49 protein-coding genes (2 of these 49 running past the window's edge) are annotated in these 56301 nt (G+C 72.7%); 24 read left to right on the top strand and 25 right to left on the bottom strand.

Annotated elements, in window-relative coordinates; all coding sequences use genetic code 11:
- Positions 1-318, bottom strand: the 5' portion of a protein-coding gene (gene erpA, locus AC0IY1_RS13355; protein WP_471770114.1) for an iron-sulfur cluster insertion protein ErpA. Its footprint begins 9 nt before the window's first position; the window shows 318 of its 327 coding nt (coding positions 1-318); the start codon lies at positions 316-318; its stop codon lies beyond the left edge, outside the window.
- A 189-nt stretch (positions 319-507) separates the two neighbouring features.
- Here erpA and AC0IY1_RS13350 point away from each other — a divergent pair, with 189 nt between their 5' ends.
- Positions 508-1785 carry a deoxyguanosinetriphosphate triphosphohydrolase gene (locus AC0IY1_RS13350; protein WP_055950935.1) on the top strand — a complete coding sequence of 426 codons (1278 nt, stop codon included), beginning with the start codon at positions 508-510 and terminating at the stop codon, positions 1783-1785.
- 18 nt (positions 1786-1803) lie between these two features.
- Here the strand turns inward: AC0IY1_RS13350 and AC0IY1_RS13345 are convergent, their stop codons facing one another.
- Together AC0IY1_RS13345 and AC0IY1_RS13340 are read right to left on the bottom strand one after the other, a co-directional pair.
- Positions 1804-2430, bottom strand: coding sequence for a PilZ domain-containing protein (locus tag AC0IY1_RS13345; RefSeq protein ID WP_055950937.1), 627 nt, complete (start codon positions 2428-2430; stop codon positions 1804-1806).
- A gap of 74 nt (positions 2431-2504) precedes the next feature.
- The gene (locus tag AC0IY1_RS13340) at positions 2505-3113 is read right to left on the bottom strand and encodes a PAS domain-containing protein (protein ID WP_055950939.1); all 609 of its coding nucleotides are present in this window, start codon (positions 3111-3113) and stop codon (positions 2505-2507) included.
- Positions 3114-3494: 381 nt separating this feature from the next.
- Here AC0IY1_RS13340 and AC0IY1_RS13335 point away from each other — a divergent pair, with 381 nt between their 5' ends.
- On the top strand, positions 3495-4310 hold the full coding sequence (locus AC0IY1_RS13335) for a rhomboid family intramembrane serine protease (protein ID WP_471770113.1): 816 nt from the start codon (positions 3495-3497) through the stop codon (positions 4308-4310).
- A gap of 185 nt (positions 4311-4495) precedes the next feature.
- Positions 4496-4927, top strand: a complete 432-nt coding sequence (locus tag AC0IY1_RS13330) for a CBS domain-containing protein (protein WP_055950943.1) — start codon at positions 4496-4498, stop codon at positions 4925-4927.
- 19 nt (positions 4928-4946) lie between these two features.
- Here AC0IY1_RS13330 and AC0IY1_RS13325 read toward each other — a convergent pair whose 3' ends face one another.
- The 3 genes from AC0IY1_RS13325 to folE form a co-directional block, all read right to left on the bottom strand.
- A complete protein-coding gene (locus AC0IY1_RS13325; protein ID WP_471770228.1) occupies positions 4947-6005 on the bottom strand; it encodes a patatin-like phospholipase family protein in 1059 nt (352 codons plus the stop codon).
- Positions 6006-6131: 126 nt separating this feature from the next.
- Complete coding sequence (gene hisI / locus AC0IY1_RS13320; protein ID WP_055950944.1) at positions 6132-6548, bottom strand: phosphoribosyl-AMP cyclohydrolase; 417 nt, start codon at positions 6546-6548, stop codon at positions 6132-6134.
- Between the two features lie 28 nt (positions 6549-6576).
- Positions 6577-7428: a GTP cyclohydrolase I FolE gene (gene folE, locus AC0IY1_RS13315; protein WP_103709402.1), complete on the bottom strand. Its 852-nt coding sequence runs from the start codon at positions 7426-7428 to the stop codon at positions 6577-6579.
- 304 nt (positions 7429-7732) lie between these two features.
- Here folE and AC0IY1_RS13310 point away from each other — a divergent pair, with 304 nt between their 5' ends.
- Together AC0IY1_RS13310 and yidD are read left to right on the top strand one after the other, a co-directional pair.
- The gene (locus AC0IY1_RS13310; protein ID WP_055950948.1) at positions 7733-8176 is read left to right on the top strand and encodes an iron-sulfur cluster assembly scaffold protein; all 444 of its coding nucleotides are present in this window, start codon (positions 7733-7735) and stop codon (positions 8174-8176) included.
- Positions 8177-8180: 4 nt separating this feature from the next.
- The gene (gene yidD / locus AC0IY1_RS13305; protein WP_471770227.1) at positions 8181-8570 is read left to right on the top strand and encodes a membrane protein insertion efficiency factor YidD; all 390 of its coding nucleotides are present in this window, start codon (positions 8181-8183) and stop codon (positions 8568-8570) included.
- On the opposite strand, the gene AC0IY1_RS13300 is transcribed toward yidD, so the two are convergent.
- A complete protein-coding gene (locus AC0IY1_RS13300; RefSeq protein ID WP_471770112.1) occupies positions 8567-9958 on the bottom strand; it encodes a 2-hydroxycarboxylate transporter family protein in 1392 nt (463 codons plus the stop codon). The two genes, yidD and AC0IY1_RS13300, sit on opposite strands and share 4 nt — an antisense overlap.
- Before the next feature lie 385 nt (positions 9959-10343).
- Here AC0IY1_RS13300 and thrS point away from each other — a divergent pair, with 385 nt between their 5' ends.
- Positions 10344-12371 (top strand): threonine--tRNA ligase, encoded by a 2028-nt coding sequence (thrS, locus tag AC0IY1_RS13295; RefSeq protein ID WP_103709405.1) that lies wholly within the window; start codon positions 10344-10346, stop codon positions 12369-12371.
- A gap of 109 nt (positions 12372-12480) precedes the next feature.
- Here thrS and AC0IY1_RS13290 read toward each other — a convergent pair whose 3' ends face one another.
- Positions 12481-13422 (bottom strand): hypothetical protein, encoded by a 942-nt coding sequence (locus AC0IY1_RS13290; RefSeq protein ID WP_055950952.1) that lies wholly within the window; start codon positions 13420-13422, stop codon positions 12481-12483.
- 190 nt (positions 13423-13612) lie between these two features.
- Here AC0IY1_RS13290 and AC0IY1_RS13285 point away from each other — a divergent pair, with 190 nt between their 5' ends.
- The 5 genes from AC0IY1_RS13285 to AC0IY1_RS13265 all read left to right on the top strand — a co-directional run bounded on the left by AC0IY1_RS13285 (position 13613) and on the right by AC0IY1_RS13265 (position 20550).
- Complete coding sequence (locus AC0IY1_RS13285) at positions 13613-14176, top strand: nitroreductase family protein (protein WP_055950954.1); 564 nt, start codon at positions 13613-13615, stop codon at positions 14174-14176.
- A gap of 10 nt (positions 14177-14186) precedes the next feature.
- On the top strand, positions 14187-14798 hold the full coding sequence (locus tag AC0IY1_RS13280) for a flavin reductase family protein (protein ID WP_103709407.1): 612 nt from the start codon (positions 14187-14189) through the stop codon (positions 14796-14798).
- Between the two features lie 267 nt (positions 14799-15065).
- Positions 15066-16145 carry an efflux RND transporter periplasmic adaptor subunit gene (locus AC0IY1_RS13275; RefSeq protein WP_471770111.1) on the top strand — a complete coding sequence of 360 codons (1080 nt, stop codon included), beginning with the start codon at positions 15066-15068 and terminating at the stop codon, positions 16143-16145.
- Entirely contained in the window at positions 16135-19296 is a 3162-nt protein-coding gene (locus AC0IY1_RS13270) for an efflux RND transporter permease subunit (protein WP_471770109.1), read from the top strand. Before AC0IY1_RS13275 ends, AC0IY1_RS13270 begins: the two co-directional genes overlap by 11 nt.
- A 393-nt stretch (positions 19297-19689) precedes the next feature.
- Positions 19690-20550: an SGNH/GDSL hydrolase family protein gene (locus tag AC0IY1_RS13265; RefSeq protein WP_471770107.1), complete on the top strand. Its 861-nt coding sequence runs from the start codon at positions 19690-19692 to the stop codon at positions 20548-20550.
- Between the two features lie 111 nt (positions 20551-20661).
- On the opposite strand, the gene AC0IY1_RS13260 is transcribed toward AC0IY1_RS13265, so the two are convergent.
- From AC0IY1_RS13260 to AC0IY1_RS13220, 9 genes are all read right to left on the bottom strand, one after another.
- Complete coding sequence (locus AC0IY1_RS13260) at positions 20662-21474, bottom strand: MBL fold metallo-hydrolase (RefSeq protein ID WP_471770105.1); 813 nt, start codon at positions 21472-21474, stop codon at positions 20662-20664.
- A 72-nt stretch (positions 21475-21546) separates the two neighbouring features.
- Positions 21547-22326, bottom strand: a complete 780-nt coding sequence (locus AC0IY1_RS13255; protein WP_055949252.1) for a TatD family hydrolase — start codon at positions 22324-22326, stop codon at positions 21547-21549.
- Positions 22327-22418: 92 nt separating this feature from the next.
- On the bottom strand, positions 22419-23993 hold the full coding sequence (gene metG, locus AC0IY1_RS13250; RefSeq protein ID WP_055949190.1) for a methionine--tRNA ligase: 1575 nt from the start codon (positions 23991-23993) through the stop codon (positions 22419-22421).
- A 91-nt stretch (positions 23994-24084) separates the two neighbouring features.
- Positions 24085-25149, bottom strand: a complete 1065-nt coding sequence (locus AC0IY1_RS13245) for a DNA polymerase III subunit delta' (protein WP_103709485.1) — start codon at positions 25147-25149, stop codon at positions 24085-24087.
- Positions 25139-25867, bottom strand: coding sequence for a dTMP kinase (gene tmk, locus AC0IY1_RS13240; protein ID WP_471770103.1), 729 nt, complete (start codon positions 25865-25867; stop codon positions 25139-25141). Before tmk ends, AC0IY1_RS13245 begins: the two co-directional genes overlap by 11 nt.
- Positions 25864-27090 (bottom strand): D-alanyl-D-alanine carboxypeptidase family protein, encoded by a 1227-nt coding sequence (locus AC0IY1_RS13235; protein WP_103709413.1) that lies wholly within the window; start codon positions 27088-27090, stop codon positions 25864-25866. Before AC0IY1_RS13235 ends, tmk begins: the two co-directional genes overlap by 4 nt.
- 158 nt (positions 27091-27248) lie before the next feature.
- Positions 27249-28745 (bottom strand): septal ring lytic transglycosylase RlpA family protein, encoded by a 1497-nt coding sequence (locus tag AC0IY1_RS13230; protein WP_471770101.1) that lies wholly within the window; start codon positions 28743-28745, stop codon positions 27249-27251.
- Between the two features lie 367 nt (positions 28746-29112).
- Positions 29113-29439, bottom strand: a complete 327-nt coding sequence (locus tag AC0IY1_RS13225; protein ID WP_055949179.1) for a ribbon-helix-helix domain-containing protein — start codon at positions 29437-29439, stop codon at positions 29113-29115.
- Positions 29423-30061, bottom strand: a complete 639-nt coding sequence (locus AC0IY1_RS13220; RefSeq protein WP_055949176.1) for a ParA family protein — start codon at positions 30059-30061, stop codon at positions 29423-29425. Before AC0IY1_RS13220 ends, AC0IY1_RS13225 begins: the two co-directional genes overlap by 17 nt.
- 344 nt (positions 30062-30405) lie before the next feature.
- Here AC0IY1_RS13220 and AC0IY1_RS13215 point away from each other — a divergent pair, with 344 nt between their 5' ends.
- Positions 30406-30981, top strand: a complete 576-nt coding sequence (locus AC0IY1_RS13215; RefSeq protein ID WP_245436078.1) for a PAS domain-containing protein — start codon at positions 30406-30408, stop codon at positions 30979-30981.
- Between the two features lie 162 nt (positions 30982-31143).
- On the opposite strand, the gene AC0IY1_RS13210 is transcribed toward AC0IY1_RS13215, so the two are convergent.
- Together AC0IY1_RS13210 and cobF are read right to left on the bottom strand one after the other, a co-directional pair.
- Complete coding sequence (locus AC0IY1_RS13210) at positions 31144-32295, bottom strand: hypothetical protein (RefSeq protein WP_471770098.1); 1152 nt, start codon at positions 32293-32295, stop codon at positions 31144-31146.
- A gap of 243 nt (positions 32296-32538) precedes the next feature.
- The gene (gene cobF, locus AC0IY1_RS13205; protein WP_471770096.1) at positions 32539-33300 is read right to left on the bottom strand and encodes a precorrin-6A synthase (deacetylating); all 762 of its coding nucleotides are present in this window, start codon (positions 33298-33300) and stop codon (positions 32539-32541) included.
- A gap of 235 nt (positions 33301-33535) precedes the next feature.
- Here cobF and AC0IY1_RS13200 point away from each other — a divergent pair, with 235 nt between their 5' ends.
- The 7 genes from AC0IY1_RS13200 to AC0IY1_RS13170 all read left to right on the top strand — a co-directional run bounded on the left by AC0IY1_RS13200 (position 33536) and on the right by AC0IY1_RS13170 (position 43414).
- A complete protein-coding gene (locus tag AC0IY1_RS13200) occupies positions 33536-34000 on the top strand; it encodes a hypothetical protein (RefSeq protein ID WP_471770094.1) in 465 nt (154 codons plus the stop codon).
- Positions 34001-34090: 90 nt separating this feature from the next.
- Positions 34091-35821, top strand: coding sequence for an efflux RND transporter periplasmic adaptor subunit (locus tag AC0IY1_RS13195; RefSeq protein WP_471770092.1), 1731 nt, complete (start codon positions 34091-34093; stop codon positions 35819-35821).
- Positions 35822-35832: 11 nt separating this feature from the next.
- Entirely contained in the window at positions 35833-39003 is a 3171-nt protein-coding gene (locus tag AC0IY1_RS13190) for an efflux RND transporter permease subunit (protein ID WP_471770090.1), read from the top strand.
- A 55-nt stretch (positions 39004-39058) separates the two neighbouring features.
- A complete protein-coding gene (gene copM / locus AC0IY1_RS13185; RefSeq protein WP_471770089.1) occupies positions 39059-39505 on the top strand; it encodes a CopM family metallochaperone in 447 nt (148 codons plus the stop codon).
- Positions 39506-39580: 75 nt separating this feature from the next.
- Positions 39581-40099: a (2Fe-2S)-binding protein gene (locus tag AC0IY1_RS13180; RefSeq protein ID WP_103709421.1), complete on the top strand. Its 519-nt coding sequence runs from the start codon at positions 39581-39583 to the stop codon at positions 40097-40099.
- On the top strand, positions 40096-41190 hold the full coding sequence (locus AC0IY1_RS13175; RefSeq protein WP_471770087.1) for an FAD binding domain-containing protein: 1095 nt from the start codon (positions 40096-40098) through the stop codon (positions 41188-41190). Before AC0IY1_RS13180 ends, AC0IY1_RS13175 begins: the two co-directional genes overlap by 4 nt.
- A complete protein-coding gene (locus AC0IY1_RS13170; RefSeq protein ID WP_471770084.1) occupies positions 41183-43414 on the top strand; it encodes a xanthine dehydrogenase family protein molybdopterin-binding subunit in 2232 nt (743 codons plus the stop codon). Before AC0IY1_RS13175 ends, AC0IY1_RS13170 begins: the two co-directional genes overlap by 8 nt.
- Positions 43415-43448: 34 nt before the next feature.
- Here the strand turns inward: AC0IY1_RS13170 and AC0IY1_RS13165 are convergent, their stop codons facing one another.
- From AC0IY1_RS13165 to serA, 3 genes are all read right to left on the bottom strand, one after another.
- Positions 43449-44264 carry an anti-sigma factor gene (locus AC0IY1_RS13165; RefSeq protein ID WP_471770081.1) on the bottom strand — a complete coding sequence of 272 codons (816 nt, stop codon included), beginning with the start codon at positions 44262-44264 and terminating at the stop codon, positions 43449-43451.
- Positions 44261-44842 (bottom strand): sigma-70 family RNA polymerase sigma factor, encoded by a 582-nt coding sequence (locus AC0IY1_RS13160; protein ID WP_103709487.1) that lies wholly within the window; start codon positions 44840-44842, stop codon positions 44261-44263. The genes AC0IY1_RS13165 and AC0IY1_RS13160 overlap by 4 nt, the downstream gene beginning before the upstream one ends.
- 148 nt (positions 44843-44990) lie before the next feature.
- The gene (gene serA / locus AC0IY1_RS13155; RefSeq protein WP_055949143.1) at positions 44991-46238 is read right to left on the bottom strand and encodes a phosphoglycerate dehydrogenase; all 1248 of its coding nucleotides are present in this window, start codon (positions 46236-46238) and stop codon (positions 44991-44993) included.
- 259 nt (positions 46239-46497) lie between these two features.
- Here serA and AC0IY1_RS13150 point away from each other — a divergent pair, with 259 nt between their 5' ends.
- The 4 genes from AC0IY1_RS13150 (at position 46498) to tcuC (ending at position 51970) form a co-directional block, all read left to right on the top strand.
- Positions 46498-47901 (top strand): FAD-binding oxidoreductase, encoded by a 1404-nt coding sequence (locus tag AC0IY1_RS13150; RefSeq protein ID WP_055949140.1) that lies wholly within the window; start codon positions 46498-46500, stop codon positions 47899-47901.
- Positions 47902-48019: 118 nt separating this feature from the next.
- Positions 48020-48994 (top strand): S1C family serine protease, encoded by a 975-nt coding sequence (locus AC0IY1_RS13145; RefSeq protein WP_055949137.1) that lies wholly within the window; start codon positions 48020-48022, stop codon positions 48992-48994.
- A gap of 99 nt (positions 48995-49093) precedes the next feature.
- Complete coding sequence (trmFO, locus tag AC0IY1_RS13140) at positions 49094-50512, top strand: methylenetetrahydrofolate--tRNA-(uracil(54)-C(5))-methyltransferase (FADH(2)-oxidizing) TrmFO (protein WP_103709426.1); 1419 nt, start codon at positions 49094-49096, stop codon at positions 50510-50512.
- Between the two features lie 135 nt (positions 50513-50647).
- On the top strand, positions 50648-51970 hold the full coding sequence (gene tcuC / locus AC0IY1_RS13135; protein ID WP_471770079.1) for a tricarballylate/proton symporter TcuC: 1323 nt from the start codon (positions 50648-50650) through the stop codon (positions 51968-51970).
- Here the strand turns inward: tcuC and AC0IY1_RS13130 are convergent.
- Together AC0IY1_RS13130 and AC0IY1_RS13125 are read right to left on the bottom strand one after the other, a co-directional pair.
- Positions 51951-52481, bottom strand: a complete 531-nt coding sequence (locus tag AC0IY1_RS13130; RefSeq protein WP_103709428.1) for a GNAT family N-acetyltransferase — start codon at positions 52479-52481, stop codon at positions 51951-51953. The two genes, tcuC and AC0IY1_RS13130, sit on opposite strands and share 20 nt — an antisense overlap.
- A 179-nt stretch (positions 52482-52660) precedes the next feature.
- The gene (locus tag AC0IY1_RS13125; protein ID WP_055949243.1) at positions 52661-54379 is read right to left on the bottom strand and encodes an L-lactate permease; all 1719 of its coding nucleotides are present in this window, start codon (positions 54377-54379) and stop codon (positions 52661-52663) included.
- Positions 54380-54657: 278 nt separating this feature from the next.
- Between AC0IY1_RS13125 and AC0IY1_RS13120 the strand changes: the two genes are divergently transcribed.
- The gene (locus tag AC0IY1_RS13120) at positions 54658-55581 is read left to right on the top strand and encodes a manganese catalase family protein (protein WP_055949125.1); all 924 of its coding nucleotides are present in this window, start codon (positions 54658-54660) and stop codon (positions 55579-55581) included.
- A gap of 171 nt (positions 55582-55752) precedes the next feature.
- Here the strand turns inward: AC0IY1_RS13120 and AC0IY1_RS13115 are convergent, their stop codons facing one another.
- Positions 55753-56301, bottom strand: the 3' portion of a protein-coding gene (locus tag AC0IY1_RS13115) for a phytoene/squalene synthase family protein (RefSeq protein ID WP_055949120.1). 333 nt of this gene lie beyond the right edge of the window; only the last 549 of its 882 coding nucleotides appear in the window; its start codon lies beyond the right edge, outside the window — the gene reads right to left on this strand; it ends in the stop codon at positions 55753-55755.

Below are 56301 nucleotides of genomic sequence, written 5' to 3'. Positions count from 1 at the left end.
GAACGAGGTTCCGCAGCCACAGGAGGCGGTGGCCTGGGGGTTCTCGATCTTGAAGGATTGCCCGATCAGGTCGTTCACGAAGTCGATGGTCGAGCCGCTCATGTATTCCAGCGACATCGGGTCGACCAGGACGGTGGCGCCGTCGCGCTCGATCGCGACGTCGTCGTCGGCCCGGGCCCGCGCGATGTCGAAGGCGTAGGAGAAGCCCGAGCAGCCGCCGCCGTTCACGCTGATCCGCAGGGAGGCGCCGGGCGGCTCGGCGCCCATGATCTCGTTGATGCGCTTGGCGGCGCGGGGCGTCAGGGTGATGTCGGCCATCGGGGTATTCTCGCGGGGTGCTCTCGAGATCCGCCGGCCGTCCCGGCCGATCGTGGCGCGTGGCGGCGTTGGAACAACTGCTAGGGAACACAAGATATGCCTGGGGGCCCGATGCTGCAACGCGTCGGAGGACCGGGCCGGGGCGGGCGGACCGTTCTCGGTCGATCGAATGTGGGGCGGCGAGACTTGATGCAGGCGGACGAGACAGGTCCCGGCGCGGCCCGGCGGCGCGGCGAGCGCTGGCGGGCGCCCTATGCCACCGATCCGGCGGCCACCCGCGGACGCCTGATCCCGGAGGCGATCTCGCCCACGCGCAGCGACTTCCAGCGGGACCGCGACCGCATCATCCATTCCTCGGCCTTCCGGCGCCTCAAGCACAAGACCCAGGTCTTCGTGCATCACGAGGGCGACCATTACCGGACGCGGCTGACCCACACCCTGGAGGTGAGCCAGATCGCCCGGGCGCTCGCCCGGGCGCTGGGGCTCGACGAGGACCTCGCCGAGGCCCTGGCCCTCAGCCACGACCTCGGCCACACCTGCTTCGGGCATACCGGGGAGGACACCCTGGATGCCTGCATGGCGGACCATGGCGGCTTCGACCACAACGCCCAGGCCCTGCGCATCGTCACCCGGCTGGAGCGGCGCTATGCCGGCTTCGACGGGCTCAACCTCGCCTGGGAGACCCTGGAGGGCCTCGTCAAGCACAACGGCCCGCTGCTGGAGCCGGACGGGCATCCGACCCGGCGCTGGGCCGGCCGGGGCATCCCGGCCGCGATCCTCGAATACAACGCCCTCAACGACCTGGAACTGGCCCGCTTCGCCGGGCCCGAGGCGCAGGCCGCGGCCCTGGCCGACGACATCGCCTACGACAGCCACGACCTCGACGACGGCCTGCGCGCCGGCCTGTTCGACCTCGCCGACCTCGCCGCGGTGCCGTTCCTGCGCAGCCTGCTCGACGAGATCGAGCGCCTGTACCCGGACCTGGAGCCCTCGCGGAAGATCCACGAGCTGGCGCGGCGCGTCATCACCCGCTTCGTGGAGGACGTGATCGCCGAGAGCACCCGGCGCCTCGCGGCGCTGAACCCGCGCTCGGTGGCCGATATCCGGGCGGCGCGGGAGCCGGTCATCGCCTTCTCGGCGGCGATCGCGGAGGCGGACGCGGCGATCAAGACCTTCCTGTTCGCCCGGATGTACCGCCATCCCGGCGTGCTCGCGGTGCGGGCCAAGGCCAACACCATCGTGTCCGACCTGTTCGCCCGGTTCACGGCGGAGCCCGCGGCGATGCCGGAGGAATGGTCGTCGGGGCTGGACGGGGCGGAGCCGGGACGCGTCGCCCGCCGGGTCGCCGACTACATCGCGGGCATGACCGACACCTACGCGGCCCTGGCCCACCGGCGCCTGTTCGCGACCACGCCGGACCTGCACTGGAGCCCGGGCGACCGCAGCCTGCCCCTCACCGATCCGTAGGGGCCCGGGCGGGCGACCTCAGAGCGTCAGCCCCTCGTGGAACAGGTCCGGAGAGATCGGCAGCATGAAGTGCACGCCGATGCCGCCCTCGAAGTGGCGCACCACCCGGCCGGGGGTGCGCCCGACCATCAGGCTCATGCCGATGGCCGGGGTGCTGGTCGTGCTCAGCGCCACGCCCGACATGGAGATGTCGATGATGCGCGCCGGCACCTCGCGCCCGCTCTCCAGGCGCAGGACGACGCCCGGGACCAGGGGTGTGAGGCGCTCGTGCGTGCGGCCCTCGGGCAGGCCCAGGCTCTCGCGGTTGGCGAGCCAGGTCAGCTGCGAGGCGATCTTGTCGCGCTTGCGCGGCGTCGCGCTGAGGCGGACGGCGAAGCCGCCGGGGCTCAGGCGCGCGATGGTGCCCTCGATCCGGCCGACATGTTCGAGATAGAGCACCACCCGCTCGCCGATCTCGCCCGGGACGGCGCAGTTCAGGCGGACGCCCCCCGGCGACATGTCGACGGTCTGGCACGGATATTCCCGCCGGTCCGCGAGCATGTAGCGCCCCAGCATCGAGACCTTGACGCGGTGGTGCCGGCGCAGGTCCGAGATCCGGACGTCACGGGGCAGCCTCGCGGGCGGACGGGCGGCGACCTCGATCATGGGGGCAGGGCGACTCGTTTCGAGGCTTCACTGCCGGTCAGGCTAACAGCCGCTGGTTACGAAAGCTTTTCCCGTCAGGCGCGGCCGCCGGGATGGACCAGGAGGTGTCCGCGGCGGAGAGGCGCACTGTCGTTGGCGGGCTCGGGCAGGTTCTGCAGGGTCGCCCGGGCATCCCGGTAGGCCGGGGCGGTCTCGTGGCCGAGGATGCGCAGGGAGGTGGTCCGCATCTGCGTCAGGGGACGCAGGCCGAGCCAGTGCGGCACGCAGGTCGGGCTCAGGGCGCCGAGGATGCGGGTCTGCGTCTCGCCGTGGTGGCGCAGGGGCAGCAGCAGGAGTTCGAGGTCGATGGTCTCGTCGCGCTCCGTTAGGCCCTGCAGGCCCGCCACGGCCCCGACGGTGTCGACGGCCACGGCCTCGATCAGGAGCCACGGATCGGCGTCGGGCCGTCCCCAGAGGCCGGCGAAGTCCCGTCCCTTTAGCTCGCGCCCGAACAGGGCGCAGACATGGGTCCCGGCCAGGCGGACCGTGGCCGCCCCGCGCGCCATGTCGACCTCGAGGATCAGGCTGTCGGCCAGGAGGTTCCGGATCTCGCCGGGCTCGATCTCGCTGCGTTCCGGCGCGGCGCGGGAATTCCGCAACCGATCCCAGTAGGCGTGGAGCAGGCGGCTGGTCGGATGCTTCATGGGAGTCCCACAATGGCACGGTCCGGCGACGGACCTTCTCGAATCGGGCGCTTTCGGGACGGTTCTGGGCCGCTCCCGAAGTCTGTGCCAGGCTCGGCGCAGAGCTTATGCCGACCACCCTCGCGGCGCCCCCTTAACCCTTCATCAAGGTTAATGCGCCGCCCGGGTTGTCCACCGGCAAGTTTGGCCAACCGGCAAGTTTGCGCGCGCCCCGTGCCGGCGGATTGTCCCAGACGGCGCGGTCCGTTCCCGCGCCACGGGGCTTCTTTCGCGTGCCGCGGCCTTGTTTCGCGCGCCGCGGGCTTCTTTCGCGTGCGGCAGGGCTTGTTTCCCGTGCGGCAGGGCTTGCGGCCCCGCCTGCGGCCCCGACATGGTGGCCGCATGGATGCCAGCCCCGACCTGCCGCCGCAGAACCGCGTTCCGATCTTCAACATGCCGGGCGTGGTCACCGCGTCGATCGGCGTGCTCGTGGGCATCCACGCCCTGCGCGAATTCGTCCTGCCGGACACCTGGGACATCGCGGCCCTGATCGACCTCGCCCTGATTCCGGGGCGCTGGAGCGTGGCCATCGATCCGGCCCGGGCGGAGGCGTTGCTGCGGAGCGCCACGGCCCTGGCGGGCGACCCCGACGTCGTCGAGGCCCGGCAGGCCTTCGCCCGCTACGTGGTGGCCGACCCCGCCGCGATGCCCTGGACCTTCGCCACCTACGCGCTGCTGCACGGCTCGTGGATGCACGTGATCTTCAACACCGTCTGGCTCGCCGCCTTCGGCTCGCCGATGGCCCGCCGCTACGGCGCCTGGCGCTACGGCCTGATCGCCCTCGTGGGCACCGTGGCGGGCGGCATCCTGCACGTCCTCCTCGATCCCCTGAGCACCGCCCCCCTGATCGGGGCCTCGGCCGGCGTCTCGGCCCTGATGGCGGCGGCGGCCCGCTTCGTGTTCCAGCCGCCCCCCGTCTATGCCGGCGCGCCCCCCTGGCAGCGCCCGGCCTCGCCGCCGCTCCAGACCATCCCGGAGCTGATGCGCAACCGCACCGCGGTGGTGTTCCTGGCGATCTGGCTGGTGACGAACTTCCTGTTCGGCGTCATCGCCCTGCCGCTGGGCGCCGAGGCGACCTCGGTGGCCTGGGACGCCCATCTGGGCGGCTTCATCGCGGGCTTCTTCCTGCTGCCGCTGCTCGACCGGGCCCGGCGCTGACGGCGGGCTCGGTCGGCCACCCCGGATAATGCATTATCCTGCGATATTCGCGGACGGATCCTGCGGGATCTTGCCATATGCGGCCGCACGCCACACAATCGCCATAGACCGAGCCGGGCACCCTGCCGTTCTGGCCAAGCCCGGCCGCCCCGTCCCCGGGGTGACTTGAGGGAAAGGACACGTCTATGACCGTTGCTCGCATCCTCGCCGAGAAGGGCCGCTCCGTCGTCACGGTGGAGCCCCAGCGCACCCTCGACGAGGCCATCCACCTCCTGGCCGAGAAGCGCATCGGCGCCGTCGTCGTCAGCGATGCGGACGGGGCGGTGCGCGGCATCCTCTCCGAGCGCGACATCATGCGGGCGCTCGCCGCCAAGGGCGCCAACGCCCTCGACGCCCTGGTCTCCGAGCACATGACCGCCGAGGTCACCACCTGCACCCGCGCCTGCAGCATCGAGGAGGTCATGCACCTCATGACCGAGGGCCGCTTCCGCCACGTGCCCGTGCTCGAGGATGGCCGGCTGGCCGGCCTCATCTCCATCGGCGACGTGGTCAAGCGCCGGATCGAGGCCGTCGAGGCCGAGCACCGGGCCATGCGCGACTACATCACCATGGCGTGAGGCGGGGATCGGGCCCGGATCAGGTCCGGGCGGCGGCCGCCGCCACGAGGGCGCGGATCTGCGGCAGGGCGGCGCGCGCCGCCTCGCGGCCGAGGGCGATCCCCTCGGCCGCCCGGTGAAACTCGAACAGGCCCATCCCGGCCAGGCGCGGCACGACGGCGATGTCGGGCGGGTCGCCGGCCAGGCGCGCCCGCGAGATCCGGTCCTGCGTGATGTTGAAGGCGTCGAGCATCACCCGCGCCATGCCGGGGGTGGCGAGGCCGTTGGCCGGCGCGGGCTCGCGATCAGACATGCGATCGGACTCGGCGTGGCGCGGGCCCGGCCGGCGCAGGATCCAGCGCCGGGGCCGGCGGGGGGCGGGCAGCACCGCCTCGGCCGTGACCCGCGCGGGCGCCGCCTCCCGCACGCCGGGGCGCGGGTCGCCGTTGAGATTGACGCAGATCACGAGGTCGGCCCCCAGGGCCCGGGCGATCGTCACCGGCACCGGGTTGACCAGGGTCCCGTCCAGGAGGAGCCGGCCGCCGCAGCGCACCGGCGGGAAGATGCCCGGCAGGGCATAGGAGGCGCGCAGGGCCTCCACGAGGCTGCCCCGGGTGAGCCAGACCTCCTCGCCGCTGTCGAGGTCGGTGGCGACGCTGGCGAAGCGGATCGGCAGGCCCTCGATCCGGCGGTCGGCGAGGTCGCGCTCCAGGCGCCGCTTCAGGCGGTCGCCCGCGATCAGGCCGGAGCGGAGCCGCAGGTCGAGGAGCCCCATCACGCTGCGCCGGGTCAGCGACAGGGCGAAGGCCTTGAGCAGGCCGAGCTGGCCCGCCGCGTAGCAGCCGCCCACCACCGCGCCGATGGAGCAGCCCGCCACCACGGCCGGGTGGAGGCCGGCCTCCTCGAGCACCTCGATCACCCCGATCTGCGACCAGCCCCGGGCCGAGCCGCCGCCGAGGGCGAGGCCGATGCGCGGGCCGGGGACGGGGGGCGCCGCCACGGGCTCGACGGCCCCGGCGGGGAAGCGCGCGCGCGGGGGGGCGGCCTGGCGGATGTCCGCCTGGGCGGGACGCACCGGGGACAGGCCGTCCCACATCAGCGGCACCGCGTTGAGGGAGAGGGGGCCGACAGAGACCGGGCGCAGGAACACGGAACGCAGGAACACGGAACGCGGGGATCGCGGCAGGGTTGGCCCCGCCCCGGACGGACGGGCCGCGCGCCGGGATCAGGCATCGGCGGGCCGCAGGGTCGCGTGGCCGGTCGCCGGATCGTGATCGACGCGGCGATAGAAGCAGGCGCGCCGGCCGGTATGGCAGCAGCCGCCGTCGCCGCCGACCGCGACGCGGATCAGCACCGCGTCCTGGTCGCAATCGACCCGCATCTCGACCACGCGCTGGATCTGCCCGCTGGTGGCGCCCTTGTGCCAGAGCTCGCCGCGGGAGCGGGACCAGTACCAGGCCTCGCCGGTCTCCAGGGTGCGGGCTAGGGATTCGGCGTTCATGTGGGCGAGCATGAGCACCTGCCCGTCGGCGGCGTCGACGGCGATGCAGGAGACGAGGCCGTTCGCGTCGAAGCGGGGCGTGAAGACGGCCCCCTCCTCGACCTCGGCCCGGCTGCCCGGCTCCGGGAAGGCGCCGGTCATGGGGAGAGAGACGTCATCGCGGCCCGGCTCAGGACTTGTTGCGCACGAGGGTGAGGAAGCGGACCTGCTCGTTGGCGTCGTTGCGGAAGGCGCCGCGGAACTGGGTGGTGATGGTGGAGACGCCGGCCTTCTGGACCCCGCGCATGGCCATGCAGAGGTGCTCGGCCTCGACCATCACGGCGATGCCGCGGGGCTTGAGGATGCTCTCGATCACGTCGGCGATCTGCGCCGTCATGGTCTCCTGGGTCTGGAGGCGGCGGGCGAAGGTGTCGACCACGCGGGCGAGCTTCGACAGGCCGACCACGCCCTTGGTCGGGTAGTAGGCGATGTGGGCCAGCCCCATGAAGGGCACCATGTGGTGCTCGCAATGGGAGTAGAACGGGATGTCGCGCACCAGCACGATGTCCGAGTAGCCCTCGACCTCCTCGAAGACCCGCTCGAGGAGCGCGTCGGCATCCTGGCCGTAGCCGCCGAAGATCTGGCCGTAGGCCTTGACCACCCGGGCCGGAGTGTCGCGCAGGCCTTCGCGGTTCGGGTCGTCGCCGGCCCAGCGCAGGAGCGTGCGCACGGCGGCCTCGGCCTCCTCGCGGCTCGGGCGGCCGGTGGCGATGGCGTCCGGCACCCGCTGGGCGGACGCGGGCAGGGGCGCGATCTCGGGGGCGCTCTCGGGTGCGGGCGCAGGCACGGAGGTCGCCCCGTCGGGTGCGCGCGCGTTGTCGTTGCGCATGGCGCTGAGGGCGCCGTTCTGGCGTGTCGGTTCCATCCCGGATTCCTCCGTCTCGGTCAGGCGGTAGGAGAGGGACTTGAGCGCGGCATCCATGGCATCTTCCGCCCGGGCGATCCGGGTCGTCATCGGGTGGCTGTCAGGCTTTGCGTACATCGTCGAACCATGGGGCCGTCGGGTGAGGACGGCCGATGCCCGGACGGTGCCGTCTGCCGTGGCGCAACCCTGGCCGTGGGCGCGACCCGGGTCGACGAGCCGCCTCCTCGCGAAACGGTGCGTGGGGGCCTATATCGTCGTTATCGCGCCGTCGCGCAATGCAGGCCGCGCGGATCAGATCTCCGGGATCGAAAGCCGGCTTCGTGCCCGGCCCTCCCGGTGGAACGGCAAATGGTCCCGGCGGAACGGCAAGTGGCGCCGACGGAACCGCAAGTGGACGGAACGGCAAGGGGATCGGAATTCCATGCTCGACGACATCTACAACCGTCGCATCCTCGAACTGGCCGCCGACATCCCACGCCTGGGACGCCTAGCGACCCCGGATGCCAGTGCCACCGCGCATTCGAAACTCTGCGGCTCCACCGTCACGGTGGACCTCGCGGTGCGGGACGGCACGGTCACGGATTTCGCCCACGAGGTGAAGGCCTGCGCCCTCGGCCAGGCCTCGTCCTCGCTGATGGCCCGCCACGTGGTCGGAACCAGCGCCGGGGAGCTGCGCGAGGTCCGCGCCGCCATGCGGCGGATGCTCAAGGAGGGCGGCCCGGCGCCCACGGGCGCCTGGGCGGACCTCGCGGTCCTGGAGCCGGTGCGCGACTTCAAGGCCCGGCACGCCTCGACGCTCCTGACCTTCGACGCGGTGGTGGACGCCCTCGACCGGATCGAGGCCGGGGCGGTGGCGGCCGCGTAACGTGCTGCTCCGCCGCGTCGCCCACGGGGCGATCCGCACCTATCAGCTCACCCTGTCGAGCCTGGTCGGCCGCCAGTGCCGGCACTGGCCCTCGTGCTCGCACTACACGGACGCGGCGATCCAGCGATACGGGCTCTGGGCGGGCGGCTGGATCGGCGTCGCCCGGATCTGCCGCTGCGGCCCCTTCGGCACCCACGGCATCGACCTGGTGCCGGAGGCCCTGCCGGCGCGGGCCGCCTGGTTCACCCCCTGGCGCTACGGCCGCTGGCGGGGCGTGAACGCGCCGCCCTCGCCCTTCTCCGGGGAGTCCTTCTCCGGAAAGTCCTTCTCCCCTGAGCCTTTCTCCCCTGAGTCCTGCACCTGCGACGCCGGCAGGGGAGGGGGCGGCGCCTAGACCGGCGCCGCCGTGATCCACTTCAGGAACACCAGCGTCCCCGTCACCGTGAGGGCGCCGCCGATCCGGGTGGCGATCTGGGCGAAGGGCATCAGCGCCATCCGGTTGGCGGCGGTGAGGATCGCCACGTCGCCGGTGCCGCCCTGGCCGCTGTGGCAGGCGTTCACGATGGCGGTCTCGATCGGGTACATGCCGAGCCGGCGCCCGACGCCGTAGCCCGTCGCCATCAGGGTGACGACAGTGGCCACGATGGTGATCAGGTTCGGCAGCGTGAAGGCCGCCACCAGCTTGTCCCAGGGCGTGAGCGAGACGCCGATGGCGAAGAGCAGCGGGTAGGTCATGCCCACCTGCACGAACTTGTAGACGATGAAGCCGCCGGCCTGGAGCCGGGGCGAGACCGCGCTGGCGAGCTTGGCCAGCACCGCCAGGAACAGCATCGCCACGGGGGCGGGCAGGCCGGTGAGGTGGTGGCACATCACGCCCAGCAGGTAGAGCGTCACCGCCGTGAGGCCGGCCGCCGCCACCGTGGCGGCGTCGATCGGTCCGGTCTCCACGGGCGCGCTCGCCTCCATGTCGTTCTCGGTGTCGGGCTGCAGGCGGCCCTCACCGGTGAGGTGCGGCTTGCGCTTGCCCACCGCGTTGAGGGTGCCGGCCAGGATGATCGCCGTGAGGCTGCCCAGCATCACGGGCGGCAGCACCTGGGCGAAGACGTCGCCCTGCGGGAGCCCCAGGATGTTGCCGTAGCCGATGGAGAGCGGGATCGCGCCCTCGCCGACGCCGCCGGCCATGATCGGCACCACGATGAAGAAGAAGGTGTGGTGCGCCCCGAGCCCCAGCAGGGTGCCCACCAGGGTGCCGACGCAGCCCGCCGCCAGGGAGCCGAGGCCGAGGGGGACGAAGATCTTGAGGAAGCCCTTGATCAGCACCGCCCGGTCCATGCCCAGGATGCTGCCGACAATGATCGCCGCGATGTAGAGGTAGAGGAAGTTGGTGAACTTGGTGAAATCCGTGATCGCCTTGACGATCGGCCCCGGGATCAGCGCGTAGTAGACCAGCGCCGAGGGGATGAAGGTGGCGAAGATCGCCCCCGCCCCGATCTGGCGCAGGACGGGCAGGCGCTTGCCGATCTCCGCGCAGGTGAAGCCGCCCAGCACCAGGACGGCGATCATCGTCGGCGCGTCGGCCTTGATCTCGCCCTCCGCGCTCAGCACCCAGAGCAGCGCCGCCAGGATCAGGTAGACCGGCAGCGGGATGATGCCGATCTGGATGTCGACGAGACGCCACCAGCCCTGCGGCCAGAATCGTGTTCCGGTCTGGACCCCCGGCAGGTGGGCCGTCGTGGTGATCGCGACGCCCTCGGGGTGCGCCGTCGGTACGCGGCTCGGCATGAACGTGTCTCCCGGCGAAAGCCCTGTCTGCCCCGGGGGGGGCGGCTCTCGTCTGATTTTCTGGATCTCGTTGCTGGTCTCGACCGTGTGGAACGGAAGGCCATCCGTCAGCAGAAGTCGGGGCAGGCCGTCTTTGTCAATTGATCGGCCCGCACGCGGCCGCAATGGTGATTGAGGATCACTGGCGATTGTCAGTGACCCGGGACGGGACCGGCGGCCCCGGGGCCGGGAGCGGATGCGCGGAATCCGCGTTCCTTCGCGCTGCGAATGGGTCTAAACGGCCCGGCGCGGCGCCGCATCGCGGCCGCCCCGATCAACGACCCGCCCGACCCGCCCCCGCTTACCTGCCGCGTACGCAGGAGTGAGCCTCCAAGGAGCCCCGGCCATGCCGATCCTGACCTTCCCCGACGGCAACACCCGCAGCTACGACGCCGCGATCACCGGCCGTGCGGTCGTCGAGGGCATCGCCAAGTCCCTGGCCAAGCGCACCGTCGCCATGGCCCTCGACGGCACCGTGCGCGACCTCGACGACCTCGTCGAGCGGGATGCCCGCATCGAGTTCCTCGACCGCACCGATCCGCGCAGCCTCGAACTGATCCGGCACGACTGCGCCCACGTGCTGGCGGAGGCGGTGCAGGCCCTGTGGCCGGGGACGCAGGTCACCATCGGCCCGGTGATCGAGAACGGATTTTACTACGACTTCGCCCGGGACGAGCCCTTCACCCCGGAGGACTTCCCGAAGATCGAGGCGAAGATGCGCGAGCTCATCGCCCGCGACGCCCCCTTCACCAAGGAGGTCTGGAAGCGGGACGACATCCGGGCGCTCTTCGCCGAGAAGGGCGAGGCCTACAAGGTCGAGCTCGTGGACGCGATCCCGCCCGGCGAGGACCTCAAGGTCTACCGCCAGGGCGACTGGTTCGACCTCTGCCGCGGCCCGCACATGACCTCCACCGGCAAGGTCGGCACCGCCTTCAAGCTGATGAAGGTGGCGGGCGCCTACTGGCGCGGCGATTCCAACAACCCGATGCTGACCCGCATCTACGGCACCGCCTGGGCCTCCAAGGAGGATCTCGACGCCTACCTGCACCGCCTCGAAGAGGCCGAGCGCCGCGACCACCGGCGCCTCGGCCGGGAGATGGACCTGTTCCACTTCCAGGAGGAGGGACCGGGCGTCGTGTTCTGGCACGCCAAGGGCTGGACCGTGTTCCAGGAGCTGATCGCCTACATGCGCCGGCGCCTGCGCGGCGACTACCAGGAGGTCAACGCCCCCCAGATCCTCGACAAGGCCCTGTGGGAGACCTCCGGCCACTGGGGCTGGTACCGCGAGAACATGTTCGCGGCCCAGAGCGCGGGCGACGAGGCCGAGGACAAGCGCTGGTTCGCGCTGAAGCCCATGAACTGCCCCGGCCACGTGATGATCTTCAAGCACGGCCTGAAATCCTACCGCGACCTGCCCCTGCGCATGGCCGAGTTCGGCGTGGTCCACCGCTACGAGCCCTCGGGCGCCATGCACGGCCTGATGCGGGTGCGCGGCTTCACCCAGGACGACGCGCACATCTTCTGCACCGAGGACCAGCTCGCCGACGAGTGCCTGAAGATCAACGACCTGATCCTCTCCACCTACGCCGATTTCGGCTTCGGCGAGATCGTGGTGAAGCTCTCGACCCGCCCCGAGAAGCGGGTCGGCTCCGACGCGCTCTGGGACCACGCCGAGGACGTCATGACCCGGGTGCTCGCCCAGATCGAGGAGCAGTCCGGCGGCCGGATCAAGACCGCGATCAACCCGGGGGAGGGCGCCTTCTACGGGCCGAAGTTCGAGTACGTGCTGCGCGACGCCATCGGGCGCGACTGGCAGTGCGGCACGACCCAGGTCGACTTCAACCTGCCGGAGCGCTTCGGCGCGTTCTACGTCGATGCCGAGAGCGGCAAGAAGCCTCCGGTGATGATCCACCGCGCCATCTGCGGCTCCCTGGAGCGCTTCACCGGGATCCTGATCGAGCACTTCGCCGGGCATTTCCCGCTCTGGCTCGCGCCCGTGCAGGTGGTGGTCGCCACCATCACGGGCGATGCCGACCCCTATGCCCGCGCGGTGGTCGCCGCCGCGACCCGCCTCGGCCTGCGGGTGGAGTCCGATCTGCGCAACGAGAAGATCAACTACAAGGTCCGGGAGCACTCCCTCGCCAAGGTGCCGGTGATCCTCGTGGTCGGCCGCAAGGAGGGCGAGGAGCGCACGGTCTCGATCCGGCGGCTCGGCAGCCAGCAGACCCGCACCGGCGGCCTCGACGAGACCCTGGCGGCCCTGGTGGCGGAGGCGACCGCGCCGGACCGCATCCGGGCGGATTCGGTGGTCGAGACCGTGCCGAGCGCCGACGTCGTCCTCGACGGCCGGCACGGCGAAGCGCCGACGCCGTGAGGGGCCGCGTCCCGCCCCGGAGACGGGGCGGGGCTCACTGTGCCTTCGCTGTCTCGGCTATGGCTGACCCGGCCCCGGCTGATCCGGTCTCCACTCACCCGGTCTCCGCTCACCCCGCCTTGGCGATGACCTCGACGTCGCGGTTGAGGCCGCTCTCGACCTTGAACTCGCGGGTGTAGACCTGCCCGTCGTGCCGGGCGATCAGGACGTAGTCGCCCTCCGCCAGGGTCACCTGCGGGAAGGCCCCGATGGCCTCGCGGATGGTGTCGCCGCCCGGCGTCAGCACGCTGAAGGCGGTGCCGGCGAAGGCCTCCGCGCCTTCCGCGGCGACCAGCTTCAGGGTCAGGGTGGCGGCGCGGTGGTTCAGGGTGGCGTCCGTGACCTTGCCGTTCTCCACCTTGAGGTCCGCGCGCTGGATCGCGTTCGAGCCGCCATAGGTCGAGACCACGTGGTAGGTGCCCTCGGGCAGGCGCAGGAGCTCGCCCGCCTTGACGCCGCTGCGCACGAGGCGCCCCTCCGAGTTCGTCCCGATCGGCACGAAGACCGAGAAGGCGAGCTGGTCGGGGCTGAGCTTCACGTCGCCGATGGCGCCCGAGAGCTTGAGCGCCCCGGCGCTGACCTTGAGCTGCTCGGCGGCCGGCTGGCCCGCCATGACGACGCGGCGCGAGGCGCTGGCGAAGCCGTAGGTCACGGTCGCCACGTAAGCGCCCGGCGCCAGGGTGAAGCTCGGGTCGGCCGCCTCGGAGCGGGCCACGATGGCGGGCTTCGTGCCGTCGGTGCGATCCTCGTAGATGCGCCAGGCGAGGCCGGAGCGCAGGGGCTTGTCGCCGCCCGCGAACACCGCCGACAGGGTCAGGGCCGCGCTCGCCACGCTGGGCAGCGGCGGCACCGAGGGGTCCGACATCGACGGTGCGGACAGGGAGGGCGAGGGGAGGTTGGGCCCGATCCGGTTGTGGAAGGCGTTGCCATCCTGCGCCGCGGCGGTTCCGGGGTGACCGCCGAGGAGAAGGGCGCAGCCCAGCCAGACCGATCCGTACCCTGCCCGCGCCATCCCGCACCTCCCCATCCCGACCGGGGCGTCCCGCCGGCGTTGCCAATCCGCCGCCGGCGCGCCATGTCACGGGCGGCCGCCGCGCCCGGTGCCCGCCCTCTGGAACCGGACCATGGCGGCGGCAAGGCCGTGCCGTCCCCGAGGACCGGTCGGCCCCGCCTCTCTCGCCCGATCCTGCTCCAGGGATGCCATGAACGCCACCCTCGATCTCCTGCGCACCCGCCGCTCGGTCCCGCCCCTCCGCCTGGACGGGCCGGGCCCGGACGCGGCCGAACTCGACGCGCTCCTGACCATCGCGGCGCGCGTGCCGGACCACGGCAAGCTGGCGCCCTGGCGCTTCCTGGTGATCGCGGGGGACGCCCGCACCCGCATCGGCGACGCCATCGCGGCGGCCTATGCCGCCGACCACCCGGAGGCCGACGCCGCCCGCCGCGACCTGGAGCGCAACCGCCTCGCCCTGGCGCCCCTGGTGGTGGCGGTGGTGTCGCGGGCGGGCCCGCACATCAAGATCCCCGAATGGGAGCAGGTGCTGTCGGCCGGCGCGGTGGCGATGAACCTCGTGGTGGCGGCCAACGCCGCGGGCTACGCCACCGCCTGGCTCACCGAGTGGTTCGCCTACGATTCGCGCATCCTCGACGTCCTCGGCCTCGAGCCCGGCGAGCGCCTCGCGGGCTTCATCCATATCGGGCGCGCCCAGGAGGTGCCGCCCGACCGGCCCCGCCCGGCGCTCGCCGACATCGTCACCCGGCTCTGAGGGGCACCCCATGCATTACGACGCCGAGACCAAGGGCCTGCCCCACAACCCGCTGAAAGCCCTGGTGGCCCCGCGCCCGATCGGCTGGATCAGCGCGATGAGCCGCGACGGCGCGGTGAACCTCGCGCCCTATTCCTACTTCAACGCCGTGGCGGCGGGCCCCGACATGGTCATGTTCTCCTCGTCCGGGCGCAAGGACGCGATGACCTTCGCGGAGGAGGGGGGCGAGTTCGTCTGCAACATCGCCACCTACGACCTGCGCGAGGCGGTGAACGCCACCTCGGCGCCCCTGCCCCGCGGGGAGAGCGAGTTCGCCTATGCGGGCCTGACCCCGGCGCCATCGCGAAAAGTGCGGCCGCCCCGGGTGGCCGAATCGCCGGCCGCGCTCGAGTGCAAGTGGCTGCAGACCGTGCCGCTCACCCCGCTGGACGGCAGCGACGCCTCGCACTTCCTGGTGATCGGGCAGGTGGTCTCGATCTACATCGACGACCGCTTCATCCGCGACGGCCTCGTCGATACCGGCGCCATGCGGCCGATCCTGCGCGGCGGCTACTTCGACTACTTCACCGCCGAATCCGACACCCGGTTCGAGCTGCGCCGCCCGGCGGGCGGGGGCGGCTAGCGTTCGTCAGGGACAAGGGGGAACCGGTTGTCCCGAAACGACGACCGTCGAGACAGACCCTGGGCGCCCCGGCGCCGCCGCCTCGGGCGCTCCGCGATGGCGATGCCCCCGATGACGAGGGCGAGGGCCAGGGCGTCGTGCCCGCGGAAGGGCTCGCCCACCAGCAGGATGGCGAGGCGGGCCGATTCCCTCTGCGGGTGAACACCGTTATGCCGGGCGGAACACGGCGGCGACACGACCGCGGACCAGGGGAGGGCGAGACATCCGGTGACGTGGCGATCCCTCCTCCTGGCCGGCGTGCTGGTGGCCGGCCTCGGCGGCCTTGCCGTCTCGCCCCCGGGCGCCCGCCTCCTGGGCGAGCTGCGCGCGCATGTCGAGGCCCTCCAGGCCCGCCCCGGGCCGGCGAAGCCCGCGCACCTGCCGGCGCAGCGCACCGCCGTCGAGGAGGGCCGCACCGTGGTGCGCCTCTCGGCCGCCGAGCGCGCCCGCATCGGCATCACGACCGAGGCCCGGCCCCTGGCCGACCACCGGGAGGAGCTGCAGGCCTATGGCAGCGTCCTGGACCTCGCCCGGGTCACCGACCTGACCAACGCCTATGCCAGTGCCCGGGCCGCCCTCCAGACCGCCCAGGCCCGCGCCGAGGTCTCGCGCAGCGCCCTGCAGCGGGCGAAGTCGCTCGGGCCATACGCCACCACGGTGCAGGTCGAGACCGCCGAGGGCACCGCCCAGACCGACCAGGCCGCCCTGGCGGCGGCGGAATCCCAGGTGCGCACCCTCTCGGCCACGGCCCAGCAGGAATGGGGACCGGTGATCGGCCGGGCCATCGTCGAGCGCTCGGCCGTCGTCACCCGGCTGATCGAGCGGACGAACTTCCTGGTGCAGGTCACCCTGCCGCCGGGGGAGGGCCTCAAGGGCCCGCCGGCGGCAGCCTTCGCCGAGGTGCCGCCCCAGAGCGCCCGGGTCGCCCTGGCCTACGTCTCGCCCGCCACCCGCACGGATCCGCGGATCCAGGGCCTGAGCTTCTTCTACACCGTGCCGGGCGACAGCGGCTTCCTGCCCGGCATGAGCATGCTGGCCTTCCTGGCGGCCGACCGCAGCGTCACCGGCCTCAGCGTGCCCGAGGACGCGGTGGTGCACTGGCAGGGGGCGGCCTGGATCTACCGGGCGGTGGGGGCCGACGCCTTCGCCCGCCACCGGCTGAAGGCCGACCCGCCGATGTCGGCCGACGCCTTCGTGGTGGAGGATCTGCCGGGCGGCACCGAGATCGTGCTCTCGGGGGCGCAGGCGCTCCTCTCCGAGGAGATGAAGAGCCAGCTCCAGGTCTCGGGCGGCGTCGATGACGATTGAGGCGGGGGGGCCCGAAGGGCCGGGCGGTCGCGGCCCGCAGGCGGCCCTGGTCGCCTTCGCGGTCCGCTTCCGCGGCATCGTCCTGGCGCTCAGCCTGGCGCTCGCCGCCTACGGCTTCGTCGTGCTGGCGGACGCCCAGTACGACGTCTTCCCGGAATTCGCGCCCCCCGCCGTGGTGATCCAGACCGAGGCCCCCGGCCTCAACCCGGAGCAGGTCGAGGTGCTGGTGACGCAGCCCGTGGAGGTCGCGGTCAACGGCCTGCCGGGGGTGGTCTCCCTGCGCTCGAGCTCGATCCAGGGCCTGTCGGTGATCACCGTCACCTTTGGGGCGGGCAGCGACATCTACCGGGTGCGCCAGCTCGTCACCGAGCGGCTGACGGCCCTGGCCGGCCGCCTGCCCCAGGGCGTCCTGCCGCCGGCGATGACGGCCCTGACCTCCGCCACCAGCACGGTGCTGCTCGTCGGCCTGACCACGCAGACCCGCTCGGACATGGACCTGCGCACCCTGGCGGACTGGACCGTGCGCCTGCGCCTCCTGGCCGTGCCGGGGATCGCCCAGGTCTCGGTCTATGGCGGCGCGGTGCGCTCGCTGCAGGTGCAGATCCGCCCCAACGACCTCGTGCGCTTCAACATCGGCGTCAACGACGTGCTGGCCGCCGCGCGCAAGGCCACCGGCGTGCGCGGCGCCGGCTTCGTCGACACCGCCAACCAGCGCATCGCCCTGCAGACCGACGGCCAGTCGCTCAGCCCCGAGGCGGTCTCGCGCACGGTGCTGATCAACGAGGGCGGGGCCAGCGTGACCCTGGCGGACGTCGCCACCGTGGTCGCCACCGGCGAGCCGGCGATCGGCGCCGCCCTGGTGGACGGCCGGCCCGGCGTCCTCCTCATGGTCGGCGCCCAGTACGGCGCCAACACCCGCGCGGTCACCGCCCGGGTCGAGGCGGCCCTGGAGGACCTGCGCCCGGCCCTGGAGCGCGAGGGCGTGACCCTGCACGCCGACCTGTTCCGCCCGGCCAACTTCATCGCCATCGCCAACGGCAACGTGCTGCAGGCCCTCGGGCTCGGCGGCATCCTGGTGGTCGTGGTGCTGTTCGTCTTCCTGTACGACTGGCGCACCGCCGTGATCTCGGCGCTCGCCATCCCGCTCTCGCTCATCGCCGCCGTGGTGGCGCTCCAGGCGCTGGGCGAGAGCCTCAACACCATGACGCTGGGGGGGCTCGCCATCGCCATCGGCGAGGTGGTGGACGACGCGGTGATCGGCGTCGAGAACGTGGTCCGGCGCCTGCGCGAGAACCGCCGCCTCGGCGGCCCTCGGCCCGAGGGGAGGGTGGTCCTCGACGCCATCCTGGAGGTGCGCACGGCGGTCGCCTACGCCACCATCGCGGTGCTGCTGGTGTTCCTCCCCGTCCTCGCCCTGTCGGGCATCGCCGGCCGGCTGTTCGGCCCCCTGAGCCTCGCCTACATCCTCGCCGTGGTGGCCTCGCTCGCCGTCGCCCTCACGGTGACCCCTGCCCTGGCGATGTGGCTGCTGACGAACCGGCGCGAGGCCTCGACCCTGGACCCGCCGGTGATGCGCGCCGCGCGCCGCCACTACGCGAGCCTGCTGACCCGGATCGACCGTGCCCCGCGCCTGGTCATGGCCTGCGGCCTCCTCGTCACCCTCCTGGGGGCCGCCGTGGTGCCGTTCTTCGGCTCGACCTTCCTGCCCGACCTCAAGGAGGGCCACCTGATCCTGCACATGGCGGCCGCGCCCGGCACCGCGCTGCAGGAATCCATGCGCCTGGGCACCCGCATCACCGCCGCCCTCAAGGAGATTCCCGGCATTCGGGCGGTCGCCTCGCAGATCGGCCGGGCCGAGGCCGGCCAGGACACCGCCGGCACCCATTACAGCGAGATCCACATCGACCTGGAGCCCGGCCTCGACGGGGCGGGGCAGGGGGCGGCGGAGGCCCGGATCCGGGCCGTGATGGCGGGCTTCCCCGGGGCCGCCTTCTCCCTCAAGACCTTCCTCACCGAGCGCATCGAGGAGACCGTGTCGGGCTTCACCGCGCCGGTGGTGGTCAACGTCTTCGGCACCGACCTCGGCGCCATCGAGACGGCCGCCCGGGACATCGCCCGCGAGCTCGCCGAGGTGCGGGGCGCGGCGGACATCCAGCAGAGCTCCCCCGCGGGCTTGCCCCAGGTCAATGTGGGCCTGCGGCCCAACGACCTGCGCCACTGGGGCCTCTCGGCCATCGAGGTGATGGAGGTGGTGCGCACCGCCTACCAGGGCGACATCGTCGGCCAGACCTATGCGGGCAACGCGGTGTTCAACGTCCTGGTCATCCTCGATTCCGCCACGCGGGGCCGGCTCTCCGCCCTGAGCGACCTGCCCCTGCGCGGCTCCGGCGGCCGGGTGGTGCGCCTCGCGCAGGTCGCGGACATCTACGAGACCTCCGGCCGCTACCAGGTCCAGCACGAGGGCGCGCAGCGGGTCCAGGCGGTCACCGCCAACGTGACCGGCCGCGACATCGCCGGCTTCGTGGCCGATGCCAAGCGCAAGATCGCCCGCGAGGTCGCCCTGCCCCCCGGCACCTATGTGGGCTTCGCCGGCTCGGCCGAGGCGCAGGCCCGGGCCCGGCGCGACCTCCTGGTCTATTCGGGGCTGGCCGGCCTCGGCATCGTGCTGCTGCTGGCCATCGTGACGGGGAGCCTGCGCAACCTCATGCTGGTCCTGGTCAACCTGCCCTTCGCCTTCGTGGGCGGCGTGCTGGCGGTCTTCGCCACCGGCGCCGTGCTGTCGCTGGGCTCGATCGTCGGCTTCGTGACCCTGTTCGGGATCTCCCTGCGCAACACCATCATGATGATCGCCCATTACGAGCACCTCGTGGTGGAGGAGGGGCAGGCCTGGAACCGGGACACCGCGGTGCTCGGGGCCGCCGACCGCATGGTGCCGATCCTGATGACCTCCCTGGTCACCGGCCTCGGCCTCCTGCCCCTCGCCCTCGGGGCCGGCGAGCCCGGCCGCGAGATCGAGGGTCCGATGGCCATCGTGATCCTCGGCGGCCTCGCCACCTCGACGGTGCTCAACCTCCTGATCCTGCCGACCCTGGCCCTGCGCTTCGCGCGCTTCGGCACGCCGCAGGGCAGGGCGCTCGAACCGGTGGCCTGAAACGCCCTCGCCCCGCGCGACCCGGACGGCGCGGTGGCGTCGACCAGGAGGGCCGGATCCCGGCCCGGACGGCGGCCGGATGGTCGTCCCAGACCCGTCATCAGACCCTGGTTCGGGCCCGGGAACGGCGTTCGCATAAGATATATTATGGAACTAGAACCCGCCGGACCGGGGCAGGGGCCTCAGGCTACGAAGGGTTCACCCATTCCCGACACCCCGTATTCATGCAATCTCCACACGGCCGATTCACGCCGTTGCCAGTTCTCCGGCGCGCAACGGCCGCCCGGGGTGCTAAACCGCTGGCGGACGACACAATTCCTCCCCATAATACATGATACCGGGCACCATTCGAGCGGATGCCCATCCGAATCGATCCTCTCCGAAGCGAATGCGATGCCGATCCTTGCGCGCCCCTCCGCTGCCCTGAGCCTGGTCCTGCTGGCCGTCGGATCGGTTGCGCTCGCCACCGGCACGCCGGGGCGCGCGCAGGCCGAGCCGCAGCGCACCGCCCTGGTGCAGCCGCCCCAGGCCGCCGCACCGGAGACGGCCCGACCGCTCGTCCGGACAGCGATGCCGCGCCGGGCCCTCGCCCGCCTGCCCCGTCTCGCCGGCCTGATCGCCCAGGGCCAGGCCGTCCGCATCGTGGCCTTCGGCTCGTCCTCGACCGAGGGCTCTGGCGCCTCCTCGGCGGCCACCACCTACCCGGCCCAGCTCCAGCGCGACCTCACGGCGCGTCTCGACGCGATGGGCGCCGCGCATTCCGCCGTCACGGTGCTGAACCGCGGCAAGGGCGGCGACGATTCCGAGGCCATGGCCCGGCGGCTGGAGCGCGACGTGCTCGCCGACAAGCCGGACCTCGTGATCTGGCAGACCGGCAGCAACGACCCCATGAGCGGCGTCAGCGTGGAGCGCTTCACCGAACTCACCCGCGCCGGGATCCTCGCCATGCGGGCCACCGGCGCCGACGTGGTCCTGATGGACCAGCAATGGTGCAAGAAGCTCTCGACCACCGACGGGGCCGAGGCCTACGGCGCCGCCCTGCACGCCATCGCCACCGAGCTCAACGTGCCGGTGATCCGCCGCAATGCGTTGATGCGCGCCTGGGCCGCCCAGGGGCTGCTGACCCCGACCCAGATGATCGGTCCCGACGGCCTGCACATGACCGATGCCGGCTACGACCGCCTGGCCCGCGCCGCCACGGCGCAGCTCCTGGCCAATGCGGGCCTGCCGCCGGACGCCGGCAGCCAGAACTGAGGCCGGCGCGGGGATCGGGGGAGGCGGCGGAGCGCCCTCCTCCCGAGAGATCCGGTATGCCGAGAGATCCGGGGTGCCGAGAAATCCAAAGTCCCGAGAGATCCAAAGGGCCTAGAGATCCAGCGTGACGCTTAAGCCGTCATGGGCCGGCACGACGTTCGGCGGCAGCTTGGCGCTCAGCGTGGCGTAGTCGAGATCCGTGTGCAGGTTGGTCAGGATGGCCCGGCGCGGGCGCACCGTCTCGATCAGCGCCAGGGCATCCGAGACCGAGTAGTGGGTCGGATGCGGGGTTTCCCGCAGGGCATCGATGATCAGCAGGTCGAGGCCGTGCAGCCGCGCCTGCGACGCCTCCGGCATCAGGCTGACATCGGGCGCGTAGGCCGCCGGACCGAAGCGGAAGCCGAGGGCCGCCTCGTTGCCGTGCTCCATGCCGAAGGGCAGGGCCGTGATCGCGCCGCCCGGCCCGTCCACCACCGTCGCCTCCCCGTCCGCCAGGTCGTGCATGTCGAGGATCGGCGGATACTCGCTGCCGGGGGGCGTCTCGAAGCAGTAGCCGAACCGGGCCTCCAGAAGGCTGCGCGTGCGGGCGTCGGCGAAGACCGGGATGCGCCGGCGCATGTGGATGACCAGGGGCCGGACGTCGTCGATGCCGTGGGTGTGGTCGGCATGGGCATGGGTGAACAGCACCGCGTCGAGGCGCTTCACCGCCGCGTCGAGCAGCTGCTCGCGCAGGTCCGGCGCGGTGTCGACGAGGAGGGTGGTGGCGGCGCTCTCCGCGTCGCCGTCCTGCCGCTCCACCAGGAGCGAGCAGCGCCGACGCCGGTTCCGTGCCTCCTGCGGGTCGCAGGCGCCCCAGCCGTAGCCCACGCGGGGCACGCCCCCGGACGAGCCGCAGCCGAGGATCGTCAATCGCATTGCGCCCATCGGCACCTCCGCCCCCGTTGGTATCGGAGGGGGCGGGGGCCTGTCACGCCCGATCCGAGCCCCCTGCCCGGCTCAGGCCGCGGCCTTGTGGAACAGGCGGTGGAAATTGGCCGTCGTCAGCGCGGCGAAGTCCGCCGGATCCATGTCGAGGGTCTGGGCGAGGGAGCGGGCGGTGTCCGCCGTGTAGGCCGGCTCGTTGGTGCGGCCGCGATGCGGCTCGGGAGCCAGGAAGGGGGCGTCGGTCTCCACCAGGAGGCGGTCGGGTGGGATCGACCGGGCGATCGCCCGCAGGTCGTGGGAGCGCCGGAAGGTGACGATCCCGGAGAAGGACACGCAGAAGCCGAGTTCGACGCCGACCTCGGCCAGGCGCGCGCCCGACGAGAAGCAGTGCAGGACGGCCGTGAACGCGCCGCGCCCCATCTCGTCGACCAGGATCGCCTCCATCTCCGCATCGGCGTCGCGGGCGTGGATGACCAGCGGCAGGCCGGTCTCGCGGGCGGCCGCGATGTGACGGCGGAAGACGCGCGCCTGAACCGCCTCGGGGGCGGCGTTGTCGTAGTGGAAGTCGAGGCCCGCCTCGCCGATGCCGATGCAGCGGGGGTGATGGGTGTGCGCCACGATGGCCTCGGTCGGCACATCGGGCTCGTCGCCCGCCCCGTCCGGGTGGGTGCCGATGGTGTGCCAGATCTCGGGGTTGGCCTCCGACAGGGCTTCGTAGGTCCGGGCCTTGGCCACCCGGGTGGCGATCGTGACCATCCGGGTCACCCCGGCCGCCCGGGCGCGGGCGAGGACGTTGGGCAGATCCGCCGCGAAATTCGGGAAATCGAGGTGGCAGTGGCTGTCGACCAGCATGAGGCGGGGCTCGGAAAACGGTGGGGTGGGCAGGACGTCGTGGAAGACGCCGGGGAAGTCGCCGGGGAAGTCGCCGCGGTTGACACCGCGGCTCACGCCGACGGCGCCTCCGGCTCGACGAAGCGCGGGAACAGGCCGACGGGGGCGGGGAGCGGCGTACCGGGCACGAGGCGACCGCCCTCCCCCACATCGGCCAGCCGGCGCCGGTCCGCCGGCACGGCCAGGAGGTCGAGGAGCTTGGCGCCGGAGCCCGGCATGAAGGGCTGCACCAGGATGCCGATGGCCCGCAGGGTCTCGGCCACGACGTAGAGCGAGGCCGCCATCCGGACCGGATCGGATTTCCGCAGGACCCAGGGCTTCTGCGCGTCGAAGTAGCGGTCGGCGGCGGTGATCACGGCCCAGATCTCGGCCAGCGCCGTGTGCAGGGCGAGCTTGTCCATCGCCGCCCGCACGGTGGCGGGCAGCCCGTCGGCCAGGGCCAGCAGCGCCCGGTCGTCCTCCGTGAAGGCGCCGGGCTCGGGAACCGTCCCCCCGAGGTTCTTGGCGATCATGGAGAGCGAGCGCTGGGCGAGGTTGCCGAGGCCGTTCGAGAGGTCCGCCGTGTAGCGGGTGATGATCGCCTCGTGGCTGTAGTTGCCGTCGCCGCCGAAGGGCACCTCGCGCAGCACGAAGTGGCGCACCGCGTCGACCCCGTAGGTGGCGATCAGGTCCATCGGGTCGACGACGTTGCCGAGCGACTTCGACATCTTCTCGCCCTTGGAGAGCAGGAAGCCGTGGCCGAAGACGCGCGTGGGCAGCGGAAGGCCGGCCGACATCAGGAAGGCCGGCCAGTACACCGCGTGGAAGCGGACGATGTCCTTGCCGATGACGTGCAGGTCCATCGGCCAGAATCTCGCCCGCGGGTCGGCCGCGTCGGGGAAGCCCGTGACGGTGAGGTAGTTCGTCAGGGCATCGACCCAGACATACATGACGTGGTCGGGGTGGCCCGGCACCGGCACGCCCCAGTCGAAATTGGTGCGGCTGACCGAGAAGTCCTTGAGGCCGGAGCGCACGAAGCTCGCGACCTCGTTGCGCCGGGTCTCGGGGCCGATGAAGTCTGGTTGCGCCTCGTAGAGGGCGAGGAGCCGATCCTGGTAGGCCGAGAGCCGGAAGAGGAAGTTCTCCTCCTCCATCCAGGTCACCGGCGTGCCGGTGGCCTTGGCCACGGGAACGCCGTCGGGACCGGTCTCGAGTTCGTCCTCGGCGTAGTAGGCCTCGTCGCGCACCGAGTACCAGCCGGCATATTTCGACAGGTAGAGGTCGCCGTTGGCCTCCATCCGGCGCCACAGCTCCTGGGCGGCGGCGGCGTGCGCGGGCTCGGTGGTGCGGATGAAGCGGTCGTGGCTGCAGTCCAGGGCCTCGGCCATGGCCCGGAAGCGCGCGGACATGTCGTCGACGAGTGCGCGCGGGGTGATCCCGGCCTTGGCCGCCGTCTGCTGGATCTTGATGCCGTGCTCGTCGGTGCCGGTGGAGAACAGCACGTCGTAGCCGTCGAGGCGCTTGAAGCGGGCGATCGCGTCCGTGGCGATCACCTCGTAGGCATGGCCGATATGCGGGGCGCCGTTGGGATAGGAGATCGCGGTGGAGAGACCGAAGGTCTTCGCGGTTGCCGGGTCGGTGGCGGTCACGTCGAGGGGTTCCCCGGATACAGGGTTCACAGGATCAGGTCCCGGAATCGGGTCCCGGGATCACAGGACGGCGGGAGACGACCATGCCGCCTCAGGCGGCGTCGCGGAGCGCGCCCGCCAGGTCGCCGAACAGGGACAGGACCAGCGGCCGGCGGTCGAGATTGTAGGTCGCGGCCTCCCGCGCGGCGCGGGCGATCTTGTCACATACCTCGACCAGCGCCGCAAGGCGGGCGGGCGACTCGTGCCGGCGCCGGTCGAGCTCGGCCGAGACGAAGCGGAACACCGTGTCGAGGCTCGCCGCGAAGAGCTCGTCGGAGTCCCGCCCGCTGAGCTTCTCGGCCAGCGCCAGGATGCGGCGCCAGTCGGGAGGGTCGAGCCGGGCCAGCAGGGTCTCGACCTCCGCCACGAGGTTGGCCCGGGCGGGATCGAGCAGGGCGACGGCCTCGGCGACCGAGCCCTCCGCGAGCTGCGCCGCCCGGGCGAGCGCCTCCGGGGCGGGCTGCACGAAGGGGGGCGCGAAGCCGCCGATCACCCGCGCCACGTCGGCCTCCGCCAGCGGGCGCAGGGTCAGGGCCCGGCACCGCGAGCGGATGGTCGGCAGGAGCCGGCCGGGCGCGTGGCTGACGATGAGGAACAGGCAGCGGGGCGGGGGCTCCTCCACCATCTTCAGGAGCGCGTTGGCGCTGTTCGCGTTGAGGTCCTCGGCGCTGTCGACGATGCAGACGCGGTAGCCCGCATTGCCGGCGGTGGAGCCGAACAGCGCGAGGGCGCCACGGGCCGCATCCACCGAGATCCGGGTCGCCAGGGTCTTGGCATTGGCGGCCCGGGTCCGGCGCAGGGCCACGAGGTTGGGATGCGACAGGGCCGCGACCTGGCGCGCCGCCGGATGGTCCGGGGCGACGGCGAGACTGGCGGGCGCCCCCTGCGCCGCCGGATTGGCGATGAGCCAGCGGGCGACCCGGTAGGCCAGCGTCGCCTTTCCGATGCCGCGCGGGCCGCCGATGAGCCAGGCGTGGTGCAGGCGACCGGAGGCGATCGCCTCGACGAAGGCGGCCTCCGCCTCGGCATGGCCGACGAGATCGGCCTGCTCGCGCGGGCGCGGGACTTCCGTCAGGTCGCCGGGCTCGACATCCTCGGGGGCGCGCTCAGGCCGCATCGCCGTGCTCCGTCCCGGGGCGATCGTCGCTCCGGCCATGAGTCTGCGCCGGCAGCACTCCGGGCAGGCGCTCGGCCACGACGGCGCGGATCGCGGCCTCGACGGCATCGGCGGGCAGGGCGGCGTTGACGACGGCGCAGCGTGCCGGCTCCTCCGCCGCGATGGCGAGGAAGGCGTTGCGCAGGCGGGCATGGAAGGCCAGGGCCTCGGCCTCGAAGCGGTCGACCGCGCCGTCGGACCCCGCGTCGCGGCGCGCCCGCGCGCGGGCGAGCCCGAGCTCCGGCTCGCAGTCGAGGATCAGGGTCAGGTCGGGCCGGGTCGGGCCGACGACGACGCCCTCGAGGGCCCCCAGCACCTCCGGATCCAGGCCGCCGGCCGCGCCCTGGTAGGCCCGGGTGGAATCGGCGAAGCGGTCGCAGAGCACGATCTCGCCCCGCGCCAGCGCCGGGCGGATCAGGGTGTCGAGGTGGTCGATCCGGGCGGCGGAGAACAGCAGCGCCTCGGCGAAGGGGCCGTAGGGCTTGGCCAGCCCCGCCAGCAGCGCCTCGCGGATCCGCTCGGCCCTGGGCGAGCCGCCGGGCTCGCGCGTCGTCAGCACGGGGCGGCCGGCTTCGGCACGGAGATGGGCGGCGAGGCGGCGGATCTGCGTGGACTTGCCGGCCCCCTCCCCGCCCTCGAAGGTGATGAAGGTCCCTCCCCCCGTCCCGGGCGCCGTCACGATTTCGCGCCGGCCTTCTCGAACGCCTTGCGGAACAGGCCGGTGCCGACCTCCCAGGCCGCGTCGAGCGCCCGCTGCGGGAGGGTGCCGGCCTCCACCGTGTCGGCGGCATAGAGCGGCTGGTCGAGGGCCTGGGTGTCGCCGCGGGTGATGCGCAGGCGACCGATCTCGCGGCCCTGCGCGACGGGGGCGACCAGGGGCCCCTGATAGACCACCCGGGCGGAGATCTTGTCGCCGGAGCCGCGCGGCAGCAGAACCCGCACCGCCTTCTTGGCGACCAGGGGCACGCTGCCCGCCGCGCCGCCGTAGACGGAGGCCTCCGCCACGGTCTCGCCGGCGGTGAAGATCTGGCGCGGCTCGAAGGCGCGGAAGCCCCACTCCATCAGCTTGCGCGATTCCGCCGCCCGGTCGCGGGCGGTCTTCAACCCGCTCACCACCATGATCAGGCGCTGCCCGCTCTGCACCGCCGAGCCCGTCAGGCCGTAGCCGGATTCCTCGAGGTAGCCGGTCTTCAGCCCGTCGGCGCCGATATCGAGCGTCAGCAGCGGGTTGCGGTTCTGCTGCTTGATCTTGTTCCAGGTGAACTCGCGCTCGGCGAAGATCTTGTAGAGGTCCGGGTAGGTCTCGATCAGGTGCAGGGCGAGCTTGGCGAGATCGCGGGCGGTCACCTTCTGGTCGGGGGCCGAGTAGCCGGTCGCGTTGCGGAAGGTCGAGCGCGTCAGCCCGATCTCCCGTGCCCGCGCCGTCATCATCCGCCCGAAATTCTCCTCCGAGCCGGCGATGCCCTCGCCGATGGCGATGGCCGCGTCGTTGCCCGACTGCACGATCAGGCCGCGCAGCAGGTCGGACAGCTTGATGCGGCTGTTGAGCTGCGCGAACATCGAGGAGCCGCCGCCCCCCGCCCCGCCCCGGCGCCAGGCGTCCTCGGTGATCTGGAACTCCGACTCCATCGTGAGCCGGCCCTGCCGGATCTCGTTGAACACGATCTCGGTGGTCATCAGCTTGGCCATGCTGGCCGGGGAGAAGAGCTCGTCGGCCCCCTTCTCGAACAGCACCGAGCCGGAATCGGCATCGATCAGGATCGCGTGGGGCGCCGCCGTCTGGAAGCTCTGGGCCAGGGCGGAGCCCGCCGCGAACAGGCTCAGCGCCGCGGCCAGGACCAGCCCCGACACCGCCGCGCGGCCCGCTCCGTTCCGACCCGCGAGGACCACTCTCACACTCATCGCCTGTCCCACGCCCACCCGTTCATCGCCCCCACGATCAAGCGTGACGTTACAGGTATTTGCCGCCGAGATCGAACCCAAATCACGTGCGATGACCCATCGCGCGTCGATGGGTCCCGACGGGTGCGGATGCGCCGCGTGCCGGCTCGGCGCGCGTCTCAGCGGGCCTCGGCGAACTGGGCGCGCGTCCGGGCCGGCGCCTTGGCGGCGACGGCCGTGCGCGCCGCGGCCTTGGCCGGGAGCGTGGCCTTGGCCGGGGACGTCCCCTGGGCCAGGACGGCGGCCGCGCCGGCGGGTTTGCCGACCGGACCGGCCTTCGCGACGGCGACGGCCTTGGGCGCGGCCTTGAACTCCGAGGCGGTCCTGGTCTCCGAAGCGGTCCTGGTCTCCGAAGGGTGTTTGGCGGCCACCATCCGGGCGGTGCCGGGCTGGAGGGCCGATTTGGGTCCGGCAGCCGACAGCCTGACGGGGGCCGCCTTGGGTGCGGGGGCCGGGGTCGCGGCGGCGAAGCGGGCGCTGGCGGCGCGGGGATCGGCCTTGGCCGGCGCCCCGCCGAACTGGGCGGCCTTCGCCGGCCCCTGGCCGGCGGGCGACCCGGCGGCAACGCGGCTGGCAGCGGCGTGCGGCTCGGGCCGTGCCCCGGCGAGCCGCAGCGGCGGCGGGGTCAGGCTGAGGGGCGCGGGCCGGGCGGCGGCCAGGGTCTGGTGCGGCTCGGACGGGCTATGCCGCACGGGCCGGAACCCTTCGGCCCGCACCGCCGTCGGCTGCAGCGCGGCCGGGACCGCGACGGTGGCGGCGCTCGCCACCAGGATGGGGGCAGGCTTGGCCGGATGGGGCACCGGCGCCGCCTCGGTCGCCGCGACCGGGGCGGCCTCGCCCGCGGGCTGGTCGTCGGCCTCCTTGAAGGCCAGGGCGGGGCGGCTCGCCCGGGCGAGGCGCTCGGCGGAGACCTGCGGCGCGTCCGGGCCGAGATCGGCCAGCATGACCGGCGAGGGTCCACGGATGGCGGCGGGCTGGCCGTCGGTGCGCAGGGTGGCGAGGAGCTTGCGGTCGTCGCTGCCGGCGGTGGAGGCCTTGCCGGCATACTCGACGCGGACCCGCGCGGTGCCGCTGCGGCGGAATTCCAGCGCCTCGGCCACCTCCTCGGAGACGTCCATCAGGCGATTGGCGTGATAGGGGCCGCGATCGTTCACCCGGACGATCATCGAGTGGCCGTTGGCGAGGTTGGTGACGCGGGCGTAGCTCGGCAGCGGCAGGGTCGGGTGCGCCGCGGCGATCGAGTGACGGTCGAACACCTCGCCGTTGGCGGTCATGCGCCCGTGGAAGGCCGAGCCGTACCAGGAGGCCAGGCCCTCGCGGACATAGCCCTTGGCGTCCTCGCGCGGGACGTAGGTGCGCCCGGCCACCACGTAGGGCTTGCCCGAGAAGCGGCGGCCGCCGCCCTTCGGGATCACGTCGCCCTCGTTGTAGAGGCGCGGGCTGGCCTTGACGCCGTATTTCGGATCGAGGCTGGAGCCGCTTCCGGCGGCGCCCGCGAGCTTCTGGGGAGACTGGGCGCAGTTGGCGGTGGTGAGCGCCACCGCCGAGACCGCCAGCAGCCGCCAGAGCGGCAGCGGGGCCGGCCCCGGATGTCCCGGCTTCGTCGTACGCGCCATCGCGATGATCCGCCCCAGCCCCCGCCCTGATCCACGCAACACGTTCGAAAGGGACCGCCGGCGGGCGAGAGCAGGACCGGACGAGCCCCCGGGATCGGCGCCGTAGGCCGCTCCCGAGACGAGCAAGAATGTCCGAATGCCGTAAAGGAAGGCTGAACGCCGGTGCCGTTCCGCCCGGGACCGGGCCGCAACCGGGGCCGCCGGCCCGGGCGGATCCTCCGCATGAGGATCCCCCAGCAAGTCTTCGTCAGATCAGCGAAAAACCCCGTTCCTTCGAGCGAGGCAGGCGGCTGGACCGCATCGAACGCGGCTGATCCGGAACATCGAAAAGCCCCAGCAACCGTCTGCTGGGGCTCGTCTTTCGTCCTCAGCGCCCGTCCGGCTCGTTCAGCTGGTCGATCGAGCGTGCGCCGCGCTGCTTGAACAGCAGATCCAGCGCCTCGAGCATCAGGCCGTGCATCTTGGCCCGCTCCGCATGGGCGATGTCCCGCAGCTGATCGTAGACCGGCGGCTCCAGGTAGACCGACATCTGACGGGCGCGCTGCTTCAGGGTGGCGTTGGGGCGCCGCAGCGGGGGCGCACCCGTGTCGAGCTGGACGATTTCGGCAGTCTGGTGGGGGCCCTGGTGAGACTTGCCCGGCGGAGTCGAGGCGGCAACGATGGAGGCGAGACTCAGCTTAGGCGGCTTTGGCATGCTTGCTCACCTGCATGCGCTTCTCGATCCAGCTCCAGAGCTTGCGCACCTCGAAGGCGGCCTGGCCCTTCGGATTGAACTCGGTGACGCCCTGGCCGACGCCGATGGCGTCCTGGTGGTCGGTGCGGGCGACGATGTTCACGTCCGGCAGGATGCCGAGCACGGCGAGGCCGTCGGCGGCATCGCGGATGCGGTAGGAGCGGGGCGGGGTCTGGTTCAGCACGAAGGCGAACTTCTTCTCGAGCCGGTAGATCGCCGCCAGGGTCGGCTTGAAGGCGCGCAGATCCGCCGGGGTCGGGCGGCACGGGATGATGCAGAGATCGGCCGCGCGGATCGCCGAGAGGGTGCCGGCGGAATCGACGCCAGGGGTGTCGATGAAGACGTAGTCGTAGGCGGATTCGCGCAGCTGGGCCATCACGCCCTCGATCTGCGTCGCGTCGATCTGCGCCACTTCCGGGCCCTCGGCGGTGCGATGGTCGAGCCAGTCGCTGATCGTGGCCTGACGGTCCATCTCGAGGATGCAGACCGAGAGGCCGCGCTCCTGGGCGGCGACCGCCAGGGAGATGCAGAGCGTGCTCTTGCCGCTGCCCCCCTTCTGGGTGACGAACGTGATGGCTTTCATCCTGGCATCCCTTCGCGAGCGTCGACGAGTTCGGGTGACGGTGGGGGCGGACGGATCCGGCAGTCTGGATCGCCGGTGGACGGGGCGGGGGCCTTCCGTCCTGTGACCCAAGGATGCTGCGATCCCGGATGTCGCCGATCATGGTTAACCAACGGTTAAGCCCCGGCGCGAGGACGGACTTTCGGACAGGCAATCTCAGGTTGCTAATTTCACCCGGACAGTGCTCGGGCCCTTTTCGCCACGGCGCTTCCGCTCTACGATGGCCGCACGCCGAGCCCTGCATATGGCCAACATGGCAACCTCAGGTCGTTTAAGTGGATTCGGTCCTGCCGGTGAGGAGGCCCATGATGCGATCCCCGCCACCGGAGACGGAGGCTGATATCCCCGGCGGCCTGCGGGCGGCCCTCGCCGCCTCGGGCGTGGTCGGCGCCTGGGTGCACGAGATCTGGGCGGACCGCCTCGTGGTCTCGGCACCGGTCGCCCGGGCCCTCGGCTGGTCGCCGGATGCGGGCGTTCGGGGCGTGCCGCTGGCGCGCTTCCTCTCCCGCATCCACGACGAGGACCGCGCGCGGGTCGACAATGCCCTCCAGGCGGCGATCGCCCGGGGCGGCGCCTTCGCGGTCGCCTTCCGCACCCGCGGGCCGCGCCGGCTGGACCTGCGCGGGCGCATCGAGCCCGACGCCGCGGGGAACCCGGCGCGGGCGCGCGGCCTCGTCCTCGACCTCAGCGAGGACCGCGCGGACGGGCCCCGGGACCAGCATGCGGTGAACCGGATGGCCGAACACGCCATCGCCCTGCGGGGCCTGGCCGACGCTCTCGCCCGGCCCGGCCTGTCGCGGCTCCTCGATCGCCTGATGGTGGAGATCGGCCATGAACTCGCCCGCCACCTCCGGGACAGCCCGGACGGCCAGCGGCACTGACGCCAAAGGTCCGAGAAAGAAGCGAAGGGTCCGGAAAACACGAAGAGCCCGATCAGCGGGGCAGCGCCGTGGCCTCCCGCGTCGGCGGGACCCGGCGGTTCGCGAGCCCCCGCAGGATCGGCCCGGCCCCGGGCCGCGCCAGGGCATCGGCGTAGGCCGCGATCAGGCCGGCGCAGTCCCGGGCGAGGCGGGCCGATGGCGCGGGCGCGGCCATCCCTGCGCGAGCCCCCTGCCCGGCCGCCCGGGCCAGCACGGTCGCCGCCGCGTCGTCGGCCAGGACGTCCTGCGCCGCCAGGAGGTTGCCCTCCCGCCGATGGTGAGGCAGGCCTGCGGATCCGCGCCCCGCATCGCCCGCAGGAGGACGCGGCCGGTCGCGACCCAGGAGGCGTCGTCGGCGTCGCGCAGGATGCGGGCGATGGCGCGCTCGGCCCCGGCCCGCAGGCGGTCGAGGGCCGCGCCCTCGGGCAGGCCGGCCCGGTAGCCGTCGAGATAGGCGGCCGCAAGTGCGTCGAGCACGTCCCCCCGCCCCGCGAGGGCTCCGAGAAGCGGCAGGGCGCGCAGGATCGCCGCCCGGGCACCGGCGGAACTCGGATCGTCGTCGAGGGTGGAATCGGGGAAGCGGTCGGTGTCGACCAGCTCGGTGGCGACCCGCGCCTGGATCAGGCGGGCGGGCTCGGGGATCCACAGGCTGTCGGAGGCCACGGCGAGGGCCTCGGCGACGAAGGCGGGGTCGACGCCGGCGGCCACGTAGGCCGCCCGCTCGGCCGCGGCGTCGGCCTGCACCACCTGTCCGAACAGGCCCGGATCGTAGGGGGCATGGAAGCCGAGCCGCCCGTTCGTCACGAGGGCGCGCCCGGTGCCGCGCACGAAGGCCAGGGTGCAGGCGGAGACGCAGTAGTCCGGCACGTAGGTGGCGAGGCCCCGGGCGGCGATGAGGTCGCCGATCGCCGTCGCCTCCTCCACGAGGCCGCCCTCGCTGGTGAGATGGATCCGGGTCACCTCCGGATGGGCGGCGAGCAGGGCGCCGAGGCGCGCGGCCGTCCCCGCCCCGATCTCCCCGGCGAACCGGATGTCGCGCCCCTGCGGCCCCAGGGCGATGCGCGCCGGGGGCCCGGGCACCTGCGTGTGGAAGCGCTCCTCCAGGCGCAGGGACAGGGCGGTGTAGGCCGAGCCGAGGGCGGGAAGCGCCCCGGCGGCCGCCAGGACGGCGCAGGTGGCACCGGCGACAAGCCGCGCAGAGAGCAGCCGCGCCCGCCCTTGCCGGGCGGGGCCCCGCCCGCCGAACCTGTCCGCCCGAACCCCGTGCGCTGCCATCCGCAAGCCCTCCCGATCCCGATCCGCGACCGTCATCGTCGTGGCAGGATCGGCCGATTATTGGCCCTGCACAGTATCACGCAAACACCCTGCCAGTCCCGGGACAGTCACGCGCCGCGGCAGACTTGGAGAAAAGGGATTTTTGTTGATGTGTCCGGCCCGCAACGGGGGAGGATCCCCTGTCGGCCGGGCCGGAGCCCGGACGATCCTTCCCGCCGCCGGTCGACGATGCCGCAGGCGGCCTCAGGCCTGTTCGGGCGGGCGCAGGAGGTAGGTGTCCATGATCCAGCCGTGCCGGGCGCGGGCGGCCTCGCGGACGGCGCCGATCTCCGCGGCGACGTCGCCGAGGCGGCCCGAGACCAGGATCTCGTCGGCGGTCCCCAGGAAGGCGCCCCAGTAGATGGTCAGGTCCGGGTCGAGATGGTCGAAGCGGGGCCGGCCGTCGAGCATCACCACGGTGGCGTCGCTGCCCGCGGGCAGGCCGCCGGCGATCTGCCGGCCGGTGGTGATGGTGATCGGCCCGCCGATGCGGTTGAGGGGGATGCGGTGGCCGGCCGCGAGCGCCTGGACGCTGGTGATGCCCGGGATCACCCGGACGGCGAGGTCCAGGGTTCCGCGGGCCCGGATGCGGTCGATGATTCGCAGCGTGCTGTCGTAGAGGGAGGGATCGCCCCAGACCAGGATGGCGCCGCAGTCCTCCGGGCCGAGCTCGCGCGCGATCATCGCCGCGTAGAGCGCCGCCCGCGCGGCGTGCCAGGCCTCGACGGTGGCGCCGTAATCGGCGGGATTGCGGTCGCGCTCGGGATCCTGCGCCTCCACGAAGCGGTAGGGCTTCTCCGTGAGGTAGCGGTTGCAGATCTCCCGGCGCAGGTCGACCAGGTCGGCCTTCGCGCGGCCCTTGTCGAGGGCGAAGACCACGTCGGCGGTGTTGAGGGCGCGGATCGCCTGGATCGTCATGTGCTCGGGATTGCCGGTGCCGATCCCGATCACCAGGAGAGTTCTCATCGCGCGCCGTCCTCCGCTGCCGCCCCAAGGCGGTGCCGCCCGAAGGCGGTGCCTCCGGGTCGCCCGCTTAGAGCATGCGGCGGGGGAGGGGAACCGGCGCCGCGAGAAACCCCGTGCGTTCCCAGCCCCTTAGCCCGAGCCGGGGGAGGCCCGGGCACGCCGGGCACGCGAACCGGTCTGTCGGCGGCCTGCGCGGTGTGCTATGCACGTCGTCGACATGACTTGCGTCCGGCACATGGCACTCTGGCTCGCGGCGGTGATCGTCCTGATCACGGTCGGCCTCATGCCGTCCGGCGCCGCGGCCCATGCGGGCCATCCGCACGGCGCGGGCGTCGCGGCGACCGCCCCCTCCCCCGCCGTTTCGGCGGAGGCCCGGCCCGGCAGCGAAGACCGGCCCGGCACCGAAGCCCGGCTCGGCGGCGAAGACCGGATCCTGCTGGCGCGGGCCGCGATCCGCACCACCGTGGTGCTGACGGCCGCCCCGACCCAGGCGCTGAGCACCGGCGCCTGCGACGGCACCTGCTGCAATGCCGGCTGCCGCAGCCCGAACGCCTGCTGCACCGGGGCCGGGCTCGCCCCGGACAGCGCCGACGCCGCCGGCCCGCGCCGGTCCGGCGACCGCGCCCTGGCGCGCGCCCTCCCGGCCCGGACGGACGTCGTTCCGGAAGCCCTCCCCGAACCGCCCAGATTCACCGCCTGACGCTGCCCTGCGTCCCGGCTTTCGCGCTTCCCGATGGAGGGGCGAGGCCGGGACGTCGTTCCGTGCTCCTCGGCGAAAGAATCCCGGTCCATGCTCCGTTGCCCCGCGGCCGCCCTGCGCGCGCTCGCCGTCCTCGTCACCCTCGCGCTCCCCGCCCTGTCCGGGCCCGCCCTCGCCCATGAGGGCCACGATGATGGCGCGGGGGCGCCGCCGGCTCCGGCCGCCACCGCCCCGCGGGCGGAGGCCGTCTCCGAGCGCTTCGAGCTCGTCGCCGTGGTGCAGGGCACCGATCTGGTGCTCTACCTCGATGCCGTCGCCACCAACGCGCCCGTCCCGGCGGCGAGCGTCGCCGTGATGACGCCCGAGGGCCGGCGCAAGGCCGCCGAGACCGCGCCCGGCACCTACCGCCTCGCGGCGCCCTGGCTCGCGACCGGGGACGACCACGACTTCGTCGTCGGCGTCTCCGCCGAGGGCCGCACCGATCTCCTCGACTTGGACCTCCACCTGCCCGCCCCGGCGGACGCTCCGGCCGCCGCGCCGTCGGCCCCGGGCGCCGCCGCCGCGGCCACCGCCACGGGGCTGGCCGATCGCCTCGCCCGGCAGAACCCCGCGGCCCTGGCGGCCGGCGGCTTCCTGTTGGGGCTCGGGGTGTTCGCCCTGGCGCGCCGGCGGCGCGCGGGCTCTGTCCTCGTCGGCCTCCTGGCGGTCGGGGCGACCCTGGTGCTGGCCCTGCTCCTCGGCGGCGCGGCACAGGCGCACGAGGGCCACGCGCACGAGGCCAAGGCACCGCCCGTCACCCCGGCGGCGCTCACCGGCGGCACCCTGATGGAGCGGGCGCGGCGCCTGCCCGACGGCTCGGTCTTCGTGCCGAAGTCGCTTCAGCGCCTGCTGGTCCTGCGCACCGGCCTGACGGCCGAGGCGTCCGTCACCCGCAGCGTCGAGCTGCCGGGCCGGATCATTCCCGACCCGAATGCCAGCGGGGTGGTGCAATCCTCCGTGGGCGGCCGGCTGGCGCCGCCGGAGCGCGGCTTTCCCCGCCTCGGCACCCGGGTGGCGCGCGGCGAGGTGCTCGCCACCGTGACCCCGCCGGTCCAGGCGGTGGACGTCTCCGACATGCGCCAGCGCCAGGGCGAGCTCGACCAGCAGATCGCCATCCTGGAGCGCCGTGTCGGGCGCTTCGAGCGGCTCTCCACCACGGGCGCGGTGGCGCAGACCCAGCTCGACGATGCCCGCTCGGAACTCGGCGGCCTGCGGGACCGCCGCGCCGCCCTCGACGCCATCCGGCGCGAGCCCGAATCCCTCGTCGCCCCCGTCGACGGGGTCATCGCCGAGGCGAACGCGGTGGCAGGCGCCATGGCGGCCCCCGGCACGGTGGTCTACCGCATCGTCGATCCCGCCAAGCTCTGGGTCGAGGCCCTGAGCTTCGAGGCGCTGGCCGAGGGAAGCCGGGCCACCGCGCGGCTGGGCGACGGCAGCACTCTGCAGCTCGCCTATCGCGGCACGGGCCTCGCCGACCGAAACCAGGCGGTGCCGGTCCAGTTCGCCATCGCGGGCGACGGGCAGGGCCTGCGCCTCGGCCAGTTCGTCACCGTGCTGGCGCCCGTCGGCCAGGCCCGCCCCGGCCTGCCGGTGGCGCGCTCCGGCGTGGTGCGGGCGGAGGGCGGCAGCCTCGTCTACGAGCATGTCAGCGCCGAGCGCTTCATGGGCCGCCCGGTGCGGGTGGCGCCGCTGGATGCCGACCGGATGCTGGTGGAGGACGGGATCGCGGCCGGGCGCCGCGTCGTCGTCCAGGGCGCCGAACTCCTCGACCAGATCCGCTGAAGGGCCGCCCGATGTTCGAGACCATCGTCGCGCAGTCCCTGCGCAACCGCCTGCTCGTGGTGGCGCTGGCCGCCGCCCTGGTGCTGACCGGGCTCCTCGCCCTCACGCGCCTGCCCGTGGACGTGCTGCCGGACCTCAACCGCCCCACCGTCACGGTGATGACGGAGGCCGAGGGGCTCGCCCCCCCGGAGGTCGAGCAGCGCGTCAGCTACCCGATCGAGACCCGGATGAACGGCCTGCCCGGCGTCACCCGGGTGCGCTCGGTCTCGGGCATCGGCCTGTCCATCGTCACCGTGGAATTCGCCTGGGACGCCGACCTCTTCCGCGCCCGCCAGTTCGTGGCCGAGCGCCTGGCGCTGGCCCGCTCGGAACTCCCCGCCAACGTGATGCCCCAGATGGGGCCGGTCTCGTCGATCATGGGCGGCATCCTGCTGGTGGCGGTGACCTCCGAGACCGCGAGTCCGATGAGCCTGCGCGAGACCGCCGACTTCACCATCCGGCCGCGCCTGCTGGCGATCCCCGGGGTGGCGCAGGTCATCCCGATCGGCGGCGCGGTGCGCCAGTTCCGGGTGGCGCCGAACCCCGCCGCCATGCGGGCGCTCGGCGTCACCCATGCCAGCCTGACCCAGGCCCTGGAGGGCTTCGGCACCAATGCGGGCGGCGGCTTCACCGATGCGGGGGCGCGCGAGGTGCTGATCCGCGCCATCGGCCGGACCATCGACCTCGACGACCTGCGCAACCTCGTGCTGGGCACCCCGAGCGGGCCGGTCTACCTGCGGCAGGTGGCGGAGGTGGATTTCGCACCCCGGCCCCGGCGCGGCGATGGCGGCTACATGGGCAAGCCCGCCGTCATCGTCTCCGTGGAGAAGCAGCCGGGCGTCGATACGGTGCGGCTGACGAAGACCGTGGAAGAGGCGCTGGCCCAGCTCGGCCCCAGCCTGCCGCCCGGCATCAAGGCCGACAAGGTGCTGTTCCGGCAGGCGGATTTCATCGAGACCTCCCTGCACAACGTGGCGCAGGTGCTGCTCGAGGCCGTCGCCGTGGTGGCGGTGGTGCTGTTCGCCTTCCTGATGAACGCGCGCACCACCCTGATCTCGCTCACGGCGATCCCGGTCTCGATCCTGGCCACGGCGGCGATCTTCTCCGCCCTGGGGCTGTCCATCAACACGATGACCCTGGGCGGCCTCGCCATCGCCATCGGCGAGCTCGTCGACGACGCGGTGGTGGATGTCGAGAACATCCTGCGGCGCCTGCGCGAGAACCGGCAAGAGAACCTGAATGGGGGGACGCCCCGCTCGGCCTTCGCGGTGATCGTGGCGGCCTCCAACGAGGTCCGCTCCGGCATCGTCTACGCCACGGTGATCATCTGCCTGGTCTTCGTGCCGCTCTTCGCCCTGTCGGGCATCGAGGGCCGGCTCTTCGCGCCCCTGGGGCAGGCCTACATCATCGCGATCCTGTCGAGCCTTCTCGTCTCGCTCACCCTGACCCCCGCCCTCGCCTCCTGGCTGCTCCCCGGCCTGAAGACCCTGGAGGCGCCGGAGGGCCGGCTGATCCGTTGGCTCAAGGCCGGCAACAGCCGCCTCGTCGTGCTCGCCTTCGGCCACCAGCGCGCCGCGATGGCGGCCGCCATCCTGGGCGTCGGTGCCGCGGCCTATGCCGCCACCACGCTGCCGCGGGCCTTCCTGCCGGCCTTCAACGAGGGCTCGTTCACCGTCAACCTCGCCTTCATGCCCGGCCTCTCGCTCACCGAATCGAGCCGGATCGGCGCCATCGCCGAGGGGCTGGTGCTGGACATCCCGGAGGTGGCCCAGGTCGGGCGCCGCACCGGCCGCGCCGAGCTCGACGAGCATGCCGAGGGCGTGCACTCCTCGGACCTGGAGATCGCGATGAAGCCCGGCGGGCGGCCACGCGAGACCGTCGTGGCGGATCTGCGGGCGCGCCTCGGCGTGCTGCCGGTCTCGCTCAATGTCGGCCAGCCCATCTCGCACCGCCTCGACCACATGCTCTCGGGCGTCCGGGCCGAGATCGCCCTCAAGCTGTTCGGCGAGGACCTCGACGGCCTGCGCCGCACGGCCGAAGCCCTCACGGCCGCGTTCGAGACGATTCCCGGCATCGCCGACCTGTCCGTCGAGAAGCAGGTCCGGATCCCGCAGCTCGAGGTCCGGGTCGATTCCGGACGCGCCGCCCTCTACGGCATCGCCCCCGGTGCCGTGGTCGAGGCGGTGAGCCGCCTGGCCAACGGCCGGGTGGTCTCGACCCTGGTGGACGGCCTGCGCCGCTACGACGTCACCCTGCGCCTGCCCGAATCCGGCCGCTCGGTGGCGGCGCTCCGCGACCTCCTCATCGAGACGCCCACCGGCTGGGTCCCGGCCCATGCGCTGGCCGACATCACCGAGCGCGACGGGCCCAACCAGATCCTGCGCGAGAACGGACGGCGGCGCCTCGTCGTCCAGGCCAACACCCGGCCCGGCGCCGACGGCTCGGCGGTGGCCGCCGCCATCGCCGGGACCCTGGCGCGGACCCCCCTGCCCCAGGGCATCACCGCGAGCCTGGAGGGCGCGTTCCAGGCGCAGGGGGAGGCGACCCGCACCATCGGGCTCCTCAGCCTCGTCTCCCTCGCCCTGGTCTTCGCCCTGCTGGCGAGCCGCTACCGCTCCGGCGTGCTGGCCCTCATCGTCATGGGCAACGTGCCGCTGGCCCTCATCGGCAGCGTCGCGGCGCTCTTCGTCGCCGGGCTTCCCCTCTCGGTCGCCTCGATGATCGGCTTCGTGACGCTCACCGGCATCGTCGCCCGCAACGGCATCCTGAAGATCAGCCACATCCTCAACCTCGGGCTGACCGAGGGTCTGCCCTTCGGGCCGGCCCTGGTGCTGCGGGCCAGCAACGAGCGGCTGGTGCCGGTGCTGATGACGGCGCTCGCGGCCGGCATCGCCCTGGTGCCGCTCCTCGTCGACGGCACGGCGCCCGGCAAGGAGATCCTCCACCCCGTCGCGGTGACGATCTTCGGCGGCCTGTTCAGCGCCACCCTCCTCGACGCGGTGCTCACCCCCGTCCTCGTCCTGCGCTTCGGCCGGGGCGCCTTCGCCCGCCTGCAGGCGGCGCAGGGCGCTGCCCCTGCACCGGCCGCGGGCGCCCCCGCGCCGGACCAGGCCGCCGGGGCACCCGCTCCGGCTCTGTTCTGAACCTGTCCTGTTGGGATCCTGCCCCGTCCTGACCTTCCGCGAACGGAGACCCTGCATGAGAACCGCGCCCCACCTGCTCGCCGCCCTCGCGCTCCTCGCGCTGGCGGGCGCCGCCCCGGCGGCGGCGGACCCCCATCACGCCGGTGACGGGCACGATCACGGCCACGGCACGCCGGGCCACACGCACACGCCGCCGGCCAAGGCCGGGGCCGCCTCCCCCTCCACCAAGGCGTTCCAGGACGCCGCCATGCGCATGCACGGCGACATGGAGATCCGCTATTCCGGCGACGTCGACCGCGACTTCGCCGCCGGCATGATCCCGCATCACGCCGGCGCCATCGCGATGGCCCGGGTCGCCCTGCAATACTCGAAGGACCCGGAGGTCCGCGCGCTCGCCGAGCGCATCGTCAAGGCACAGGACACCGAGATCGCGCAGATGCAGGCCATCCTGAAACGCAAGGAGACGGGGGCGGAGGCGGAGGCGCCGGCAGCCGCGCGCTGACGCGCCCCCTGGTCGGGAAGCGTCGCGGTTCTATCTGGACCGGTTCCAGACAAGCCACGGCGGAGACAGCCCGGCATGAGCTTTCCCATCACGCTGACCGTGAACGGCACGCGCCGCAGCGTCGTCCTGGAGGATGCGCGCGTCACCCTCCTCGACCTCCTGCGCGAGCGCCTCGACCTCACCGGGGCCAAGAAGGGCTGCGACCGGGGCCAGTGCGGCGCCTGCACCATCCTGCTCGACGGCGTCCGGGTGAATGCCTGCCTGGCGCTCGCCGTCAGCCACGACGGGGCGTCGATCACCACGATCGAGGGCCTCGCCGCGGGCGAGGCCCTGCATCCGGTCCAGGCCGCCTTCCTGGAGCATGACGGCTTCCAGTGCGGCTTCTGCACCCCGGGCCAGATCCTCAGCGCGGTCGGGCTGATCCAGGAGGGCCAGACCGGGGGCGACCCCGAGCGGGTGCGCGAGGGCATGAGCGGGAATCTCTGCCGCTGCGGCGCCTATGCGGGCATCACGGAGGCGGTGCTCACCGCCCATGCGGCGCTCACGGGGCCGGACGTCCTGCCCGGCCGCCAGCTGGCGGAGGATGCAGCGTGAAGGCCTTCGACTACATCCGCGCGACGAGCGTCGCCGAGGCGGTGGCCGCCGCCGCCCGGCCCGGGGCGGCCTATCTCGCCGCGGGCACCAACCTCGTCGACCTGATGAAGGGCGGGATCAGCCGGCCCGACACCCTCGTGGACGTCACCCGCCTGCCCGGCCTCGACCGCATCGAGCGCGGCACGGACGGGTCGACCCGGATCGGCGCGCTGGTGCGCAACGCGGCCCTGGCGCACGATCCCGTCATCGCCAAGCGCTACCCGGCCCTGGCGGAAGCCCTGCTCTCGGGTGCCTCCGGCCAGCTGCGCAACGCCGCCACCACCGCCGGGAACGTGCTGCAGCGGACCCGCTGCCAGTATTTCTACGACACCGCCAGCGCCTGCAACAAGCGCGACCCCGGCGCCGGCTGCGCGGCGCTCGGCGGCGTCACCCGGAGCCACGCGGTGCTCGGCTGGAGCGAGCACTGCATCGCCACCCACCCGTCCGACTTCTGCGTGCCCCTCGCCGCGCTCGACGCCAGCGTCGAGATCGCGGGCCCCGGCGGCCCCCGCTCCGTGCCCCTGGAGGCGTTCCACCGCCTGCCCGGCGACACGCCGGAGCGCGAGACCGTGCTGGAACCCGGCGACCTCGTCGTCGCCGTCACCCTGCCCCCCGAGGCGGAGGCCTTCGCCGGGCACAGCCGCTACCTCAAGGTCCGCGAGCGCACCTCCTACGCCTTCGCGGTGGTGTCGGCGGCGGTCGGATTGCGGATGGACGGCGACCGGATCGGGCAGGCCCGCATCGCCCTCGGCAGCGTCGCCCTGAAGCCCTGGCGCGCCCGGGCGGCGGAGGACCTGCTGGCCGGGGCCGCCCCCACGCCCAAGACCTTCGCCGCGGCGGCCGAGGCGGCGCTGGCGGACGCCAGGCCCTCGGGCGACAACGCCTACAAGATCGAGCTCGCCCGCCGCATCGTGGTCCGCGCGCTCACCCGCGCGGCCGCCGGCACCCCGGACCGCGTCCCCGCGCTGCCGGCCAGCCCCTTTGCTCCCAATCCTTCCGCTCCCAATCCTTCCGCCCCCAGCCCTCTCGCCGGAGCCCCCGTGCATGCCTGAGCGTCAGCGCCACGGCGCCTCCATCGGCCAGCCGCTCACCCGGCGCGACGGCCACGCCAAGATCACCGGGGCGGCCCGCTACAGCGCGGATGTCAAGCCCGAAGGCCTGCTCCACGCCGTGATGGCGGTGAGTTCGGTCGCCCGCGGCCGAGTCGCCCATCTCGATGTCGCGGCGGCGGAAGCCCATCCGGGCGTCGTCGCCGTGATGACGCCGCGGAACGCCCCGGCGCTCGCCAAGTCGCCGGACCTGAAGGACCATCCGTTCGCCTTCCGCCTCGACCTCCTGCAGAACGACGGCGTGCGCTACGCCAACCAGCCGATCGCGGTGGTCATCGCCGAGACCCTGGAGGCTGCCACCGAGGGCGCGGCCCTGCTGGCGCCCCGCTACGAATCCGAGCCCGTCAGCGTCGCCCTGGGGGCCGGGGAGGTCTTCCGCCCCGAGACCATCGGGGCCGGCTCGGCCACCGACGAAGGTTCGGGCGACCTCGCCGCCGGCATGGCGGCCGCCGAGACCCGGATCGAGGCGACCTACGACACGGCGGCGCAGTACCACAACGCCCTGGAGCCCCATGCCAGCGTGGCCGCGTGGGACGGCGACCGCCTGACCCTCTACACGCCGACCCAGGCCCTCTGGATCGCCAAGGGCCGGCTCGCCGGGCTGTTCGGCATTCCCCCCGAGAACATCCACGTGGTCTGCCACTATCTCGGCGGCGGCTTCGGCTCGAAGGGCTTCATCGCCGCGCCGCAGATCCTCGGGATCATGGCGGCGAAGCTCGTGGGGCGCCCGGTCAAGCTGGTGACCCGACGCGAGCAGATGTTCGGCCCGGTCGGCCACCGCGCCGCCACGCGCCAGACCCTGAAGCTCGGCGCCGCCCGGGACGGCACCCTCACGGCCCTCGACCACCACACCCTGACCCTGACGAGCCGGCACGACGACTTCGTCGAGCCCTCCGGCATCCTCTCGCGCCACCTCTACGCGGCGGGGGCGATCGCCACGACGCACGCGGTCTCCCGGGCCGATATCGGCACCCCGATCTTCATGCGGGCCCCCGGCGAGGCCTCGGGCAGCGTCGCGGTGGAGAGTGCCCTCGACGAGTTGGCCCTGGAACTCGACCTCGATCCCCTGGAGATCCGCCTGCGCAACTACGCGGAGGTCGAGCCGATCACCCACCGGCCCTTCTCCTCGAAGGCCCTGCGCGAATGCTACGCGCAAGGGGCGACACGCTTCGGCTGGGCCTCCCGCCCGCGGCAACCGCGCCAGATGCGCGACGCCGACGGGCTCCTCGTCGGCTGGGGCCTCGGCACCGCCACCTACCCGGCCGGGATGATGCAGGGCGAGGCCCGCGCCACGATCCGGGCTGACGGCACCGCGCTGATCGAGACCGCCGCCCACGACATGGGCCAGGGCGCCTGGACGGTGCTGGCGCAGATCGGCGCCGACGGGCTCGGCCTCCCGATCACCCAGGTCGAGCTGCGCATCGGCGATTCGAACCTGCCGAACGGCGGCCTGGCCGGCGGCTCCACCGGCACCGCCACCAGCGGCACCGCCGTGGACAACGCCGCCCGGGCGGCCATCGCCGCCCTGGCGGACCTCGCCGTCAACGACCGGGCCTCGCCCCTGTACGGCGCCGGGAATGCCGGCGTCACCGCCGCGGACGGGCGCCTCGCCCGCCGGGACGACCCCGCCCGCTCCGAAGCCTTCGGCGAGATCCTGGCCCGTGCCGGCCGGACCTCCGTCGAGGCCAAGGGCCAGGGTGCGGGCGACCCGGCCACGCGAAAGGCCTACGCGATGCACGCGCACGGGGCGGTCTACGCGGAGGTGAAGGTCGATCCCGACCTCGGCCAGATCCGGGTGACGCGCCTCGTCGGCGCCTTCGCGGCGGGGCGGATCATCAACCCGCAGCTCGTGCGCAGCCAGTATTACGGCGGCATGATCTGGGGGGTGTCCCTGGCCCTGCACGAGCACGCGGTGCTCGACCCGCGCTCGGGCCGGGTGATGAACGGGAACCTGGCCGAGTACCACATCCCGGTGAATGCCGACGTGCCCGCGATGGAGGCGATCCTGGTGGAGGAGCACGACCCGCACGTGAACCCGCTGGGCATCAAGGGGGTGGGCGAGATCGGCATCACCGGCACCGCCGGCGCCATCGCCAACGCGGTCTGGCACGCCACCGGCGTGCGGGTGCGCGACATCCCGATCACCCTCGACCGGCTGCTGGGGTGAGGCGGAGGACGCCGGCGGCCCGCTCCGCCGACGCCTATTCGCGGATCAGCTTGCCGGAATAGACCACCGGCCCGGTCGGCTGGCCGGTGGGCGAGCCGCCCGCCGGCTCGACGGAGACCGCGAAGGTGCCGGCCTCGGCCGGCAACCCCTGTTCCTTGCCCTGTTCCTTGCCCAGTTCCTTGCCCAGTTCCTTGCCCAGCGCCATGCCCAGCGCCTTGTCCAGCACCTTGGCGTCGGTGCCGACGAGACCCAGGGTCTTCGGGGCCGCGCCGGCGCCGACGTACCAGAGCTCCAGGCTGTGCCCCGCCGGGGCCTGCGCGCCCACCGGGCGCACCCGTGCGGTCCCGGCCCGGGTGTCGATGCTGACGAGGAGCGCCGGCGCCTCGCCGCCGCTGCTGACCACCGCGACGTAGCGCCCGTCGGCCTCGCCCGGCCCCGTGCCGGGACGCGGTCCGCCGAGCGCGATGACCAGGGCGAGCCCCGCCGCCAGGGCGGCCGCGGCGCCGGCGGTCAGGCGCCAGCGCCGCAGGGCCCCCTGCAGGGCGCCGATGCGGTCGTCGTTGGCGGCGGGTCCGAGATCGCCTCCGGGGTGGACGGCCGTCGACGGGGCCGGAAGCGGACCGTCGGCCGCGAGCTGCCGGGCGATCGCCGGCCAGACCTCCGGCCCCGGCGCGACCGCGGGCGCCCCGAGAGCGAGGGGCGCGAGGCGGCGCTCCCAGGCGTCGCGCGCCGCCCGGGCGGCGGGGTCCACGGCGAGTTCGAGATCCACCGCCGCCCGTTCGGGCAGCGGCAGGGTGCCCAGCACGTACTCGGCCAGGCGCAGGTCGCGCTCCTCCGGATCGGGGGTCATGGGGCACCGTCCAGGCAGCCGCGCAGGGTCGCGAGGCCGCGATGCAGCCAGGTCTTGATGGTGCTCACGGGACGGTCGTAGCGCAGGGCGAGATCCTCCCGGGACTGGCCCTCGCAATAGGCCAGCACGATGCAGTCGCGGTGCAGCGCCTCGAGCCGGCCGAGGCAGGCCTGGAGCGCGTTGCGCCCGAGGATCGTGCCCTCGCTGTCGTGGGGGTCGGCCAGCCGCTCCACCCAATCCTCCCCGTCCTCGGTCACCGGCCCCTGCGTCTCGCTCCGCCGCCGCACCCCGTCGATCGCCCGGTTGCGGGCGATGGTGCAGAGCCAGGCCAGCGGCCGTCCGGCCGCCGGGCTGTAGGAGGCGGCCTTCTGCCAGATGCGCAGGAACACGTCCTGCAGCACGTCCTCGGCCATGCCGCGATCGGACTGGATACGGAGGACGACGCCGAGAAGTTTCGGGGCCGTCCGATCATAGAGGGTGCGCAGGGCGGCCTCGTCGCGCCGGGCGATCCGGGCGATCAGATCCGCCAGGATCGCATCGCCACGCGCCGGATCGTCCGCCGGGGGACCACCATGCAGGGAACCGTCACGCAGGGGACTGGCACGCAACGGCTGGGCTTCCTCTGTATCCGGCGCGCGCGGGGTCGGTCCGGCGACGGTCCGTCGGGCGGGAGCGTCTCAACACAGGTTAACCGAGGCGGCGCCGGTGCGCCACTGTGCGGGCCCGTCAGCGGCGCTCGTAGAGCAGGCGGGCGCGGATGGTGCCGTCGAGGGCCCGGATCTCCTCGAGCAGGCTCTCGGCATCCGCATCGGTGACGTCGGTCTCCACCACCACGTAACCGACCTCGCCGTCGGTCTGGTAGAACTGCGCCGCGATGTTCACCCCGCGCCGGGCGAAGGTGTCGTTGAGGCGCCCCAGCATGCCCGGGATGTTGCGCTGGACGTGGATCAGGCGGGTGCCGGTGGGACGGGCGGGCAGCTGCACCTGCGGGAAGTTCACGGTGCCGACGGTCGAGCCGATGTCGGAGTAATCGACGAGCTTGCGCGCCACCTCGGAGCCGATGCGCTCCTGCGCCTCCTCCGTCGAGCCGCCGATATGCGGCGTCAGGATCACGTTGGGCAGGCCCTGGAGCGGGCTGACGAAGCGCTCCTGGTTCGAGCCGGGCTCCACCGGGAACACGTCGACGGCGGCGCCCCGCAGGTGGCCGTCGCGCAGGGCCCCGGCCAGGGCGTCGAGGTCGACCACGGTGCCGCGGGCGTTGTTGATCAGGAAGGCGCCGGGCTTCATCGCCCGGATCTCGGCCGCGCCGATCATGTTGTGGGTCTCGGGCGTCTCCGGCACGTGGAGGGAGACCACGTCGCTCTGGGCGAGCAGGGTCTCCAGGCTGTCGGTGGGCTCGGTGTTGCCGTGGCGCAGCTTGTCGGTCTGGTCGTAGAACACCACCCGCATGCCCATCGCCTCGGCCAGCGTCGAGAGCTGCGAGCCGATATTGCCGTAGCCCACGATGCCCAGCGTCTTGCCGCGCACCTCCTGCGAGCCGGTGGCCGACTTGTCCCAGGCGCCCGCATGGGCCCCCACCGAGCGCGGCACGATCCGGCGCAGCAGCATCACGATCTCGCCGATGACGAGCTCGGCCACCGAGCGGGTGTTCGAGTAGGGCGCGTTGAAGACCGGGATGCCGCGGTGGCGGGCGGCCTCGAGATCGACCTGGTTGGTGCCCACCGAGAAGCAGCCCACCGCCAGCAGGCGCTCGCCGTGGGCCAGGGCCGCCGCGTCGAGCTGGGTGCGCGAGCGGATGCCGAGGATGTGCGTCCCCTTCAGGGCCTCGTGCAGGGCCTCCCGGTCCAGGGCCTTGGCCACGCGCACGACGTTGGTGTAGCCGGCGGCGGCGAACAGCTCGGCGGCACTGTCGTTGATGCCTTCGAGCAGCAGGACGCGGATCTTGTCCTTCGGGAAGGAGAGTCTTTCGGCCATGGTCGTGTTCTTCTCGGATCTCGCGCCCGTGGCGGGCGGATGGGGCGCCGGACCCGAAGGCCGCGCGACGCGGTCGGGACCGTGACGCCAGCGCCCGAATGGGCCGTGTGAGAGGCCAGTTCACGGGTCCGGTCAAGGCCCGCCCTTGAACATCGGGGGTGATTGTCAGGCCGCCCCCTTGACCCGGCGGGCCGGCGCCGGAATGCCGGGGCAACCCGTTTTCCGGGCGGTCCGGCCCGCCAGCACGAGGAGTCCTCCGATGAGCCAGACGCGCGCACAGGCCGACCTCCTCGGCCGGCTGGAGGCCCGCCTCGGTCGGGGCGGCCTGCTCACGGGCGCGGACGACCTCGCGCCCTACGCGGTGGATTGGCGCCGCCTGTTTCCGGGCCGCCCCGCGGCGGTGGCGCGCCCGACCGGCACCGCCGAGGTCGCGGCCGTGATGGCGGCCTGCCACGCCGCCGGCGTCGCGGTGGTGCCCCAGGGGGGACATACCGGCCTTGCGGGGGGCGCAACGCCGGACGCCTCCGGGGGCCAGGTGGTGCTGTCGCTCGCCCGCATGAACGCGATCCGCCGGGTCGATCCCCTCGGGCTGACCCTGGAGGCGGAGGCCGGCTGCATCCTCAAGGTGGCGCAGGATGCGGCGGAGGCGGAAGGCCGCCTCCTCCCCGTCAGCCTGGCGGCGGAGGGTTCGGCCATGCTCGGGGGCATCATCGCCACCAATGCGGGCGGCCTCAACGTCCTGCGCTACGGCATGACCCGCAACCTCGTCCTCGGCCTCGAGGTGGTGCTCGCGGACGGGACCGTGGTCGACGGCCTGCGCGCCCTGCGCAAGGACAATGCGGGCTACGACTGGAAGCAGCTCTTCATCGGCAGCGAGGGCACGCTGGGCATCGTCACCGCCGCCATCCTGCGCCTGGTGCCGCGCCCGCGCCACACCGCCACGGCGCTCCTGGCGGTGCCCGATCCGGCGGCGGCCCTGCGCCTGCTCCGGGCGGCCCAGGACGCCCTCGGCGACACCATCCAGGCCTTCGAGCTGATCGCGGGCGAGTCCCTTGCCCTGGTGGCCGAGCAGGCCGGCCTCGCCAGCCCGATCGCCGCCGCCGGCTGGACCGTGCTGATGGAGGCGGGCTCGAGCCTCGGGGGCCTGCGCGAGGCGGTGGAGAGCCTGCTCGGCGAAGCCCTGGAGCGGGGCGACGCCGTCGACGGCGTGCTCGCCGAATCGGGCCAGCAGGCGGCCGCCCTCTGGGCCCTGCGCGAGCACATCACCGAGGCCGAGGCCCGGGCCGGCAAGAGCGTCAAGCACGACGTCTCGGTGCCGATCCCGGCGATTCCGGACTTCCTCGCGGCGGCGGGCGAGGCCCTGGCCGCGGGCGCGCCGGGCACCCGGCCGAACATCTTCGGCCACATGGGCGACGGCAACATCCACTACAACGTCCTCATCGGCCCCGAGCACGGATCGGACGCCATCAACCGCATCGTCCACGACGCGGTGGCGCGGTTCGGCGGCAGCATCTCGGCCGAGCACGGCATCGGCCAGTACCGGGTCGACGAACTCGTCCGCCACCGCCGGCCGGAGGAGATGGCCCTCGCCCGCCGGATCAAGGGCGCCCTCGACCCACAGGGCCTGCTCAATCCCGGCAAGGTGCTGCGCGCCGCTCCCTGAGCGGGGGCGGGATCGCGGCGCGACGCGCGGGTCTCGACGGCCCGAGACTGTCGGAATCCGAGCCGACGACCTATCTCCCGTCTCAACGACGCGACACGACGGCAGGAAAGACGCGCCCATGGCCTCGCCCGGAGACTGGAAGATCCCCGCATCCGCCCAGCCCAAGGCCGCCGATTACGGCTACGACCTCGAGCAGGCGCTCACCGCCGTGGTGGCGCTCTCGACACGGGTGCCGCCGGAGGCCTTCACGGCCGAGACGCTGGGCACCGAGCGGGCCGGCAACGGCGTCGTCATCGGCGAGGACGGCCTCGTCCTCACCATCGGCTACCTCGTGACCGAGGCGGAATCCGTCTGGCTCACCACCCATGACGGGCGCTCCGTGCCCGGACACGTGGTCGGCTTCGACGCGGTCACCGGCTTCGGCCTCGTCCAGGCCCTGGGCGACCTCCGGCTGAAGCCGCTGAAGCTCGGGCGCTCTGCCCCGGTGCGCATCGGCGACCGGGCAGTGATGGCCGGGGTCGGCGGCCGGGCGCGCAGCCTCGCCGTCGAGATCGTCGCCCGCCAGGAATTCGCCGGCTACTGGGAATACGTCCTCGACGAGGCCCTGTTCACCGCGCCCTCGCACCCGCACTGGGGCGGGGCGGCGCTGATCGGGCCGGACGGGGCCCTCCTGGGCATCGGCTCGCTGCAGCTGCAGCAGGGCGGCACCGCCGGGCCCAAGACCATCAACATGATCGTGCCGATCGACCTCCTGATCCCGATCCTCGACGACCTCACCGCCCGCGGGCGGGTCGACCGGCCGGTGCGGCCCTGGCTCGGCCTCTATGCCAGCGACGGCGAGGAGGCCGTGGTCGTGATGGGGCTCGCCGACGACGGTCCCGCCGAGGCGGCGGACCTGCGCCCGGGCGACGTCATTGTGGCGGTGGCGGGCGAGCCCGTCGCCGATCTGGCCGGCTTCTTCCGGCAGGTCTGGGCCCTCGGGGAGGCCGGCGTGCGGGTGCCGCTGACGATCCAGCGCGACGGCAAGCCCCTCAAGCTCTCGGTGACCTCCTCGGACCGGGAGCGCTTCCTGGTCTCGCCCCAGCTCCACTGATCCGGGGCCTCCCGGATCGGCCAGGAATCTCGGATCGGCAAGAATTCCCGGATCGGGGCCTCCATTGATCCGAGCCCCCGGCGGGTTTATCCCGTGCCGATGACGGACAACTCCCTCCATATCGTCGGCGGCGGCCTCGCCGGGTCGGAAGCCGCCTGGCAGATCGCCGAGAGCGGCCACGACGTGGTGCTCCACGAGATGCGTCCGGTGCGCGGCACCGAGGCCCATCACGGGGGCGACTTCGCCGAGCTGGTCTGCTCGAACTCGTTCCGCTCGGACGACGCCAACGGCAACGCCGTCGGCCTGCTGCACCAGGAGATGCGCACCCTCGGGTCGCTGATCCTGCGCGCGGCCGACGCGCACCAGGTGCCCGCCGGCGGGGCGCTGGCGGTCGACCGCGAGGGCTTCGCCAAGGCCGTGACCGCCGCGCTCGAGGCCCATCCGCGCATCCGCATCGCGCGGGAAGAGGTCCAGGGCCTGCCGCCCGAATCCTGGGGCCGGACCATCATCGCCACGGGGCCCCTCACGGCGCCGTCCCTGGCGGAGGGCATCCGCGCGCTGACCGGAGCCGAGTCGCTGGCCTTCTTCGACGCGATCGCGCCGATCGTGCATCGCGATTCCATCGACATGGGCAAGGCCTGGTTCCAGTCGCGCTACGACAAGGTCGGACCCGGCGGCACGGGGGCGGACTACATCAACTGCCCCATGGATCGCGCGCAGTACGACCGGTTCATCCAGGCGCTCGTCGAGGGGGACAAGATCGGGTTCAAGGAGTGGGAGGCCTCGACGCCCTACTTCGACGGCTGCCTGCCGATCGAGGTCATGGCCGAGCGCGGCCCCGAGACCCTGCGCCACGGCCCGATGAAGCCGGTGGGCCTCACCAACCCGCACGACCCCACCGTGAAGGCCTGCGCCATCGTCCAGCTGCGCCAGGACAACGCGCTCGGTACCCTCTACAACATGGTCGGATTCCAGACGAAGCTGACCTATTCCGAGCAGGTCCGGGTGTTCCGCACGATCCCGGGCCTGGAGAACGCCGAGTTCGCCCGCCTCGGCGGCCTTCACCGCAACACCTATCTCGACAGCCCCCGCCTCCTCGACGCGACCCTGCGCCTGAAGGCGCGGCCCTCCTTGCGCTTCGCCGGCCAGATCACCGGCTGCGAGGGCTACGTGGAGAGCGCCGCCATCGGCCTGATGGCCGGCCGCTTCGCGGTGGCCGAGGCCCGCGGGGCGTCGCTCGAGCCCCTGCCCGCCACCACGGCGCTGGGGGCCCTGATCGGCCACATCACCGGCGGCCACATCGCGGCCGAGGAGGCCGGCGCCCCGCGCTCGTTCCAGCCGATGAACGTGAATTTCGGCCTGTTCCCGCCCCTCGACCACGCCCCCAAGGGCGAGGGCGGCAAGCGCCTGAAGGGGCCGGAAAAGGCGGTGGCCAAGAAGAAGGCCCTCACCGACCGGGCCCGGGCCGACCTCGCGGCCTGGCTCGGCCACGGCCCGGCGCAGATCGCGGCCGAGTAGGGGTCCGGCTGCGGCGTCCCGAACACGCCGCCCGCAGGGGCACCGCCCCCTCCCTCTCCCCCTAGCCTCAACGGAAAAATACGATCACCCTGGGATGAAGGGCCCAGGGCCGAACGTATCAGGTGAGGAACTCCGATGGCGGGCCATCCCGACCACGACCAGGGCGGCTCCCGGGCCGCCGCCGTCCTGCGGGTGACGAGCGGCAACTTCCTGGAGATGTTCGACTTCTTCGCGTTCGGGTTCTACGCCTCCTACATCGCCAAGGCATTCTTCCCCAGCGAGAGCGAGTTCGCCTCGCTGATGCTGACCTTCATGACCTTCGGGGCCGGCTTCCTCATGCGCCCCCTCGGGGCGGTGCTGCTCGGGGCCTACGTGGACCGGGTCGGCCGCCGGAAGGGGCTCATCGTCACCCTGGCGATCATGGCCGCCGGCACGATCCTGATCGCCCTGGTCCCCGACTACGCCACCCTCGGCCTCCTGGCGCCCGCCCTGGTGCTGGTCGGCCGCCTGCTCCAGGGCTTCTCCGCCGGGGTCGAGCTCGGCGGCGTCTCGGTCTACCTCGCCGAGCTGGCGCCCCCGGGCCGCCAGGGCTTCTACGTCGCCTGGCAGTCGGGCAGCCAGCAGGTGGCGATCATGGCGGCGGCGGCCATCGGCTACGCCCTCAACCGCCTGCTGTCGCCGGCCGAGATGGGCGCCTGGGGCTGGCGCATCCCCTTCCTGATCGGCTGCCTCCTGGTGCCGTTCCTGTTCTACATCCGGCGCTCGCTGCAGGAGACCCCGGCCTTCCAGGCCCGCAAGGTCCACCCGCCGGTGGGCGCGGTGCTGCGCACCCTGGGGCGGAACTGGCGGATCGTCGGGCTCGGAATGCTGATGGTGGCGATGACCACGATCGCGTTCTACGCCATCACGGTCTACACCCCGACCTTCGGCAAAAACGTCCTCAAGCTCTCGGACACCGACAGCCTGATCGTCACCTTCTGCGTCGCGGTGTCGAACCTGTTCTGGCTCCCCGTGATGGGGGCGCTCTCCGACCGGATCGGCCGGCGCCCGATCCTGCTGCTGTTCTCGGGCCTGACCCTCGTCACCGCCTATCCGGCCCTGGCCTGGCTCGTGGCGCATCCGAGCTTCGAGACCATGCTGGCGGTGCTGCTGTGGCTGTCCTTCCTGTACGGCAGCTACAACGGCGCCATGGTGGTGGCGCTCACCGAGATCGTGCCGCCGGAGGTGCGCACGGCCGGGTTCTCCCTGGCCTATTCCCTGGCGACCGCCCTCTTCGGCGGGATGACGCCGCTGATCTCGACCTCGCTCATCGCAGCCACCGCCAACAAGGCGGCCCCCGGCCTCTGGATGGCCTTCGGCGGGGCCTGCGGCCTCCTCGCCACGGTGGTGATCTACCGGCAGCGCGCCCGCGCGCCGGGGCTGGGCGCCGCGGCCCGGGTCACGCCTGCGAGACCGTGAAGATCCGGCGTCCGGGCAGCTGGCCCGCGTCGCCGGTATCGCGAAACCCGACCTTGCGCAGGAGGCCGACCGAGGCGGCGTTCTCGGGGCGGCACTGCGCGATGATGACGCGATGGGGGAAGCGCGCGCGCAGCAGGCCCAGCGCGGCGGTGACCGCCTCGGTGCCGAGCCCCTGCCCCCGCGCCGCCCCGCCGACCCAGTAGCCGACCTCGGCGGCGTGGTCGCCGCGCAGGTGCAGGCCGATCACCGCCGCGAGCGCCCCGTCCGCCCGCAGCCAGGCGCCGAGGAAGCAGTCCTTCGTCACCTTGGCCGGGCCGATGAGCTGGCGCGCATCCTTCAGGGTGAAGGGCGTGGGCAGGAAGTCGACCGCCCCGGTGATGGCCGGGTCGTCGGTCAGGGCGCGCAGGGCCTCGGCGTCGGACGGCCCCAGCGGCGCGAGGCGCAGCCGCGCGGTCTCGACCGGCTTGAGGTTCGCGAGGCTGTAGCGCGCGGCGAGCTTGCGGAAGAACATCCCCTGCACTTGGCCTCAAGCGGCCCGCGGCACAAGACGCTGCGTGCGCCGGCCAGATGACGGGCAGGGTGTGGGCAGGCTCTCGGGCAAGGTCTCGGGCAAGGTCTCGGGCACAAAAAAGCCCGCCCCGGGCGATCCGGGGCGGGCTCTGGCGTCGGCAGGTCGGTTCGACGGGGATCCTACGGGTGGATCACCATCGCGCTGAACGGGTGCACGTAGGCCTGCAGCATCACGAGGCCGCCCACGAGGCAGGCCAGCACGATCGAGTGCCAGAACACGAAGCGCAGGATCTTGCCCTCCTGGCCGAAATAGCCGGTGGCGGTGGAGGCGACGACGATCGACTGGGCGTCGATCATCTTGCCCATCACGCCGCCCGACGAGTTCGCCGAGGCCATGAGGATGCCCGACAGGCCGAGCTGCTCGGAGGTGATCTTCTGGAGACCGCCGAAGAGCACGTTGGAGGCCGTGTCCGACCCCGTGAGCGCGACGCCGAGCCAGCCCAGCAGCGTGCCGAAGAACGGGTAGAGGATGCCCGTGCCGGCGAAGGCGAGGCCGAGGGTGGCGTCGACGCCGGCGTAGCGGGTGAGCACGCCGAGGGCGAGCATCGCCGCGATGGTGATGAGCGAGTAGCGCAGCACCCAGATCGTCTCGAAATAGGCGGTGATCAGGCGCAGCGGGGAGAAGCGCATGATCAGGCCGGAGATGAGCGCCGCGAAGAGCACGCCGGTGCCGGTGTAGGACATGTACGTGAAGGAGAAGACGGCGGCTTCCGGGTGGGCCTTCGCCACCACCGGCGGCACCTTCATGATCACGTTGTGCAGGCCCGGCACCTCGTACTTCCAGGTGAAGAGCGGGTTGACGAGGCCCTTGAACCAGCCGGTGCCCCAGATCGCCACGATCACCGAGAGGATGATCCACGGGACCCAGGCCATCAGGATCTCGCGCGAGGTGGCGGTGCGGCCACCGAGATCCACCTTCGGCAGGTCGCCGGGCACGGCCGCGCCGAGCGAGACCGGACGGCCGCCGTTGACGTAGCCGATCGAGGGGTCGTTGCCGCGCAGGGCCGGGGAGGTCCAGATCTCCTTGGGCTGCCAGACCTTGAGGAAGGCCACCAGGGCACCCATCGAGATCAGCGAGGCGCCGATGTCGACGATCCAGGGGTTGACGTAGTTCGAGATCAGGAACTGGGCCACCGCGAAGGAGCCGCCGCAGACCAGGATCGGCGGCCAGATCTTGATCATGCCGCGGAAGCCCGCGAAGACCCAGATCAGCCAGAACGGCACGAGAATCGAGAAGAACGGCAGCTGCCGGCCGATCATCGCGCCGAGGATGTAGGGATCGTAGCCCGTCACCGAGGCGAGGCCCTGGATGGGGGCGCCGAGGGCGCCGTAGGCCACCGGCGCGGTGTTGGCGATGAGCGAGAGGCCGGAGGCCGCCAGCGGCGAGAAGCCGAGGCCGATCAGGATCGCGCCCGTCACCGCCACCGGGGTGCCGAAGCCGCCCGCGCCCTCGAAGAAGGCGCCGAAGGCGAAGGCCACCAGCAGGAGCTGGATGCGCCGGTCGGTGGTGATGCCCGCCACCGATTGCTGCAGGGTGCCGAACCAGCCCTTCTCCACCGTCAGGCGGTAGAGGAAGATGACGTTCAGGATGATCCAGCCGATGGGGAACAGGCCGAGCGCCACGCCGTAGGCGGAGGCGCGGGTGGCGAGGTCGGCCGGCATGCCGAACAGGAAGACGGCGACGCAGAAGGCCAGCACGAGGGAGAGCACGGCCGCGATATGGGCCTGCACCTTGCCGCTCGCGATCATGCCCAGCAGGGCGATGACGGGCAGCGAGGCCGCCAGGGTCGAGAGCCAGGCGTTCCCGAAGGGGTCGTAGACCTGATTCCAGGTGGTCACTGTGTTCACGGGCGCCGTACTCCTCCAGGGCAACCCGATCTCATGCCGGGCCTTGGGTCCGTTGCTAGCAGAGCCGTTCGGCCGGCTCAACGCGGTTAATCATGTATTCAGAGGGTGTTGCACGCGGAACGACGCGCATCGCCGTCGCCGCCGCGGGTTTTTCCGGTCCGGATGCGCGCCCGGAGCCCTCCGCAATTCGGGCCGCGCGGCGGAACATGCACCCGCGGCGGCCACTTGCCTGTCGAGACCCCGATTGGCCAGAAGCGGAGAATTAATCTATGTTTATGCGCGTCGACAAGCTACAGGCCGAGCTTCCTGCCCCCAAGCGGAAAGATCCGAACGCGGCCGCGGCCCTACAGGAGCTGCTCGGCGGCAAGTATGGCGAGATGTCGACCCTGGGCAATTACATGTTCCAGAGCTTCAATTTCCGCAGCAAGTCCAAGCTGCGCCCATTCTATAGCCTAGTCGCTGCCATCACCGCAGAGGAACTCGGCCATGTGGAGCTCGTCAGCAACGGCGTGGCGATGCTCAACAACGGCCCCGACAATGACGGCGACGAGTCGGATGGCGGCGACATCTCGAAGGCCCCGTTCGAGGACATGAAGGATATCCGCCTGGCGGCCGCCTTCCTGTCGAACGGCGGCGGCGTCACGCCGGTCAACAGCAACGGCGCCTCCTGGAACAACGACTTCATCACCACCACGGGCAATGTCGTGGTGGACCTGCTGCACAACTTCCACCTCGAGTGCGGCGCCCGCCTGCACAAGCTGCGCGTCTACGAGACCCTGACCGACCCGACGGGCCGCGAGGTCTGCGGCTACCTGCTCGTGCGCGGCTCGGTCCACGCCCACGCCTACGCCCTGGCGCTCAAGAAGATCACCGGCGTCGAGATCGAGAAGTTCCTGCCGACCCCGAACATCAACCTCGACAAGATCCCCGAGTGCCAGAAGTACCTGCAGGAGGGCTCGCACCGCCGGCTCTACACCTTCAGCCCGGGCGACTACACCGAGATGGCCGGCATCTGGGGCAACGGCGAGGTGGCGCTGCCGGGTGACCCGCCGGGCGAACTCAGCGTGGTCGAGGGCATGCCCGATGGCGGCAAGATCCACCAGCTCACCGGCGTGCCCTCGGCCTTCACCCCGGACTACGCCCCGGAGGAGATGTTCGAGATCGCCGCGAAGCTGACCAAGAAGGCCCGCTGACCGACGGCCGGTCGCCTCCGCCCTTCTTTAGACCTGGTGATGGCGGCTCCCGCGGGGGCCGCCCTTTTTCCAGGGCCCATGAGGGCGGCTCCCGCGGGGGCCGCCCTTTTTTCAGACCCCGTGAGGGCGGCTCCCCCGGGGGCCGCCCTTTCTCGTGACGGATGGCGGGCCTCAGCCCCGGCGGGAGGCGCGCCAGAGGGTCCAGAGACGGCGCCAGCGCGGGATCTCGACCACGGTGTTGAGGGGGTCGTAGCCCGGCCGCTCCATGGCGGCGAGGTAGGGCTCCACCAGGGCCACCGGCAGGAAGGCGGGGCGGGCCGCCGGCGCGATGGTGGCGCGGGCCGCCGCGTAGGCCTTGAGGTGGCGGCGGGCCAGCGCCCGGAGGTCGGCGGTGGCGCGCAGGAGCCCGGGGCCGCCGCGCCCGGTGACGATGTCCTCGCGGGTGACGCCGTAGGTCTTGAGGATGTCGGTGGGCAGGTAGACCTGGCCGGAGCGGGCGTGCCAGGGCAGCGCGCGCAGGAGCCCGGTGACCCCGTAGGCGACGCCGGCATGGCCGGCCGCCGCGGCTCCGCCGGGCTCGACCCCGTCGCAGAGGACGAGGGCGCCGAGGCGGATCAGGGCCGAGACGGTCTCGCCGCAATAGCCCTCGAGGTCGTTCACCCGGGGCATCGGGTCCTCGTAGAGGTCGAAGACCCGGGCGTCGATGAGGTCGACGAAGGG

The organism is Methylobacterium sp. AC690 (assembly GCF_979256535.1).
The sequence above is the reverse complement of the archived record's forward strand: the minus strand, read 5'-3'. Positions and strand labels throughout refer to the sequence as shown.

Excerpts from the sequence above, each read along its gene's own strand:
- AC0IY1_RS13350 (WP_055950935.1), top strand. The coding sequence starts at position 508 with ATGCAGGCGGACGAGACAGGTCCCGGCGCGGCCCGGCGGCGCGGCGAG.
- AC0IY1_RS13345 (WP_055950937.1), bottom strand. The coding sequence starts at position 2,430 with ATGATCGAGGTCGCCGCCCGTCCGCCCGCGAGGCTGCCCCGTGACGTC.
- AC0IY1_RS13340 (WP_055950939.1), bottom strand. The coding sequence starts at position 3,113 with ATGAAGCATCCGACCAGCCGCCTGCTCCACGCCTACTGGGATCGGTTG.
- AC0IY1_RS13335 (WP_471770113.1), top strand. The coding sequence starts at position 3,495 with ATGGATGCCAGCCCCGACCTGCCGCCGCAGAACCGCGTTCCGATCTTC.
- AC0IY1_RS13330 (WP_055950943.1), top strand. The coding sequence starts at position 4,496 with ATGACCGTTGCTCGCATCCTCGCCGAGAAGGGCCGCTCCGTCGTCACG.
- hisI (WP_055950944.1), bottom strand. The coding sequence starts at position 6,548 with ATGACCGGCGCCTTCCCGGAGCCGGGCAGCCGGGCCGAGGTCGAGGAG.
- folE (WP_103709402.1), bottom strand. The coding sequence starts at position 7,428 with ATGTACGCAAAGCCTGACAGCCACCCGATGACGACCCGGATCGCCCGG.
- AC0IY1_RS13310 (WP_055950948.1), top strand. The coding sequence starts at position 7,733 with ATGCTCGACGACATCTACAACCGTCGCATCCTCGAACTGGCCGCCGAC.
- AC0IY1_RS13300 (WP_471770112.1), bottom strand. The coding sequence starts at position 9,958 with ATGCCGAGCCGCGTACCGACGGCGCACCCCGAGGGCGTCGCGATCACC.
- thrS (WP_103709405.1), top strand. The coding sequence starts at position 10,344 with ATGCCGATCCTGACCTTCCCCGACGGCAACACCCGCAGCTACGACGCC.
- AC0IY1_RS13290 (WP_055950952.1), bottom strand. The coding sequence starts at position 13,422 with ATGGCGCGGGCAGGGTACGGATCGGTCTGGCTGGGCTGCGCCCTTCTC.
- AC0IY1_RS13285 (WP_055950954.1), top strand. The coding sequence starts at position 13,613 with ATGAACGCCACCCTCGATCTCCTGCGCACCCGCCGCTCGGTCCCGCCC.
- AC0IY1_RS13280 (WP_103709407.1), top strand. The coding sequence starts at position 14,187 with ATGCATTACGACGCCGAGACCAAGGGCCTGCCCCACAACCCGCTGAAA.
- AC0IY1_RS13270 (WP_471770109.1), top strand. The coding sequence starts at position 16,135 with ATGACGATTGAGGCGGGGGGGCCCGAAGGGCCGGGCGGTCGCGGCCCG.
- AC0IY1_RS13265 (WP_471770107.1), top strand. The coding sequence starts at position 19,690 with ATGCCGATCCTTGCGCGCCCCTCCGCTGCCCTGAGCCTGGTCCTGCTG.
- AC0IY1_RS13260 (WP_471770105.1), bottom strand. The coding sequence starts at position 21,474 with ATGGGCGCAATGCGATTGACGATCCTCGGCTGCGGCTCGTCCGGGGGC.
- AC0IY1_RS13255 (WP_055949252.1), bottom strand. The coding sequence starts at position 22,326 with ATGCTGGTCGACAGCCACTGCCACCTCGATTTCCCGAATTTCGCGGCG.
- AC0IY1_RS13245 (WP_103709485.1), bottom strand. The coding sequence starts at position 25,149 with ATGCGGCCTGAGCGCGCCCCCGAGGATGTCGAGCCCGGCGACCTGACG.
- AC0IY1_RS13235 (WP_103709413.1), bottom strand. The coding sequence starts at position 27,090 with ATGAGTGTGAGAGTGGTCCTCGCGGGTCGGAACGGAGCGGGCCGCGCG.
- AC0IY1_RS13230 (WP_471770101.1), bottom strand. The coding sequence starts at position 28,745 with ATGGCGCGTACGACGAAGCCGGGACATCCGGGGCCGGCCCCGCTGCCG.
- AC0IY1_RS13225 (WP_055949179.1), bottom strand. The coding sequence starts at position 29,439 with ATGCCAAAGCCGCCTAAGCTGAGTCTCGCCTCCATCGTTGCCGCCTCG.
- AC0IY1_RS13220 (WP_055949176.1), bottom strand. The coding sequence starts at position 30,061 with ATGAAAGCCATCACGTTCGTCACCCAGAAGGGGGGCAGCGGCAAGAGC.
- AC0IY1_RS13215 (WP_245436078.1), top strand. The coding sequence starts at position 30,406 with ATGATGCGATCCCCGCCACCGGAGACGGAGGCTGATATCCCCGGCGGC.
- AC0IY1_RS13210 (WP_471770098.1), bottom strand. The coding sequence starts at position 32,295 with ATGGCAGCGCACGGGGTTCGGGCGGACAGGTTCGGCGGGCGGGGCCCC.
- cobF (WP_471770096.1), bottom strand. The coding sequence starts at position 33,300 with ATGAGAACTCTCCTGGTGATCGGGATCGGCACCGGCAATCCCGAGCAC.
- AC0IY1_RS13200 (WP_471770094.1), top strand. The coding sequence starts at position 33,536 with ATGGCACTCTGGCTCGCGGCGGTGATCGTCCTGATCACGGTCGGCCTC.
- AC0IY1_RS13195 (WP_471770092.1), top strand. The coding sequence starts at position 34,091 with ATGCTCCGTTGCCCCGCGGCCGCCCTGCGCGCGCTCGCCGTCCTCGTC.
- AC0IY1_RS13190 (WP_471770090.1), top strand. The coding sequence starts at position 35,833 with ATGTTCGAGACCATCGTCGCGCAGTCCCTGCGCAACCGCCTGCTCGTG.
- copM (WP_471770089.1), top strand. The coding sequence starts at position 39,059 with ATGAGAACCGCGCCCCACCTGCTCGCCGCCCTCGCGCTCCTCGCGCTG.
- AC0IY1_RS13180 (WP_103709421.1), top strand. The coding sequence starts at position 39,581 with ATGAGCTTTCCCATCACGCTGACCGTGAACGGCACGCGCCGCAGCGTC.
- AC0IY1_RS13170 (WP_471770084.1), top strand. The coding sequence starts at position 41,183 with ATGCCTGAGCGTCAGCGCCACGGCGCCTCCATCGGCCAGCCGCTCACC.
- AC0IY1_RS13165 (WP_471770081.1), bottom strand. The coding sequence starts at position 44,264 with ATGACCCCCGATCCGGAGGAGCGCGACCTGCGCCTGGCCGAGTACGTG.
- serA (WP_055949143.1), bottom strand. The coding sequence starts at position 46,238 with ATGGCCGAAAGACTCTCCTTCCCGAAGGACAAGATCCGCGTCCTGCTG.
- AC0IY1_RS13150 (WP_055949140.1), top strand. The coding sequence starts at position 46,498 with ATGAGCCAGACGCGCGCACAGGCCGACCTCCTCGGCCGGCTGGAGGCC.
- AC0IY1_RS13145 (WP_055949137.1), top strand. The coding sequence starts at position 48,020 with ATGGCCTCGCCCGGAGACTGGAAGATCCCCGCATCCGCCCAGCCCAAG.
- trmFO (WP_103709426.1), top strand. The coding sequence starts at position 49,094 with ATGACGGACAACTCCCTCCATATCGTCGGCGGCGGCCTCGCCGGGTCG.
- tcuC (WP_471770079.1), top strand. The coding sequence starts at position 50,648 with ATGGCGGGCCATCCCGACCACGACCAGGGCGGCTCCCGGGCCGCCGCC.
- AC0IY1_RS13130 (WP_103709428.1), bottom strand. The coding sequence starts at position 52,481 with ATGTTCTTCCGCAAGCTCGCCGCGCGCTACAGCCTCGCGAACCTCAAG.
- AC0IY1_RS13120 (WP_055949125.1), top strand. The coding sequence starts at position 54,658 with ATGTTTATGCGCGTCGACAAGCTACAGGCCGAGCTTCCTGCCCCCAAG.